Origin of the sequence: Alcaligenes parafaecalis (assembly GCF_026344135.1) — a bacterium.
GTDB lineage: Bacteria > Pseudomonadota > Gammaproteobacteria > Burkholderiales > Burkholderiaceae_B > Alcaligenes > Alcaligenes parafaecalis.
This window is the reverse complement of sequence record NZ_JAPKNA010000003.1, coordinates 115,063-172,733: the sequence shown is the minus strand read 5'-3', so window position 1 is coordinate 172,733 and position 57,671 is coordinate 115,063. Positions and strand designations below refer to the sequence as shown.

The window sequence follows — 57,671 nt, the reverse complement described above, 5'->3', positions numbered from 1 at the left end:
GCTGTTGTGCTGATCGAATGGCCCGAAAAAGCAGGGGATTTATTGCCCGAGCCCGATCTGGATTTACACCTGGATTATTGTGGTGACGGTCGTTTGGCCACCCTGGATGCACGCAGCGCCAAAGGAACGCTATGGATTACGACACTCGCCCCCAGCCAGCAGAAGTAGCCCCAGCCGGCCAGGCCCGTCGCCGATTCGTCGCCACGGCCACTACCCTGTTCCTGCTCCCTGTCATCCCACGCCTGGCGCACGCCAGCACGATTGTGGCTGTCCGCACCTGGCCAGCAGACGAATACACACGCGTCACCCTGGAGATGGATAGCGAACTCAAGGCCGAGCACTTCACGCTGGAGAATCCGCACCGCATGGTGGTGGATATCCAGGGCCTGACCATGAACCGCACCATCGAAGAGCTGGTTTCCAAGGTCCGTCCTAACGATCCCTATATCCGTTCCGTTCGCGTGGGCCAGAACCGCCCCGACGTTGTGCGCATGGTGCTGGATCTGAAGCAACCCGTCGCCCCCCAGATCTTTACGCTAAAGCCCGTGGGTGAATACAAGTACCGTCTGGTACTGGACTTGTACCCTCGCGTGGCCCAAGACCCGCTGCTGGCCTTGCAAATTCAGGACGACAACGATCCCCTAGCATCCGTACTGGAAAGCCTGGCTCAGAACTCGCCCGACGCTCCTGTGCCTACGGTACAAGGGCAGACTTTGCCGCCCGTCGCTCGAACACCCCCGCCTGTTACCACCCCACCGCGCTCTCCTTCGCCTGCGGCCACGCCCGGCACGCCCAATCGCCCCTTGCTGATTGCACTTGACCCCGGTCATGGTGGTGAAGATCCCGGTGCGATCGGCCCCGGCGGTACACGTGAAAAAGACGTGGTGCTGAATATCGCCCGACGCTTGAAGCGCCTGATCGATGCCCAGCCCAATATGCGTACCTATCTCACGCGCGACTCGGACTTCTTCGTGCCGCTGCAAGTGCGTGTACAAAAAGCGCGCCGAGTAAAAGCGGATCTGTTCATCAGTATTCACGCTGACGCCTGGATCAAACCCAGTGCGCGTGGTTCGTCTATCTACGCCTTGTCCCAAAACGGTGCAACCAGCTCGGCGGCCCGTTGGCTGGCCAAGAAAGAGAACGATGCCGACTTGATCGGTGGCCTGAACCTGGGCTCCCATAACCGTCAGGTTGCGCAAATTCTGCTGGACCTGTCTACAGCCGCGCAGATTAACGATTCCGTCAAAGTGGGTGCTCACCTGCTAGGCGAAATCGGCAAGATCAACCGCTTGCACAAACGCAGTGTTGAGCGGGCCGGTTTTGCTGTGCTCAAGGCTCCGGACATTCCGTCCATCCTGATCGAAACCGCCTTTATCAGTAATCCGGAAGAAGAGCGTCTGCTGCGCAGTTCCTCGCATCAGGACAAGATCGCACAAGCCATCCTGACAGGGATTCGCGGATACTTTGCTGAATTTCCGGCACTGGCTAGCCGTAGTTAAATATCAGCCTGGTGGCTCTTTAAGAAAGCGCAGCAACTTTTTGCTGCGCTTTTTTTCGTTTGTAGCCTCTGGGGATACCCTGAGAGAGCAGCGCTCTGTTTGAGCGCTAACTGGTGTGGCTTTTTCTTGAGGGGGAGCAGCTAGTCGGAAGGCGAGTTAGGAGTCTGGCCGCAGGCTCTTGAGCTATCCAGGATGCAAGCCCCGTGCTGTTTGAGCGCGACGCTTATAGCTCGTCCGGGGGACGAGCTATCGCGCGAGTTCACGGGGCGCCTGGATAGCTCAAGAGACAAGGGAACCCGTGCGCAGCACGGGCCAGAGTCCCGCCTGCAGACTAGCTGCTCCCCCTCAAGAAAACTGAGGCATTCTTTGTAATGTGCTCAAGCAGGGGCGGCGACTCCAGGAATGCGACGAGCACCAATGGATTACCTTAAACACTTGAACCCAGACTTTGCGGCAGCCTTTACTCCCACTAACAAGCACTTCACCTAACAGATACTCGAAAAAAAGGACGCCTTCTAGCGTCCTCTTCCTGGCCTTTAACAGCCAAGCGATGCAGCCTCAAAGCCTACAAAGCCGCATCACCCTTGCTTTTACGTTTGAAGATCTTCCACAAGGCCCCAGCTACAACAGGCACCGCAGCAGCCGCAATACCAATCAGCACGATGGTATTCAAATGCGCCTTGATGAAAGGCACGTTACCAAAGAAGTAGCCCAGGGTAATCAAGCTGCAAATCCACAGTACCGCACCGGTAATGTTGTACATCTGAAAGCGCATGGCATTCATATGGCCCACACCGGCCACAAAGGGCGCGAAGGTACGGAACAAGGGCAGGAAGCGGGAAATGACGATGGTCTTGCCGCCATGCTTCTCATAGAACGCATGGGTTTTGACCAAAGCACGGCGATCCAGGAATCGGGATTCCTGGGTAAAGACTTTCGGGCCTATATACCGCCCTACGTGATAGTTCACGGTATTGCCCAGCACGGCTGCCACGATCAGCAAGCCACCCAGCATCACCGGGTCCAGCATGCCCGACGCCCCGAAGGCTCCGGCAATAAACAGCAAGGAATCACCTGGCAGGAATGGCAAAACCACAAGCCCGGTCTCGCCAAATATAATCAAGAACAGAACAAGGTAAATCCAGGCTCCATACTGCTCGACCCACACACCCAGGTATTGGTCAATATGAAGGATCATGCTGAGTAAATCGGGCATAGTTCCACACCAAAATAACAAACCCGCCAGTCCGGTACTGGCCAGACCGACACCATAGAGCAAGCGGTTAAAATAAGCCGCTACCGTTTGAAACCCGTTGAACCTGCTGCGTTCAACCCTGAATACACACAAGGCCAGTCGCCCTATGTCATCAAGACGCCGTATTATCCCACTCCCAGACCTGCTTGTAAGCCAAATTGCAGCCGGAGAAGTTATCGAGCGCCCGGCCTCTGTCCTGAAGGAATTGCTGGAAAACGCGATTGATGCCGGAGCCAGTGCCATCGAGATTCGTCTGGACGGCGGCGGCATACGCCGTATCTCTGTCAGCGACGATGGCCACGGCATCACGCAGGAAGAATTACCCCTGGCGCTGCTGCAACATGCCACCAGCAAGATTCGTTCACTGGAAGAGCTGGAGTCTGTGGCCTCCATGGGCTTTCGGGGAGAGGCTCTACCCTCGATTGCCTCCGTCGCTCGCTTGACGATCAACTCGCGCACGCAAGACGATTCCCACGCCTGGGAATATTCGCTGGGCCAAGGCGAACCGCAACCTGCTTCCGGGCAGATTGGCACGCATGTTGATGTGCGCCAGCTCTTTGATGAAATCCCCGCCCGTCGCAAGTTCCTGCGCACCGAAGGCACCGAGTACGGCCACTGCGTTACTGCGCTGGAGCGCATCGCCCTGGCACAGCCGCACATTGCCTTTCGTCTGTTCCATAACGACAAGCCCCAACGCCATTGGCGCAGCGGCACGCTGGAACAGCGCCTGCTGGATATTTTGGGTAAAGAGTTTATTGAGCAAAGCCTGCCCGTTGCTCAGGAGCAAGGTCTGATCAGCTTGCGAGGCTTGGTGATTCACCCCGCTCACGCTCGCCCCAGCGGAGACAAGCAATTCCTGTTTGTGAATGGCCGCTTCGTGCGTGACCGCACCGTGTCGCACGCCATACGCAGTGCTTATGCTGATGTTCTGCATGGTGACCGCCAACCTGCCTATGCTCTGTTTCTGGACATCGCCCCGTCCACTCTGGACGTGAACGTGCACCCAGCCAAACACGAAGTGCGCTTCCGTGACAGCGGTGCAGTGTATCGTTTTGTGCTGCAATCCGTGGGACAAACCTTGGCGCAAGGCATTATGGCCGGAGAGACTCCCGTCGCCGCCATGCCGTTGCCCGAAAGTGCCACTCAGCCACCAATGCCGGGAGCCCCCTACCCTTCGCAGGCTCCGGGCTCTGCCAACAGTCCTTACACCAGCAGTGAACCTGCCATGCCTTACAGCCACCCGGCTCGACAAGGCTGGCAATCCAGCTTCAGCATGCGTGAGCCCTCCGGTGGTGGTGCAGACTGGAAAAGCATGTATCGGCCGATTGAGCCTGTTTCTAGCAACACCCCCGTCACCAGCTATCAAAGTGACACGGATAGCGCGACCGACGAATTTCCCCTGGGCATGGCACTGGGCCAATTGCACGGCATCTACATTCTGTCGGAAACCCGCCAGGGCATGATTCTGGTGGACATGCACGCCGCTCACGAACGTGTGGTCTATGAGCAATTAAAACAGGCGCTGGATGGTCGTGAGCTGCCTCGCCAAGACTTGCTGGTCCCCGTAGTCTTTAGCTGCTCGGAAAGCGATATCGCCCTGCTGGATGAACATCAGGAAACCCTGGCCGACCTGGGCCTGAGCCTGAACCCGGCAGGTCCCACCACAATGGCCGTGCGTGCCGTCCCTGCCCTCCTGGCTCAAGGCGATATCGAATCCCTGGCCCGTGCCGTGCTGCGCGATCTGGCCCAGGTAGGCTCATCACGCCATCTGGACGAACAACGCAATGAACTGCTCTCCACCATGGCCTGCCACGGTGCCGTGCGCGCCAACCGCCGCCTGAGCATCCCCGAGATGAACGCTCTGCTTCGCAAGATGGAACAGACTGACCGGGCCGACCTGTGCAATCACGGCCGCCCCACCTGGTTCCAATGGAAGCTCAGCGAGCTGGACAAACTTTTTATGCGTGGACAATGAACGATTTACCCATTCTGTGCCTGGCTGGACCAACCGCCAGCGGCAAAAGCGCGACCACGCACACCTTGGCCCAACATTGGCCGATTGAAGTGATTGTGATGGACTCGGCCACGATTTACCGTGACATGGACATTGGCACCGCCAAGCCCAGCGCCGAGGAACAAGCCGCTATCCCCCACCACTTGCTGGATATTCGCGACCCGGTAGAAAGCTATTCGGCGGCGGAGTTCGCCACCGACGCCACCCGACTGATTCAGGAGATTCAGGCACGCGGGCATTACCCCGTGCTGTGCGGCGGCACCATGCTGTATTACAAAGCCTTGCGTGAAGGCTTGAACGACTTGCCGCAGGCCGACCCTGCCATTCGCCAGCAACTGGATGAACGGGCTCAGGAGATCGGCTGGCCGGGCATGCATGAAGAGCTGACTCGCATTGACCCTGTGACCGCGGCCCGCCTGGCACCCCGTGATAGCCAACGCATCCAACGTGCACTGGAGATTTTCCATATCAGCGGCAAGACCATGAGCGATTGGCTCAAGGACAAAGCCCAGCCGCAAGAAGAGAGCCATCAATACATCACCATGAGCCTGGAGCCAGAAGACAGGTCCTGGCTGCATAAACGTATCGCGGTTCGCTATCACGACATGATCGGGCAAGGGCTGCTGCAGGAAGTGGAGAAGCTCTACCAGCGCCCTGATTTGCATCCCGGTCTGCCCTCCATCCGCTGTGTGGGCTATCGGCAACTGTGGTCATATCTGGACGGCGAAGTCAGCCTGGACTTGGCTATCGAACAGGCTATTGCTGCGACCCGCCAGTTGGCCAAGCGTCAATTGACCTGGCTGCGCTCCGAGCCCGAGCGTCTGCAATTCAATTGCCAGAACCCGCAAGCCGCCGAGCAGATTGTGCAAGCGGCACGCCAGATCTGGCCAGCCTGATACACAAGTAAAAGACTCGTTTGTGGAAATGGCCCCTTGACGGTCGGATCGTATCCGACTGCCAAGGGGCCGCTCGAAGAGACAGTTTTTGACCTGAACGACGGTTTTTATACCGAAGCGCTGCTCAGCTTGGGCAAGACTTTGCTGCGCATGGCCAGGTATTGAAATACGCCGCCCAATAAAGCGCCGATCAGCCAGCCGTAACCCGCCAAATTCGCCAGCGCGGGCACCCACACGGTAGCCACGGAAAACACCGCGGCCAGAAAGAATGCCGCCATCGCACGTTTGTTCCAGCCGTTCTGGAAGTAGTAAGTACCGCTTTCTTCCAGGCTGAACAGGTCCGACACCACTACACGCTGTTTACGAATCAGGTAGAAGTCCACAATCATGATGCCGTACAAGGGAGCCAGCAAGGCACCCAAGGTGTCCACAAAGCCGGTAATCCCGATGGCGCTGATCAAAGGCAGCCACAAGGCACCAATAAAGAAGGCAATCACGGCGGTCAAAATGCCGCCCATCTTGGCAGAGATCAGCTCGGGCTTCAGGTTAGCCAAGTCAAATGCCGGTGGAATGAAGTTAGCCACCAGATTGATCCCCACGGTTGCGGCAAAGAAGGTCAAGGCCGCGATCACCGTCAACGCCAGGCTATCGACACGATCCACAATATCAGTGGGGTTGGTCAGGGTTTCGCCAAACAGCACAGCCGTACCTGCAGTAATGAACAAGGCCAGGAAAGAGAACACGGCCAAGCTGACAGGCAAGCCCATGAAGTTACCGATACGCATGCTGCGCTCATCTTTCACAAAGCGCGAGAAGTCGCCGTAGTTGATCACGACGGCGGCAAAGTACGCCACCATGGTGCCTACAACTGCGCCAAAAGCCATCAAGGGGCCGCCTTCGTAAGAACCTTTACCGGCAAAGATCTCGCCCACTTTATCAAGCAGACCACTGCCCGCCTTGTACCAAATCACGGCCAGCAAGGCGAACATCACCAAATACACCAAAGGGCCTGCCCAGTTCAGGAAGCGCGTAATCCACTTCATGCCCATCAGGAAAATGCCCAACTGCAGAATGCAGACCACGACATAAGACAGCCAGCCCACCCAATCCAGGCCCAAGAACAAGGCACCGCCGGGGTGTTCCAGCAAGGCGTTGAACAACAGAGCCAGGGCCGTTGAGGCAAAGTAGGTCTGCACGCCGTACCAGAAGATGGCCACAATCCCGCGCACCAGGGCAGGAAACTTCGCGCCCTTCACACCCATGCTGATACGGGCAATCACGGGATAGGGAACGCCATACAGCACGCTGGGTTTACCACTCAGGTTCACCAGCCCCATCACAATAAAACCGGCCAGCAAAATGCCAGCAAACACGGCCCAACCATTCAGGCCATAAGAAATAAACAAAGTGGCGGCCAAGGTATAGCCAAACAGACTTTGAATATCGTTAGACCACACGTTGAAAATCTCGAACCAGCCCCACAAACGCTTTTGTCGCGGTAAAGGCGCCAGATCCTCGTTGTGCAAGGCAGGATGCGGATCTTTCAAGGATAAATCGACATGCTCCATTTTCTTCCCCTCAGAAATTGCTTCTAACATTTCAGCTAAAATTTCTACGTTCTTGTCGCTACTGTAGGAGCCTTGCTGCTCGGGGAACATTATGGAATGTACGAGTAATACTTAAATTCGGATTAGCTCGAAAAACGACATAATCAAATCCATATAATATTTATTTGAAAATCAAATACATCAGATTCGATGCGGTAATACAGGGCAATTCAAAGCAGGTCACAGGAATAAAAAAAGCCAGCTCAATGAGCTGGCTTTTTTACTGACGGAAAGATCCGGGGTTTTTAAACCACTTCGGTCTGTGCCTGACCTTCCTGACGCTCAACGATTTCGCCCAGTTGGTAGACGGTTTCGCCTTGCTCTGACAAGGTTGCGCTGATGGCTTCAGCCTTGTCTGCAGGAACAATAATGATCATGCCAATACCGCAGTTGAACACGCGGTACATTTCTTCGTCAGCCACGTTACCGTTGGTTTGCAACCACTGGAACAAGGCAGGCATGGTCCAGGAATCACGCTTCAGGCGGGCAGTCAGGTGCTTTTGCAGAATGCGTGGCACGTTTTCCAGCAAACCGCCGCCAGTGATGTGAGCCAGGCCCTTGATGTCCGCACCGTGGGCAGCCAAGGCAGCCAGCACGGATTTCACGTAAATGCGGGTGGGTTCCATGACCACGTCAGCCAAAGGACGGCCATCCAGCTCGTCGGTAGGCTTGGCGTTGGCGTGCTTCAGAATCTTGCGAATCAGGGAGTAGCCGTTGGAGTGAGCGCCGCTGGAAGCCAGGCCCAGAACCACGTCACCGGGAACAATGGACTTGCCGTCGATAATGCGCGATTTTTCCACCGCACCCACCGCAAAACCGGCCAGGTCGTATTCGCCTTCGGGGTACATGCCGGGCATCTCTGCCGTTTCACCACCGATCAGGGCGCAAGCGGAAAGCTCACAGCCCTTGGCAATGCCGCCAACCACTTGAGCAGCGGTGTCGACTGACAGCTTGCCGCAGGCAAAGTAATCCAGAAAGTACAAGGGTTCTGCGCCCTGGACTAGAATGTCGTTGACACTCATGGCCACCAAGTCTATACCCACAGTGTCGTGGCGCTGCCAGTCAAATGCCAGGCGTAGTTTGGTACCAACACCGTCGGTGCCGGACACCAGAACGGGCTCTTTAAGGTGGGTAGGCACTTCAAACAAAGCGCCAAAGCCTCCGATTCCAGCCATGACGCCTGCACGCATGGTTTTGGCAGCCAGTGGTTTAATACGATCGACCAGGGCATCGCCCGCGTCGATATCCACGCCTGCATCGCGGTAGGTCAAGGAAACAGAAGTAGTGTTTTTCATGGGAAAAGCCGTGGGATATGTGAAAATTGCGAGTTGGACGAAATTGTACGACACATGACCGAGCAACTGATTCTGGATATATCTCCAGCACCGCCTGCCTCTTTGGACAACTTTGTTGCCGGAGCGAATCAGGCTGCGTTGCAGGCTCTGCGTCAGTGCAGTCCAGGACGCGCGGTTTACCTGTGGGGACCGCCCGGCGCAGGTCGAACACATCTGCTGCGGGCGATGGCCAGTCAAGACGACAGCCGCTATTTTAGTTCAGATACTCCCTCCCAGCCCATCTTTGACATCGCCACGGATGACAAAGCTCCTCCCAGCCTCTTGGCCATCGACGATATCGAGCGTTTTGACGAGCACGGACAGGCTGCCGTATTTGCACTGTACAATCGCTGGCGCGAGTCGGCCACCCGGCCCGACGCCTTCACGCTGCTGGTCTCCGGCGACCGGGCTCCCAAAACCATGTCAGTACGCGAGGACTTGCGCACACGACTGGGCTGGGACCTGGTGTTCAGACTGGAATACCTGTCGGACGCCCACCGGGCCGAAGCCATGCAACAGCGGGCTGCGGCCCGTGGCCTGCAACTGCAAGCGGAAGTGCTGAGCTGGATACTGACTCACTACAATCGCGATATGAACCGCCTGAGTGCATTGATCGATGCGCTGGACAACTATTCACTGGTAAAGAAACGCCCGATCACTTTACCCCTGCTCAAAGAACTTCTGGCCAATAGCCAGACCCAATCTTCTAGTTGAGTCATGACTGCTTCTTCTTTTATTGCCCTGTTTGATCTGGACCACACCCTGCTTCCTTTGGATAGCGATTACCAGTGGGCTGACTTTCTGGCCCGTACTGGCCGCGTCGGTGACCCCGCTGAAGCCATCCGTCTGAATGAAGACCTGATGGATCGCTATAACCAAGGATTGTTGACGGCCGAGGAATCGGCCGAATTCATGTTGGGCCTCTTGACCAACGCCAGCCAGGAAGAGCTGCTGGCCTGGCAGGACGAGTTCATGCAGGCCGTGATCCTGCCCTCGATCAGCCCGGCTGCCCGCGAACTGCTGGCCAAGCACCAGGAACAAGGCCATCTGGTCGCCATTGTGACCGCCACCAACGAATTTGTGACCCGCCCCATTGCCGCCGCGCTGGGTGTGGACCACTTGATCGCCACCACCCCAGAAATGAAAGATGGCCGCTACACCGGCAAGATCAGCGGTGTGCCCAGCTTCCAGGCCGGCAAGATCACCCGTGTGGAGCAATGGCTGCAAACCATGGGCAAATCCCTGGCCGACTTTGAACGTAGCTGGTTCTACAGCGATTCGCCCAACGATCTGCCCCTGATGGAAGTGGTGACGGACCCCGTAGCCACCAACCCCAGCGACAAGCTGCGTGCCGTGGCTACCGAGCGTAATTGGGTCGTCATCGATTTGTTCGCTGACATGATGGACAGCAAATCGTAAAATCAGACGCATGCTCAAGCGAACAATAAAAACATTTGTCGACCGGCTGCTCAAACCAGCCAAAAGCGCGCGTCCCAAAGGGCCACGCCGCTACACACGGGAAGAACATGGCATAGACCGACGTCTGGTCTCGCGCCATGCCATCAAAGTGTGCGAGGTCCTGAACCACGAAGGCTATCAAGCCTATGTCGTGGGCGGCGCAGTGCGCGATTTGCTGGTGGGCCTGGAGCCCAAGGACTTTGACGTGGCGACCAACGCCACGCCCGAGCAAATCCGCCCCCTGTTCCGTCGTGCCCGCATCATTGGCCGCCGCTTCCGCCTGGTTCACGTGGTGTTTGGCCAGGAAATCATCGAAACCTCGACTTTCCGGGCCGACGACAGCGGCAAGCAAACCGACGAACATGGCCGCATCCTGCGCGACAACGAGTACGGCACCATCGAAGACGATGCTGCCCGTCGTGACTTCACGCTGAATGCGCTCTACTACGATCCCCTGACCGAAACCGTCATCGACTACCACAACGGTGTTGCTGACCTGAAAGACCGTCAGGTGCGCATTATTGGTGATGCAGAAACCCGCTATCGCGAAGACCCGGTCCGCATGCTGCGCGCCGTGCGCTTTGCCTCCAAGCTGGATGCCACCATCGAGCCCGCGACTGACGCGCCGATTCGTTCCTTGTCGCGCCTGATCGAGAACGTGCCCGAGTCCCGTCTGGCTGACGAAACGCTCAAACTGCTGAACTGCGGCCACGCCATGGACTGCATCCAGCGTCTGCAAGCGCTGGGTCTGCACAGCAAGCTCTTGCCTATGGTGGAACCGGTTCAACGTCTGCCCGGTGGCGCTGAATTTCTGGATATGGCTCTGGCCCGTACCGATAGCCGTGTACGTTCCGGCAAGTCGGTCAGCCCCAGTTTTATCTATGCCTGCCTGCTCTGGAAGCTGGTCAAGCAAGAGTGGGAACGACGCAGTGCTCAGGACATGCATCCCCAGCAAGCCTTGCTGGAAGCTGCAGACCTGGTCCTGGAAAAGCAAAGCCGCATCATGCCAATTCAAAAGCGCTTCCAGTCAGATATGCGCGAAATCTGGTTCATGCAGCCCCGTTTTGAACGCATCGCCAACCGCGCCATCTGGCGCATGACGGAACAACCTCGTTTCCGCGCTGCTGTGGACTTTTTACAACTACGCGCCGAAGCCAAAGAGGTGGATAGCGTGCAAGCACAGTGGTGGATGGATCTGGCCGATGCAGGCGATGAAGAACGCAGCACTATGATTGCCGTGCGTAAACCCGCTGGCACCACTGCCACCGGCTCACGCAGCGGTCAGCGTCGTACCCGTCGCCGTCGCTCTAATGCGAAGCGCAGTAATGCAGCAGGTGGAAGCGAATCGTGATTCCAGGCAGTACCACCGTTTATATCGCGATGGGCGCAAATCTGGGCGAAGCACGACAGACACTGGAAACAGCAGCGGCTGAACTGGCCGCTACTGCTGGCATCCAGGATCTGACGCTGGCCCATTTCTACAGCACGGCTCCCGTCGATTCCAGTGGTCCGGATTACGTCAATACAGTCGTCCGCTTCACCTGCACTCTGGCTCCCGAAAATTTGCTGGACCGTCTGCAACACATCGAACAAGAGCACGGCCGCACGCGCCTGTACCGTAATGCACCCCGTACCCTGGATCTGGACTTGCTGCTGTACGGACAAGAACAGATCAATACGGAACGGCTGATCGTGCCACATCCCCGCATGCACGAGCGTGCCTTTGTACTGGTTCCGCTGGCCGATCTGGCCCCTGAACTTGAGCTGGCCCAAGGCAGCTTGAAGGAATTACTGAGCACAGTGCAAGACCAGGAGATCCGGCGGCTGCCCTAGGGTCCGCTTTCAAACGCCACCCGCCGTAACTTCAGTCGCCAGCTGCCACCCCATTTGCAAGGCCTGGGCAATGCCACTGACTATTTCTTCCTGCCGGGCGGCATTCTCTACGCGCAAGGCATAGGAAGGATGCCAGGTCGCCATAATCCACGTCTGGCCCCACAAAAAGGGTTTGGACAGGAAATCAGCCAGTCGCGCCTGCGGGCCCAGCAAGGCCGTCAGGGCAGTTGCTCCCAGGGTGACGATGACGGCAGGCTCAAGCTGCGCCAGCTCTTCCCGCAACCAATGTCCGCATGCCTGCACTTCAGCCGAGGACGGACGGACATGCAAACGCTGCCTGCCACGCCCTTGCCATTTGAAGTGTTTAACGGCGTTACTTACATACAACTGGTCGCGGTCAAGTCCTGCACGTTGCAAGGCCTGACCCAGAACCTGCCCGGCTGGCCCGACAAAAACACGGCCAGCCAAATCCTCATGGTCACCCGGCTGCTCGCCCAGCAACATCATGCGGGCTGTTTTCGGGCCTTCTCCCGGCACGGCCTGCGTCGCGTTTTCCCATAGACCACATCGCCGGCAACGCTCCAGCACAGACAATTCACCACGGACGGGCTGGGCAGAATCAGCCGTCACCGCTACCGACTTGCCCGCCATCCGAGCAACAAGACCAGACTGTCCGACTCGCCGCGCCCCGGTACGCGCTTCACTGACCATGGCGGGAATCAGGCTTGCTTCAGGCAAACCTTTCCAGAATCGCACGGGCATGCTCTGCTGCAAGGCCGTTTCATTCAGACGTGCAGGATTAAAAATGCTTCGGTAATAACGTAACCACAAGGCTTCCACCTGATCGTCCGACGGACCGGTGCGTAATTGATCCACATTGTCAGGCGCATCACGCAGCTGCAAGTTTTCACCATCCCACAGCGCCACACGCTGTGGCGTCGCGATGCACCAGGAGGTGCTCCCCATACGTTTGGAGAAATAGTCGGCAATCCACTCCAGCACCTCGTGCTCGGGCTCGAACCAGGCCCAATACTCCGGCCGCTTGCCCTGCCCGCAATGGCGAAACCGTACGTACGCCATCATGTCGTGCTTTTCCTTGCGCACGGCTTTCGCCATTTCATATAAGCGGGCCCCATCCTCGTCAGCCACAGACGCCACACTGCGCTCACCATGATGCCAACGCCACAACACGCGATAGAGCAAGGCCCAGCGCTCCGGCGTACGGCACAAGGCGGCATCCTGCAGCAAGGCGCTCAGCCCTTTCGAAATGCGAACGGCAAACCCGGCGCTCGGCTCACAGACCTGCGGCTCCCGCAAGGACATAGAGGACACAGGAGGAGACAGCTCGTAATCCAAGCCCATTTGCTGGCTGGCCGCACCCGCCTCCTGGCTTTTTTCAGTCCAGCAAAGCTGCTCTGGTGACCAGCCTGCCGCCAGAGCGCGCAAGGCTTGCTCACGCCAGGCGCTATAGCCGCCGTCAACCTGCAAGCTCACCATGCTCGCCCCCCATCGTCAGGAAAAAACCCGGCCGGCGAACAGAGCGTGCTCATAAGAGACTCAATTGCTGCGGATTGGTCGACAGCATGCGCCGCAATTTGTCGGACGTCGCGTCGGCAAGACCAGGACGGTAATCCTGTACCACGACAAAGGGCTGCAATGTTTTGATGGAGCAACGTAAACGGATCAAATCCTGATACCGGATAGCCCGCATCTGACGCAACTCGACCAAACGCTTGGCATTACGGACACCAATGCCGGGCACACGAGCAATCAGGCGCTCCGGCGCCCGGTTCAGATCCACCGGAAATACGGCCCGGTTGGACAAGGCCCATGACAATTTGGGATCAATATCCAAGGGCAAATCGCCCTTGTCCTGAAACAGCTCCTCAGCCCGAAAACCGTAGCTACGCAGCAAGAAATCGGCCTGATACAGCCGATGCTCTCGCAGAAGCGGTGGCGGCTGTGCGGGAAGCGCCGACGAACTATCCGGAATAGGACTGAACGCAGAGTAATACACCCGCTTGAGCTTGTAGGCACCGTACAGATTCTGCGCCGTTTGCAAGATATTGCGGTCATCCGCCGCATCCGCACCCACAATCATTTGCGTGCTTTGCCCGGCGGGTACCTTGGGAAGTTTTTCTTCCTGCGCTTGCTCCTGGGCAAGACGGATCACCCCCATCGCCCGCTTGATCGTGTGGCCACTTTTCTCGGGTGCCAGGCGATGCAGGCCCGCATCTGTAGGAAGTTCGATATTGACGCTGAGTCGGTCTGCATAATGACCAGCCAGCGTGATCAGATGCGGATCGGCATCCGGAATGGTTTTAAGGTGGATGTAGCCACGAAAATGGTGATCTTCGCGCAGGGAGCGCGCCACCTCGACCAGGCTCTCCATGGTGTAGTCCGAGCTTCGTATGATGCCCGAGCTCAGAAACAGACCATCTATATAGTTGCGCCGATAAAAATCCAGCGTCAGATCCACCACTTCCGCAGGCCGGAAACGCGCGCGTGGCACGTTGCTGGAGCGCCGGTTCACGCAATATAGGCAGTCATACTGGCAAAAATTGGTCAGCAGTATTTTGAGCAGCGACACGCAGCGCCCGTCCGGCGTAAAACTATGGCAAATACCGGCACCGGTACTGGCACCCAAGCCCGTACGCCCACGGGAATCCCGTTTGGGCGCGGCACTGCTGGCGCAAGAGGCATCGTACTTTGCCGCATCGGCCAGAATTTCGAGTTTGCGCGATAGCTCCATGATCGAAACACTGTATATAAAAACAGCATTATACAGTTTTCAGTCCAGGCGTCACGGACCCGGCGCGTTTTCAAAGAGGGCAAGCGGCCGGGCTTGCCCGGCGAGGGACAAGCCAGCCAAGCCAGCTCAAACTAAGGGATCAAGCATCCAGAAGCTTGATCAAGGCCTCTTGATGATTGGATCGGGCTTCCAGCAATTGCCGCCCTTCTTCGGTCAACATGGCGATCAGGGGAGCAGGAAAGGGAGAAGGAGTTTGCGTCGTTTGCGGGATGGCTTGGACTAATCCCAGCGACTGTAATTGTTCAAAAACGGCTTGTTTCTTGTGCCAGGGAGTTTGGCGTAAGCGCACGAGCTCAAGAGTGTTCCAAATTGTGGGGTTGAGCTGCGGAATAGTTATGGAGCGCTGAAGTTGCGTCATACAAGGCCCTTAATTAAGACCACCCATACCGACGTTGTGTGCCCATAAGGGGAGGTCAGCCAGAAAGCATCCCTATACCGTACAACATAACGATGTACAGAATATTTCAAGGAGTTCTGACAGACATCGTCGCAGCGCTCCTTCAAGACTCCAATAAGCAATAACCCGCGCTTGCGCCCTGGCTAATCCGGAAAAATCAGCCCGGGCTCGATTTTTCTGCTCAATTTTTTCGCTGCAAAATTGTTCCGAAAAGCAGCAAAAACACAACAAACGAGCCCGCTCCAGCCAGCCCCAAATTCGCGCTTAAACCATAAGCATCCACCGTCTGCCCGCCCAGCCAGGAGCCAAGCGCTATGCCGATATTGAAGACAGCAACGTACAAAGCGGTGGCCACTTCAAGCGCGTTGGCAGCGGCCTTCATCATCCAGCTCATCAGCCCGACCGACACCCCGCCATAAGCCAGCCCCCAAAGCAGCAAAATTGCACCCCCGCCCAGCGGTGAAGCCCCCACTGTCAAGAAAAGCAAAGCAGTGATGCTTAGACCCAACGCAATCGCCATCAAGCTGGCTTCAGTATGTTGGGCGGCCGAAATCCCGATCAGGAAATTGCCTGCAATCCCGGCCACTCCATAAGCAAACAACAAGGCTCCTATCCATTCAGATCCTATGCCGGAAACGGACAGCAAAAGAGGACGCACAAAGGTAAATGCGCTGAAATGCCCCGCGACCAGAATCAAGGTCAGCAGTAAACCGAACCATAACTGCCGATTGCCAAATTGCTCTGTGAACTGACGCCATGTGGTCGAACGTGTCACCGACAGAGGAGGAATCACGGCCAGATGGAAGATCAACACCAAAGCGCTGAGCACCGCCATGCCGCCAAAAGCCCAGCGCCATCCAGCCAGCTCGCCCATCAAGGCGCCTAGCGGCACGCCCAGGACAGAAGCCGCAGCTACCCCACCGAAGATGATCGAAGTTGCCAAACCCACAGACTGAGCCGGAACCAGACGAGAGGCCAAGCCGCCCGCAATGGCCCAGATCCCTCCCATGCAAAAGCCGACCAGAACACGGGCTCCCAGCATCCAGGCGATGCTGGGAGCCAGGGCAGACGCAATATTGGCCATCACCAACAAGGCCAGCAAGCCACACAAGATGCGGCGCCTGTCCACACCGCCGGAAGCCAGCACCACCAACGGCGCAAACAAGGCGGCCAATAAGGCAGGCAAGGAAATCAGCAAACCTGCCGTCCCCGTCGAGGTCTGCAAGCTGTCTGCAATGGAAGTCAACAAACCTACGGGCAGCATTTCCGTGGTGACAACTGAAAAGGTGGCCAAGCCAACAGCGCTAACCGCCAACCAGGACTGCCGTTTGCCAGGCTGCCCGGCCATGGATAGAGAAGAAGTAGCCATCGCTAAATACTCAAGGAAAGAAGGCTAAACAGCACAGGAACGAGCCGTTACAGGCCTGCGCAAACTTTGATGGCTGCACAAGGCAAGCAAGACGATCAGGGCAGCGGCATAAAGCGCGACCATAAAGCCGGAACTGGCTCCGCCCTGATCCACCATCTGTCCCGAAGCGGCGGCACCCATGGCCACACCGATATTCAGACCAGCCAGCAGCCAGGTCATGCCCTCGGTTAATTGCTGCTCGGGCACCACACGCTCGACCAGCGACATGGCCACAATCATGGTGGGAGCAAAGAACAGACCGGCCAGCAAGACCGCCCCTGCCAACTGCGTCACGCTGGTCACCAGCCATAAAGGCAGAGTCGTGGCGGCGGTGGCCAAACCGCCCAACAGCAACAGGCGATGCAAAGGAATATTCAGCTTCAAACCACCAAACACCAGACCCGCTACGCAAGAACCCAGGGCATAAGCCGATAGCACCAGACTGGCTGCCCCCGGCTGCCCCATCTGCTCGGCAAAGGCCACGCTGACAATATCCACGGTGCCCACAATTACACCCATGGCAAGCATCAACAAGGCCAACAGGCGCACACTATTCAGACGCAGGACCGAAGGGCGACTGCCCTGCTCCTGCACTTGAATCGGTGGCTCAGTCCCCTTCTGGAGCAGCAGAGCCAACACACCCGCAATCAGCAATAGCGCAGCAACCAGCACACCCGCTTGCGGAAACACCAGAACCGCCAAACCTACCGACAAAGGCGGCCCGGCAATAAAGGTGACTTCATCCAGCACGGTTTCCAGCGAATAAGCTGTTTGCAAACGACTCTGACCACGATAAATCGCCGTCCAGCGTGCACGTACCATGGCCGACATGCTGGGCATGAAGCCGGCCAGCACCGCGCCCGCAAACAAGGTCCAGTCAGGTGCGTGCCACCAGCTCGCCCCCAGCAAGAGCAACAGACCAAACACACTAATGGCCGTTGCCAGCGGCAGGACACGGCTTTGCCCACGCAGGTCCACCCAACGGGACACTTGCGGAGATAGCAGCGCATAGCTCAATACAAAAGAGGCGGACACCGCCCCCGCCAAGGCATAGCTGCCGCGCAGTTGCGACAGCATGGTGATGATTCCTATCCCTATCATGGGCAGCGGAATCCGGGCCAGCAGCCCGGCCAGGGCAAAACCCCGTGTGCCAGGCGCGGCAAAAAGTTCTCGATAAGGCTGAGCCATTACATTCTCCGTGAACGCCCGCTTGCCACGACACGGTGATGCATCGACAATACATACAAGGCGTATGTTTAAATAATATATACATACGCCATGCATGTAAATATACATTCAGCCCGTATGTAAGGAGAAACTATGGCACGCCGTACCCGCGCCGAGATGGAAGAAACCCGCGCCACCCTGCTCGCCACCGCCCGCACTTTCTTTGCAGAACGTGGTTATGCCGACACATCCATGGACGAATTGACAGCTCAGGCGGGCCTGACACGCGGCGCGCTCTACCACCACTTTGGTGACAAAAAAGGTTTGCTGGCCGCGGTAGTCGATCAGATTGATGCGGAAATGGATGAACGTCTGCAGGCTATTTCAAACAATGCAGACGATGCCTGGGAAGGGTTTGTGCGCCGCTGCCATGCCTATCTGGAAATGGCACTGGAGCCGGAAATGCAGCGCATTGTCTTGTGTGATGCGAAGGCCGTACTGGGGGGCGCCTCACCCGAATCTCATCAGTATTGTGTGAGCTCCATGGAAGGCCTGATTCAGACGCTGATGGATCAAGGACGCATTGAACAGGCAGACCCCCACGCCCTGGCTTCCCTGATTTACGGCAGTCTGGCCGAAGCCGCCTTCTGGATTGCCCAGGGAGAGGATGGCGATGCCCGCTTGGTAAAAGGGCTGGCAGCACTGGATTTGCTGCTGCGCGGCTTGCTGAGCAAGTCCTGAACAGGCGACACCAGACACAAAAAAACCCGCATTGAATGTTGTGCTGACGCTGCTTTTACAAGCAGTCCAGAAACACTCATGCGGGTTTTTATCGACAAAGCCGGGAAGCCTGGGCCTCCCGCCTCACGTCTTACACAGCGACCAAAGAGATCTCTGCAATACGCTTGCGCCACTCGGCAGGGCCAGTGTTGTGAACCGACACGCCTTGCGAGTCTACAGCCACCGTCACAGGCATATCCTGGACATCAAACTCGTAAATGGCTTCCATACCCAAGTCTTCAAAGGCCACCACTTTCGCATTGCGAATGGCCTTGGATACCAGGTAGGCGGAACCACCCACGGCCATCAGGTAAGCCGACTTGTGAGCACGGATGGCTTCAATCGCGGTTGGACCCCGCTCGGCCTTGCCGATCATGGAGATCAGGCCAGTTTTAGCCAGCATCATCTCGGTGAACTTGTCCATGCGAGTGGCTGTGGTTGGGCCTGCTGGGCCAACGGCTTCATCACGCACAGGATCAACCGGGCCCACGTAGTAAATCACGCGGTTGGTGAAGTCCACTGGCAGGGACTCGCCCTTTTCCAGCATGTCCTGAATACGCTTGTGAGCGGCGTCACGGCCAGTCAACATCTTGCCCGACAGCAGCAAAGTCTGACCTGGCGTCCAGGAAGCCACTTCTTCAGGAGTCAATTCATTCAGGTTCACCTGGCGGGACTTGTTGTAATCCGGTGCCCAGTGAATATCAGGCCAGGCCGACAGCGGTGGGGGTGTCAGCTCGGCTGGGCCATTGCCGTCCAGCGAGAAATGCACGTGACGGGTCGCTGCACAGTTGGGGATCATGGCCACTGGCTTGGAAGCGGCATGGGTTGGGAAGGTGTTGATCTTCACATCCAGCACAGTCGTCAAACCGCCCAGACCTTGAGCGCCAATACCCAGGGCATTGACCTTCTCGTACAACTCGATACGCAGCTCTTCCAGCTTGCTTTGCGGGCCGCGTTGCAGCAGCTCGTACATATCGATGTCTTCCATCAGGGCTTCTTTGGCCATCAGCATGGCTTTTTCGGCAGTGCCGCCCACACCAATACCCAGCATGCCCGGAGGACACCAGCCAGCGCCCATCGTAGGAACGGTCTTGAGTACCCAATCAACCAGAGAATCGCTGGGGTTGAGCATCACGAACTTGCTCTTGTTTTCCGAACCACCACCCTTGGCTGCGACTTGAATGTCGACCTGATCCCCAGCGATCAGTTCGACATTCACAATACAGGGCGTGTTATCGCGCGTGTTCTTGCGCGTGAACAAGGGGTCGTTCAGGATGGAGGCCCGCAGCGGGTTATCCGGGTTCAGATAACCGCGACGTACCCCCTCGTCACAGAGCTCCTGCAAGGAGCGCGTGGTATCAAAGCGCACACCCATGCCCACTTTCAGGAATACGTTGACCACCCCGGTGTCCTGACAGATGGGGCGGTGCCCCTCGGCACACATGCGCGAGTTGGTCAGGATCTGGGCAATGGCATCTTTCGCCGCCGGGTTCTGCTCGCGCTCGTAGGCGCGAGCCAGATGCACCAGATAGTCGGTGGGATGGTAGTAACTGATGAACTGCACCGCATCAGCGATGGACTGAATCAGATCGTCTTCTTTGATCGTGGTCATGGTGGCGTCTATATAAAAAACGGGATGAACAAGGGGAAACTATTTGCCCTGCCAGACAGGCTCGCGCTTTTCAGCGAAGGCCGTCGCGCCTTCCTTGGCGTCTGCAGAGGTGAAAATGCCAGCGATACGAGGGCGTTGCAGATCAAACAAATCCGACTGACGCCAGTCGCGCGACTGGGAAATAATGCTCTTGGCGGTTTGCACGGCCAAAGGACCGTTGGCGGCGATCTGCTCGGCCAGTGCCAGAGCCTGCTCGGTCGCTTTGCCGGGCTCGGCCAGACGACTGACCAGACCCAGTTCTGCCATGCGGGCTGCGGGGTACATACCGCCGGTCAGCACCATTTCCATGGCCATGTGATAAGGCACACGGCTGGGCAAACGCACCATGCCGCCCGATCCGGGGACAATGCCGCGTTTGACTTCAGGCAAACCAAAGTTGGCGCTATTGGCGGCAACAATCAGGTCGCAGGACAGGGCAATTTCAAAACCACCAGCCAGGCAGTAGCCTTCCACGGCGGCAATCAGAGGTTTGGCAGGTGGACGCTCGCAAATACCGGCAAAGCCGCGGTCGCCTACATAGGGGCGCTGGCCTGTCTTGGCAAAGGCTTTCAGATCCATACCGGCGCAGAACGTATTATTCGCACCCGTCAGCACGCCCACGGCAATGCTGGGGTCGGCATCGAACTCATCCAGAGCCTGGGCCAGCGCCTGCGCGGTTTCCAGGTTGATGGCATTGCGTGCCTCAGGACGGTTCAAGGTAATCAACATTACCTTGCCGATACGTTCAATCGTGACAAGTTCACTCATGGACCTAGCCTCCTTTAGACTGCTGCCCGAGATTCTGTTTCAAGATCAGGTCAGCAAATAAGCAGTATTTGGACAAACGCATATGATACGTCTAAAAACAACTTGACCGCCCGGTACACAGCGGCCCTGCCCATGGCCCGGACGGCCAAAATAGCCCATTGCGGGTGCTTTTCTGCTGCAAGGGCGCAGTTCACGCTAAAATAGAAAAATTTTGCAGATTCTCGCTTTACTGGCCATTGCTCATGCTCACCTTTCAGCAAATCATACTTACGCTCCAGCAATACTGGGACAAGCACGGATGCGCTCTGCTTCAGCCCTACGATATGGAAGTCGGTGCCGGAACCTCTCATACGGCAACCTTTTTGCGGGCCATCGGCCCCGAACCCTGGCGCGCTGCCTATGTGCAGCCTTCGCGCCGCCCCAAAGACGGGCGTTACGGGGACAACCCCAACCGCCTGCAACACTATTACCAGTTTCAGGTCGTGCTCAAGCCCGCACCTGAAAACATTCTGGACTTGTATATCGGCTCGCTGGAAGCCTTGGGCATCAACCCCAAAGCGCACGACATCCGTTTTGTTGAAGACGACTGGGAAAACCCGACACTGGGTGCCTGGGGTCTGGGCTGGGAAGTCTGGCTTAACGGTATGGAAGTCACCCAGTTCACCTACTTCCAGCAAGTAGGTGGCCTGGATTGCACGCCGACCACGGGCGAAATCACCTATGGTCTGGAACGTCTGGCCATGTACTTGCAAGGCGTGGAAAGCGTCTACGATCTGGTCTGGACCGAAGGTCACAACGGCCAGCGCATTTACTATCGCGACGTGTTTCACCAGAACGAAGTGGAGCAATCCACCTACAACTTCGAGCACGCCAGCACCGAAATGCTGTTTGCGCATTTCAACGACTACGAAGCCGAAGCCAAGCGCATCATTGAAGTGCCGCTGGCCCTGCCCGCTTACGAGCAGACGCTAAAAGCTGCCCATACCTTCAATATGCTGGATGCCCGCGGCGCCATCAGTGTGACTGAGCGTGCTGCCTATATTGGCCGTATCCGCAATCTGTCCCGCGCGGTCGCACAGGCCTACTACGACTCCCGCGAACGCCTAGGTTTCCCCATGCTGAGCAACACATCCTCGGAGGCCAAGTAATGAACGCCTCCACCACACAGCCTTTGCTGATTGAACTGTTCACTGAAGAACTGCCCCCCAAAGCACTGCAACAACTGGGGCAGGCCTTTAGCGAAGGTCTGCAAAAAGTATTGAGCGAACAGGCCCTGCTGGCCCCGAACTGCGAAGTGCGCGCTTACGCGACGCCACGCCGCCTGGCGGCCTGGTTCAGCGCGGCCTACCAGCAAGCCGAAGATCAGCCTTACACCGAAAAACTGATGCCCGCCCATATTGGCCTGGATGCCAACGGCGAGATCGCTCCGGCTCTGGCCAAGCGTTTGGCCGCCAAAGGTCTGGAGCATCTGAAAGCCAGCGACCTGCTGCGCGAATCCGATGGCAAGCAGGATTACCTGTACGCTAGCGGTATTGCGACCGGTGCGGCTCTGAAAAACGGCCTGCAAGAAGCCCTGGAATGGTCGATTACCCACCTGCCCATCCCTAAAGTGATGCGCTACCAATTGGCTGACGGCGTCAGCAGCGTGCGCTTTGTGCGCCCTGCGCATGGCCTGATCGCCCTGTGGGGTTCGGAAATCGTGCCGATCAGCGCCCTGGGCCTGCAAGCCGGTCGTCAGACACACGGCCACCGCTTCATGTGTGATGCCCCCTTCGACATCCGTGATGCCGATAGCTGGGCCGCACAAGTCCAGGAGCAAGGTTGGGTGGTTCCTTCCTTCGAGGTTCGTCGTGAACAGATCCGCACAGACCTGGAAGCCGAAGCCAAACGCCTGAACTCCACCTTGGGCGACGATCCCGAAGTGGAAGCGCTGCTGAACGAAGTTACTGCTCTGGTTGAATACCCCACCGTGTACGTGGGCCAGTTCGACGAGCAATTCCTGCAAGTGCCTTCCGAATGTCTGATTCTGACCATGCGTCTGAATCAAAAATACTTCCCGCTGTTTGACCCCGCCACACAAAAGCTGACCAATCGCTTCCTGATTGTCAGCAATATGAAGGTGGACGATCCCAGCAATATCATCGAAGGTAACGAGCGCGTGGTTCGCCCCCGTTTGGCGGACGCCCAGTTCTTCTTTGAAACTGATCGCAAACAAACCCTGGCCGAGCGTGTTTCCACCTTGGCTGGCAGCGTGTACCACAACAAGCTGGGTTCGCAGTTGGACCGTATCGAGCGCCTGCAATCCGTGGCTGGCTACATTGCCAAGCAACTGGGTGCCAATGAAGAGCACGCCCGTCGTGCCGCGCTTCTGGCCAAGGCAGACCTGAACTCCAATATGGTGGGCGAGTTCCCCGAGCTGCAAGGCGTGATGGGTGCGTACTACGCCCAAGGCGATGGCGAGCCCGAGGACATCGTGCTGGCGATTCGCGAGCAATACCGTCACCGTCTGGACCAGTCCGTTACAGCCGCCAGCCTGACCCAAGCCATTCTGTTCCTGGCCGAGCGCGCCGAGGTTCTGGTTGGTATCTGGGGCATTGGCCTGGCTCCTACTGGCGAACGCGATCCTTACGCCCTGCGCCGTGCTGCTCTGGGCCTGATCAGCGCCTACGAACAACTGCAAGCCGGAGCCCAACTAAAGGCCAATAGCCTGAATCTGGATACCCTGCTGAACACCACTGCGTCCTTCTTCAAGGATGGCGTGTTGGCTGAGGACACCGTAGATGCAGTACAGACCTTCATTTACGAGCGCTACCGCAACCAGTTGAGCAACGATTACGAGCGCAGCGTGGTAGATGCTGTGCTGGCCCTGCGTCCACCGCTGGAACAGGTTCATGCCCGTATCCAGGCTTGCGCCTCCTTTGCCCAACGTCCTGAAGCCGAGAGCCTGGCTGCTGCCAACAAGCGCGTCAGCAATCTGCTCAAGAAAGCCGAAGGCGAACTGGCAACGCTGGACGACAAGCTGCTGGTCGAACCTGCCGAACGCGAACTGGCCGCCAAGATTCAGGAATTGCAACCCGTAGCCCAGGCCCAGTTTGAAGCCGGTGAATTTGACGCTTCCCTGGCCACCTTGGCCCAGGCCCGTGGTGCCGTGGACAACTTCTTCCAGGACGTCATGGTCATGGCCGAAGATCCTGCCATCCGTGCCAACCGCCTGGCCTTGCTGGCCAAGCTGCATGCACTGATGAACCAGGTTGCAGATCTTTCCAGGCTGGCTAACTAGTGAAACTTGCCATTATTGATCGGGACGGTGTCATCAACCATGACAGCGATGCCTTTATCAAAAGCCCACAGGAGTGGGAGGCCATTCCAGGCAGTCTGGAGGCCTTGGCCCGTCTGACCGAAAACGGCTGGAAGGTGGTGATTGCCACTAACCAGTCCGGTCTGGCGCGTGGTTTGTTTTCCATGACCACGCTGAACGCCATCCACGCCAAGATGCGTCGTGAACTGGCCTTGCTGGGTGGCTTTATCGACGCCATCTTTATTTGCCCGCACGGCCCGGATGATGGCTGCACCTGTCGCAAACCGGCCCCCGGCATGTTTCGCGACATTGGGCATCGCTATGAAGTGAATCTGCAAACCGTACCCTCGGTAGGCGATTCCTTGCGCGATCTGCAGGCCGCCGCCGAAGCAGGTTGTGCGCCTTGGCTGGTGCAAACCGGCAAAGGCATGCGGACACTGGAAAAAGGCGGTTTGCCCGACGGCACACGCGTCGAGGCCGATCTGGCTGCTGTTGTCGACAAATGGCTACACGGAAACTGATATGGGCATTATTCGCGCTTCACTCTATCAACTCTTTTTGTTGATTACCGTTATCCCCTACGCCTTTATCTGCGTGCTGATTGCGCCGCTGCCATTGGATATGCGATATCGCTTCACCACTGGCTGGCCGCGTCTGGCTGTCTGGGGTGCGCGCACGATCCTGGGCATACGCTGGCAGACCAAGGGCTGGGAAAACCTGCCCGATGGTAAAGCCATTATCCTTTCCAAGCACCAGTCAGCCTGGGAAACGCTGTTCTTTCCCTCCTACATGCCGCGTCAGGTCTGCTTTGTGTACAAGCGCGAACTGCACAAAGTCCCTTTCTTCGGTTGGGGTCTGGCCTTGCTGCGCATGATTCCTATTGATCGCGCCAAGGGCCGGGATGCCTTTGAGCAGGTCATCAAAGTTGGGCAGCAACGCATTGACGAAGGCCGCTGGCCCTTGCTGTTCCCGGAAGGTACTCGTACCGCTCCTGGCTCTACCGGCCGCTACAAGATGGGGGGTGCTTTACTAGCTAGTCGTACCGGCACACCGATTATTCCCGTGGCGCACAATGCGGGCGAATGCTGGCGTCGCAATGCCTTTATCAAGACGCCGGGCTTGGTTACTATCTCCTTTGGTCCTCCCATTGATCCCACCGGGCTGACCCCTGAAGAAGTCAACCAACGCGTACAGACATGGATTGAAACCGAAATGCGCGTCTTGAATCCGGAACGCTATGACGGTCCCCCCGCAACTGGCTCTGTTTCCTGACACGGCCTTTCCCCATCCGGCGCAGCGGCAAGAAAAGCCGCCCGCCGGTTCTGCTCTGCCCCCCAAAAGCGCCTTGACCGTCCGGCCCGAGACCTTGCCGGAGGGCGTGCAGTGGCAACACGTTGAGCTGGATGGTCACACCATTGGGTATCAGCTCAAACGCTCCCGCCGCAGGACTCTGGGGTTGACCATCAACGACAGTGGCCTGACGGTCGCTCTCCCCTCCTGGGTGAAGCTGAGCCAGGCCGAGCAAGTACTGCACACCAAAAGCGCCTGGATACTGCGCAAGCTGCATGAATATCAGCAACGCCGCGAGCAGCTTGCCTTGCAAAGCCTGCAGTGGGTGGACGGCGATACATTGCCCTTTATGGGCGTGCCTATCCGCCTGAGTCTGAACCCGCAAATTCAGCAGACTCACTTTGAGGGTCTGCCCGGTCAAGCCGAGCAGGATCAACGTCTAAGCCTGCCCTTGCCTCTAGGTGCCGAGCCGCAGCGCGTACAGGAACTGACCCAGGCCTGGCTGCAGAAGCAGGCCAAACTCTGGTTTGAACAGCGCCTGAATCACTATCTGAATCTATCGGGTCTGAGTGCCCGCAAACTGCGTCTGGCTGCCCCGGCCAAACGCTGGGGTTCCTGCAATAGTGACGGCACCATTATGCTGAACTGGCGCCTGATACACTTTCACCCATCCATTATTGATTACGTCGTCGCTCACGAAGTCGCGCATCTGCAAGAGATGAATCACGGCCCCCAGTTCTGGGCTTTGGTCGAGACCCTCTACCCTGATTTTGTCAATGCGCGCAATCAGCTACGACAATATGATCCAGGCACCCTGCCCCTGCTTTAAGGCAGGTTGAACTCTAGGAGCTCTACCTTATGCGTATCCTGCACACCATGCTGCGTGTCGGCAATCTGGACCGTTCTCTGGCCTTTTACACCGAAGTGCTGGGCATGAAACTGCTGCGTCGGTCCGATTACCCGGACGGCCGCTTCACCCTGGCCTTTGTGGGTTATCAGGACGAATCCGAAGCCGCCGCATTGGAGCTGACCCACAACTGGGACACCCCCTCTTATGATTTGGGTGATGCCTACGGCCACATCGCGCTGGAAGTGCCTGATGCTTACAAAGCCTGTGAGGACATCAAGGCTCGCGGCGGCAAGGTCGTACGCGAAGCTGGTCCCATGAAACACGGCACCACCGTGATTGCGTTTGTGGAAGATCCGGACGGCTACAAGATTGAACTGATCCAGTCCAAAGGACGCGTGGATTAAAGCAGACAGAACCGGCCTTAGCAGGCCGGTTTTTTTTATAGCTTCCCAACTTAGCACGAACCTGCCCAAATCCTGCTTTGCGACTATTTGTGCCGCCACCCTTACATACCGTAGCCGTTAAAACCCGCCTGTATTCTGCGACAATCTAGCTTGGCTTTTCCCTGCCCTGTTTACTGCCAACACTATGCTCAATACTCTTTGGCTGTTTTTCTTCCTGATTGCCGCTGTCAGCGGCTTTTACCAGTGGCTGGTAGGGGGAAATAGCGAAATTTTTGCGCAGATGGTGCGCAGCCTGTTCGATATGGCTGCTCTGTCCGTGCAACTGATGCTGCTGCTTTTCGGCACGCTCACCCTGTGGCTGGGTTTTCTGAAGATCGCCGAAAAAGCCGGGCTGATCGATACCCTGGCCCGTTTACTAGGGCCGCTATTCAGCCGCCTGATGCCTGGTGTCCCAGCAGGACACCCTGCCCTGGGCTTGATCACGCTGAACTTCGCCGCGAATGGCCTGGGCCTGGACAATGCCGCCACGCCTATCGGTTTGCGGGCTATGAAGTCCTTGCAGACACTGAACCCGCATCCGGACACCGCCACCAACGCCCAGATTCTGTTTCTGGTGCTGAATGCCTCATCGCTGACGCTGATCCCTATCAGTATCTTCATGTACCGAGCCCAACAAGGTGCGCCGGACCCCACGATGGTGTTCCTGCCCATTCTGCTGGCCACCACCGCGTCCTCGCTAGCTGGACTGCTCAGTGTGGCCCTGGTGCAGCGTCTGCGTTTATTCGATCCCGTGCTGATGCTCTGGTTTGGAGTGTTTGCGCTGATTCTGGGCTCTTTCATGGCCTTGCTGGCTACGCTGGGCGCGGCAGCTATCCAGTCCCTCTCCTCCTTGATGGGCAATCTGACGTTACTGTCGATTATCTGGCTGTTCCTGCTGATGGGCTGGCGACGCAAGATCCCGCTGTACGAAACCTTTGTAGAAGGGGCCAAGGAAGGCTTTGTTGTCGCTCGGGATCTGCTGCCCTACCTGGTTGCCATGTTGTGCGCGGTAGGCGTGCTACGCAGCTCTGGCGCGCTGGATATCGTACTGGACATGATCCGCTGGCTGGTGAATCTGACAGGCCTGGATACACGCTTTATTGACGCCTTGCCCACCGCCCTGGTCAAACCCTTTTCCGCGGGTGCGGCTCGCGCTCTGCTGATTGAGACCATGCAGCACCATGGTGTAGACAGCTTCCCGGCACTCTTGGGTGCCACCGTGCAAGGCAGTACAGAAACGACCTTCTACGTCCTGGCGGTGTATTTTGGTGCAGTAGGGATACAACGCGCCCGCCATGCGGTTTCCTGCGCCTTGATTGCTGATCTGGCGGGCGTACTGGCCTCGATTGCGGTCTGCTATTGGTTCTTTGGCTAGGAGCCTTGAACGCAGCATGAGCGCACGGAGCTTTTCCCCAGCAAACTAGGTCAAGAGTAACTGAGCATTTCAGCGATGCATGGCCTGAAGATGGGCCACCATGAAAAACACCCCAAAACGGAATCAATATCCGATTTTGGGGTGTTTTTTATTAGCGAATTTTGTCTATCAGGCGGCTTGTATGACGCCCTTATCCATCAGGTGATCAGCCAAGGCAATGTACTTTTCCAAGGACAAATCCGCCGGACGGCTGGTAGGTGCAATGTCCAGCGCCTCCCAGTCAATATGAGCTGCCCAGTCACCCAGACCACCCCGCAACATCTTGCGCTTTTGCGAGAAGGCCCGAGCCACAACCTGGCTGAACACACGCGCATCACGCGCCTGGGGACGATCTGCCGCCAAGGGCACCATGCGCACGACCGCAGACACAACACGCGGTGGTGGGTTGAATGCCTCGGGAGGCACTTCAAACAACTTCACCATGCGATAGCGCGACTGCAACATCACCGACAAGCGGCTGTAATCTGAGGAACCGGGTTTGGCGACCATACGGTCGATAACCTCACGCTGCAACATGAAATGCTGATCAACAACGGCTTCCGCGTGATCCAACAGATGAAAGAGCAAAGGGCTGGAAATGTTGTAGGGCAGGTTCCCTACAATACGCAGGTCCGGGCCCAAAGCTCCGAAGTCTACTTTGAGCGCATCTGCCTCAATGATTTCCAACTTGCTGGGCGAGTAATTGTTCCGTAGCCGGGAGGCCAGATCGCGGTCAATCTCAACTACGCGCAAGCGCTCCAGCGCCTGAGTCAGTGGTCGGGTCAGGGCCGAGAGGCCCGGACCGATTTCCACCATATTATCGACAGGCCGGGGGCCAATCGCACGGATAATCTGGTCGATGATGGCCTCATCTTCCAGAAAGTTCTGTCCAAAGCGCTTGCGCGCCTGATGCTGGGCCATACCTATCCTTAGCGACGGCGGGTGCTGGACTCAGGGTCCAAACGGTTATCGATATACGCACGACCACGCAGACTATTCAGCCAGTCTTCAAAGGCAGGTTCAGCACGTTGCTGGAACAAAGCCTGACGGGCCTGCATGCGCTTGTACTCGCCTTCCATATTGCGAGTGCGGCGCTCGATCACCTGAATCAGGTGCCAGCCAAACTGGGATTCCACCACAGCGGTATCGTTACCGGGCTGCAACTTGTCCATGGCTTGCTCGAACGGAGGCACGGTCTCGCCAGGCGAGAGCCAACCCAGATCGCCACCTTGTGGAGCATTGCTGTCTTCCGAGTAGCGCTTGGCCAGATCCTGGAAGGACTCGCCATTACGCAAACGCACTTGCAATTGCTCAATGCGCTGGCGTGCCTGCTCGGAGGTCATGACTTTGGAGAGCTTGACAAGAATATGGCGGGCATGAGTCTGAGTCACCATCATGGGACCCGATTGAGCCGATGCCGCACTGGCTACAGGCGAGGTATTGCTTGGCGCAGCACCACCACGCTCCAGCACCTTCAGAATATGGAAACCTTGACCACTACGGATCAGGTTGGAGACTTGACCGGGGGCCAATTGATGAACGGCCTGGGCGAACAGATCAGGCCAGTCCGACAAAGGACGGGTACCCATCACACCGCCACTCAGCGCTTCCTGACCATCCGAGCTGGAAGCAGCCAAACCGGCAAAGTCCGCGCCCGAACGAGCCTGGGCCAACAGGCCTTCAGCTTTGGTACGCAAACGGGCTTCTTCACTGGAGTTCGCACCTTCAGGCACACGCACCAGAATCTGCGCCAGGCTTACAGGTGTATCCTGGCTTTGTGCCGCGGACTGCCCCAGATTGCCCAGACCTGCACCGCCTTGCGAGCGCAAGTAAATATCAATGTCGGCATCGGTAATATTGATGCTGCTGTCGACCGCACGCATACGCAACTGATCCAGCAGGATTTCCTGCTTCAGATTGTCACGGTACTGTGCCCAGCTAATGCCATTTTTCTCGATCTCGGCACGCAATTGAGCTTCGCTCATGCCGTTACGCGAAGAGATCATGCGCACGCCTTCGTCCACTTGCTGCGGGCCTACCGAAATGCCCATGGCACGCGCTTCTTGCTGTTCCAGACGTTCGTTGATCAGGCGCTGCAAGACCTGCTTGCGCAATACTTCCTGATCAGGCGCAGGGATTTTCTGATGTTTTAACTGCTCCAGCACCTGGGCCGCTTCCTGATCCACCTGGCGCAAAGTAATGACCTCGTCATTGACCACGGCAGCAATCCCATCCACAAACTGCGGGGAGGCTGCGGCGGCGGGAGCAGCGGCCTTGACCGCTTTAGTGCTGCTAGCGGGCTTGGACTGCGCCTGAGCCATTTGGGCCGTGCCCAGACCCATTACGGCCATCAAGGCCAATGACAGGGTACGGTTTTTCAAGCTGAAACGCATATTATTCATACCTCTCATGAATCATTTTTTCCTGTACGGGGTCCGAGACGGGTTCATAGCCAATCACGCGATCACGCAGCATTTTGATAGGGTCGTTACCAATCCCGCCCAGACCGGAAAGCTCCAACTGGAAGTAGATGGCTTTATTGGTTTCCCGAGCCGAAACAGCATAGCGTTGCATGACCACACGCGCTGCCCAGCAACAGTCCCCTTTGTATTCCAGCCCCATCACAGTTTGCGTACCACGGCTTTCCTGGATGGAGTAATCGTAACGTCCCACGGCATACAGCTTGTTGCTCAAGGGCCATTGGCCCGTCATGGAAACGTATTCTTTACCGCGATGATCCTCTTCCAGTGGCGTGAAGGTAGGATCGACAACCTGACGCGGGTCACGCTCATAACGATAGTTCACACCCAGTGTTGCCAGGCGTTTAGGACGCCAACGAATACCGGAAGCCAAACGGTTACGGCGTCTTTCATCCGGGTTGAACTGAGCATCAAAGTTCACCGAGAACGTGTTGGTCAAGGCGGCACTGGCACCGACCAGGTAGTCGGAACGGGTACTGGTGCGCGCTTTTTCATCGCTCAAAGTAACGGTTTGCTTATCAAAATACAAACGCTGGGCCGCTTGCAGCACCAGACGCTCATAGCCCGTATCGGCATCCAGCCAACGCGAGGTCAAACCTACCGTTACCTGGTTAGCATTGGAAATACGGTCCCAACCACCGGAGAAGATGTTCTCGCTGAACGCCTGGGCGAAGTTGAAACTGGCCAGACTGGTGTCGTACAAGGGCAGCGTAGACTGATCCCGGTAAGGAACATACAGATAGTAAACGCGTGGCTCCAGAGTCTGGATGGATTCGTTGCCGAACAAAGTGGTATCGCGCTCGAAGGTCATGCCCGAATCGACGGACAAAATCGGCAACACACGGCTTTGCGTACGTGCACGGTCAGCAAACCGGGCCATATTAGGATCACCCACATACCAGTCTGTCTGGTATTGGCTCATGTGCAAGCCAGCTTTAGGGGTGATGTACCAACCGGGACGAATGACAGGATAGGCCACCGTCGTGTAAGACGAAAAACGCGTGCCGTCTGGGGCCAGACGCGTGCTGCGCATACTATCGAATTCACTCAAATTACCGCTGTAAAACGGCAAGCGGAAGCGGGTCGCGTAGTTATCACTGACCACATCAAAACCACCCCAGTTATAACGGGATGCGCCCAAATACCATTCTGGCAATTTGTCGTATTGCGGCTGGCGATAGTTGGTACTGGAGTCCTGCAAAGTCTGATAGCGTGTGGCGCTAACGTGAGAGCGGAAATACTTGGAGCCGCCCCAGCCCAAAGTTAGGGTACTGGCCAAATCCTGAATCGTGGAATCATTCAGGCCGAAGCTGCTGAAATCGCGGAAATAGTCATCGTCCGAGACACGACGAATGTCTGCATTCAGATAGAAATTAGCGGGCAAGTTTTGGCGATACTGCCCCATGAACAACCAACGCTTATAGCCCAGTTCCTTGTCATCAGGCAGGTAATTACCCGTCAACTCGCCCGAGAAACCATCACCCAGGTAACGGAATTCTCCACCCAGCATGGCACCCCGTTTGCTCATGAAGCGCGGTGTCAGCGTGGCATCGTAATTGGGGGCCAGATTCAGGTAGTACGGTACGCTCAGGTCCAAACCACCGCGGGTCGTCATGCCATAGGTAGGCAACAAGAAGCCGGACTTGCGCTCTTTACGCAGCGGAAAGGTCAAGTAGGGGGAATACAACAGGGGCACACCCTTGAAGTACAAGACGCCATTACGCGCCACCCCTTCATTTTCCTTGGAATACAAATCCACCTTGGGTGACTGGATGTACCAGGCCGGCTCGGGACACGGGCAACCCGAATAATTCACATCGGATAGACGCATATGGTTGGAGCTGAGAATATCAGCCTGCGTCGCTGTTCCGCTGCCGCCGGTGGCACCCAGCCAGAACTCCGGGGACGACATGCGCCCCGTATCAGCATCCAGGTTGTAATCAAACTCCGGGCTGCGTACCAAAGCGCCATCGCGCATGATCAGACCATTGCCACGCACTTCAACCAGGCCGGTTTTTTCCTGATAGTCGATCCGGTCGCCTTTGACGACGGAATCAATACGCCGTACCTGGGCGCCACCTTCCAGACGCAAGGTGCCGTCTTCCAGCGTTTTCATCTGGTCGCCTATCAAGTAGACGGCCATATCCTCTTCCTGGAGTTTGCGCACTTGCAAACCGGGGGACGTCTTTAAAGACGGACGCACGGACGACTGAGCCTGGGCAATCCCCATGCCTGTCATCATCAACACGATGTACCACGCCGCAACTCGCACTAAGACTGCGCCTCCAGTTGTGTCCTGCATTTGCTCGTACCAGGTGAAAAACCCTGGCGACCCGGTATTATAGTTAAGCCTGCCGTTTAGCGGCACTGCTAAACACTAATCCGTTACGATCTTCTGCTTCCCTCTATTTATGTCTGCTTCTATTTCTGCCGCTACCGACCCTCGTTTGCAGCAAGCCATCACTTGGCTAAACACCCTGAAAGCCCAATTCGGGCTGGATCTGGATAGCCTGCACGCAGCGTCCAGCGATGCCAGTTTTCGCCGCTATTTTCGTCTGCAGGCCCAGGATCGCACCGTCGTGTTGATGGATGCTCCCCCGGTAACTGAAGACTGCAAACCCTTTGTGCATGTCACCGAACTGCTGGCACCGACTGGCATTCATGTCCCCGAAATTCTGGCGGCCGACACCGAACAAGGATTTTTACTGCTCAGCGACCTGGGCCAGGACAATTTTCAGAACGCGCTGCAAAACCCCATGCCGCAAAGCGAACTGGACAAACTGTACCGCAGTACCTTGCTGACCTTGGTGAAATTGCAACAGGCCGACACCACCGGTTTGCCTCCTTACAACGAACAGCGCCTGCTGGAAGAGCTGCAAGTGTTCCCGGAGTGGTACATACAAAAGCATCGCCAGTTTGAGCTGAGCGAGAAAGATCAGGAAATGCTGTGCAAAACCTTTGCCGAGCTGGTTCAGGCCAATGTGCAAAGCGCTACTGTACTCGTGCATCGGGATTTCCACAGCCCTAATTTGATGATGCCCCTGCCCGGCCAGACCGAGCCCGGCGTCATTGACTATCAGGACGCCCTGGCTGGCCCGATCACGTATGACATCGCTTCCCTGGTCATGGACGCCCGCGTCACCTGGACCGAAGAGCAGCAACTGGACTGGGCGATTCGCTACTGGCAGGCCGCCATGGAAGCCGGTCTGGACGTACCCGCCGACTTTGCGGTGTTCCATCAGCAGTACGAATGGATGGGCCTGCAGCGCAACCTGCGTATTCTGGGTGTGTTTGCCCGCTTGTCGCTACGCGACGGCAAGCACCACTATCTGGACCACATGCCACGCCTGCTGGGCTATGTGCATCAAGTCGCCAGCCGCTACGAGTGTTTCAACGGCTTGCTGCGCCTGCTCAATCGCCTTGAAGGTCGCCAAACTGTTTTGGGCATGACGGTCTGATGCGCGCCATGATTCTGGCGGCCGGTCGAGGCGAGCGCATGCGTCCCTTGACCGACACCTGCCCCAAACCTCTGATTCCCGCCGGTGGTCAGCCTTTGATCGTCTGGCACTTGCGAGCACTGGCCAAGGCAGGCTTTCGTGAAGTCATCATCAACCACGCCTGGTTGGGTGAGCAGATCGAATCCACGCTGGGTGACGGCAGCCAATGGGGGCTGCGTCTGAGCTACTCGCCAGAATCATCGGCACTGGAAACTGCTGGTGGCATTGCCAAGGCACTGGATTTTTTCCAGGACCAGCCTTTCTTGTTGATGAATGGTGATATCTGGTCCGACTGGGACCCAGCCCAGGCCTTTGCCATGGCTGAGCGCTTGCGGGAAGGCCCTGAGCAAGCCTGGCTCATCCTGACCCCCAATCCGCCCCACCACCCTGAAGGCGACTTCGGGATGCAGGATGGACAATTGCATCTGTGCGCAAAAACCGCTGCCGGTGCCCGCAGTGCCACCCTGAGCGGTATCGGTGTCTACAAACCCGAGCTGTTTGCACATCTGGCCAAAGACCAGCCTGCCAAAGCGGCTCCTTTGCTCTACGCCGCGATTGATCGTCACCAGGTGCTGGGCACCTTGCATCAAGGCTTCTGGATGGATGTTGGCACCCCCGAGCGTTTGGCCCAGTTAAACCAACACTTGGAATCGTTAGCACCCTCACAGTAAACTGATATTTTCCCGGCTAGCTGGCAGACGTTTCCAAGCACAACAAAGGGCAACAAAGCCAGCTATCCCGCCTCCGTAGCCCCAATGACGTCTATGCTAATGGGTTTTGTAATCAGGACTTGGTTTGCCTGAGTCCCTTGTCTGACAGGAACGTCTGTTCTCATGCTTGGTTCCTCCAAACGCACCGTGTTCAAACCCACCGCCTACGGCTCCAGCCGCCGAAAACGCCGCATTCCACGCTGGTTTGTGTTGCTGTTGACCGGTATTGCACTAGGAGCAGGCGGCTTGCTGTTCTTGCAGCAAAGCTATGGCCCCACCCGTCTGACCGTCGAGCAGTCGGAACAACTGCACTACGACCTGAACAGCGCCAATGCTGACAAGCAGCGCCTGCAAGGCCAATTGAGCCAAACCAGCCGCGACCTGGAAGAAGTCAGCCTGAAAGAAGGCAAGCTGGACAAACAGACTGGCGATCTGCAAGCCATGGTCACCAAGCTGGAAAAAGACATCGCGCTGTTTGCCGATGCCATGCCTCCTGACCCACGCGGAACCTCGCCCGGTATTCGTGCCGCCGAATTCAGCATTAGCGACGGTCAGTTGAACCATTTTGTGCTGCTGATGCAGGACAAGGGCAAAGAGGCTGAATTCAGCGGCACCATGGAATTTGTAGCGGCCGGTCGTTACACCAATGGTCGTTCCGGTAATGTGGATCTGCCCAGCCAGGCTGTCAGCGTGGGCCGTTATGCCTATATCAACGGTTCCGCAGAGCTGCCTGCAGGCTTTACGCCACGCCAGGTCACCATTCGCATCAAACCCGATGGCGCCAACCGCGTAGTCGCTACCCGTACTATCTACGTAACACCCGCTAGATAAAACCAGCCCGCCGCCTGTCAGACTGCGGCGAGCAGGCTCAAAAAAAGCCCTTCAGGGATTTGGCTGTTTGGCCAAGAACCTGAAGGGCTTTTTTATTATCTTGCTCTGCCTGCCTCAGAACCTTTACCGTCGTCCTAGGCAACGTGCTGCAAAAAGTCTTTCAGACGCTGGCTGGGCGGATTGCTCAGCAGCTCGGCAGGCGGGCCATCATGCGCAATGCGACCCTGATCAATAAAGATCAGGCGACTGCCCACACGGCGTGCGAAATCCATTTCGTGCGTCACCACCACCATCGTCATGCCCTCCTCTGCCAGCAATTGCATGACCTTCAGGACCTCCTGACGCAGCTCCGGGTCCAGAGCCGAGGTAGGCTCATCAAACAACATCAGCTTGGGCTTGATGGCCAAGGCTCGCGCAATTGCCACCCGCTGCTGCTGCCCACCGGACAGCTCGTTAGGGTAATGATTCACACGCTCGGCCAGCCCGACTTTGGCCAGCAGATCCAAGGCCTCCTCACGGGCCTGAGCACGTCCTGTGCCACGCGTATGGACAGGGCCGAACATGACGTTCTCCAGAGCACTCATCTGCGGAAACAGATTGAACTGCTGAAACACCATGCCCGCTTCCCGGCGCAGCTCGCGCACCTGGGCTGGCGTACCGTTGACGCTCAAGCCATTGACCACAATATCGCCTGCCTGAATGTCTTCGAGCTTATTGATGCAGCGTAAAAAAGTAGATTTCCCCGAACCGGATGGACCTACCACCACAACCACTTCGCCCTTATCAATATTCAGACTGATATCGTCGAGCACGATATTGTCCCCAAAGCGCTTGCTGACCTTCTTGAACTCGACAATACTCATACAATCCTCATGCGGTGTTCAATCAACTTCAGAGTCAGGGCAATCAGGCCGGTCAGGATCAGATAGATCACTGCCACCGCTCCCCAAATCTCCACCGAACGAAAGTTATTGGCAATAATTTCCTGGCCCTGGCGGGTCAGCTCAGCCACACCAATCACAATAAACAGCGAAGAATCCTTCAAGCTGATAATGCATTGGTTACCCATAGCCGGAATCATGCGGCGAAACGCCACCGGCCCGATGATGTGCCGCAAAATCTTGTGAAACGGCAGGCCCATGGCCTCCCCGGCTTCCTTCAGGCCCTTGGGCACCGATTGCAAGGCACCCCGCACAATCTCGGAGATATAGGCCCCGGAGTTGATCATCAAGGTGAAGATCGCCGCCGTCAGTCCGTCAATGCGGATATTAGCCAGCATGGGCAGCGCAAAGTAGATGAACATCACCTGCACCACAATAGGCGTTCCGCGTATGAACAGCACATAGAGCTGACACAGGAAAGAGATCACATACAGCAGATAGCGCCTGAAAAAGCCCAGCAAAGACAGAACAATCAGCGCTTGTATGGAGCTCCAGATCCAGGCTGGCACAAAGCTCAGCCAGTTGCCCATCAGCCAGGACAAGCCCTTGAGCAAAAAGCCCAGTGCGAACACGCCCAACACGAACAGGGCAGCTCGGCGCCAGGTGACCGGCACCCGGATATAGGTGGTAATCACCCCAGTCAGAAAACCTAATGCAGCGCCACCCACCAAACCCAAAAGGGTAATGAGCAGCGTCATTTTTGTACCTTCCAGAAGGCTAGGCATAGCCCCCCAGATAGCGTCCCATTCAAAAGTCACAGTGCTACCTTTGTCTTTGAATAAACGCCCACAACAGAGCGTCAAAAAATAAAAGCGGTGATCCGTTACGACACGCGATCACCGCTTGGCATGCGCTTAGCTCAAAACCTGTTTAATCAGGCTGCTTGCCAAACCATTTCTGGTAGATTTTGTCGTAAGTGCCATCGGCACGGATGTCTTTCAAAGCCTGGTTCACGACAGGAACCAGTTCGCTGTCTTTGGGGAAAGCAATACCGTAGAAGTCGCCGCTCTTGACCGCGCCCGTAACCTTCACACGATCTTTGCCACCCGTCTGGGCGTAGTACTGCACGTTAGGTGTGTCGTGCACCACAGCATCCACACGGCCCGTCGCAAGTTCCAGGAAAGCGTTGTCGATGTTGGGGAACAGCTTGAGCTTGGCGGTCGGCACCGAGCGCTGCATGAAGTCCACAGTTGCTGTACCAATCTTCACAGCCACTGTTTTGCCTTCCAGATCGGAAGCGGCCTTGATGGCAGAGTTGTCAGTATTGACCAGGATGGCCAGACCGCTTTCATAGTAGGGGTCGGAGAAATCGATGACTTGTTTACGATCGTCCCGGATGGTGATCCCTGCCAGCGCAGCATCCAGATTGCGTGTTTGCAGACCTGGAATAATGCCGTTGAAATCCATAGGCTGGAAACGGTAATTCAGATTGGCCTTTTTCGCGACGGCATCCCACAAGTCGATATCAAAGCCGGTGTACTTGCCATTTTGCTTGAACTCAAAAGGCACAAACGCCGTATCCGTTGCGACCACCAGCTCTTTGCCTTGTTGTGCCAGTGCCTGCCCAGCGGGCAAAGCCAAGGCCAAGGTCAGGCCAGCCATCAGGGTTTTCATTTTCTTATTGAACATCCGTCACTCCTCTGTAGGGACTGGCCTGAAACCAGCCAGTTCGATGTTTTTCCCAAGTCAGCGCAGGCTCATGACCTGCCCTAGCATTGATCTATCCTACCCGAAGCAAGCCAACTCTTTGTATTTAATAGTTTTAAAAAAAGAAAAACCTCGGGAAATCCCGAGGTTTCTCCTCTACGCAAGCGTATCAAAACTTGATTCAGAACGCTGGAACAATCGAGCCTTTGTATTTGTCAGCGATGAATTTCTTCACATCTTCGCTATGCAAAGCCTGGATCAGTTTGGCAACGCGTGGATCATCTTTGGACTTGGCGGCTACCGCGATCAAGTTGGCGTAAGGAGAGTCTGCACCTTCAATCGCCAAAGCGTCTTTGGTGGGGTTCAGACCGGCTTCCAGCGCGTAGTTGGTGTTGATCAGGGCGATATCCACATCCGCCAGAACGCGTGGCAAGGTGGCGGCTTCCAGTTCCTTGAACTTCAGCTTCTTGGGGTTCTGGTCCACATCGCGCGAGGTTGCCAGGATGTTGGAAGGATCTTTCAGCGTCAGAACACCGGCCTTTTGCAAAAGCAACAAAGCACGTGCGCCATTGGATGGGTCATTAGGAATAGCGACCAGAGCACCCTCTTTCAGCTCGTCCAGGCTCTTGATCTTGGTGGAGTAAGCACCAAAGGGCTCAACGTGAACCACGGCCACCGACACCAGATCAGTTTTGTGTTCTTTGTTGAAGGTATCCAGGTAAGGCTTGTGCTGGAAGAAGTTGGCATCAATGTGGCCGTCAGCAACTTGCTGGTTAGGCTGCACGTAGTCGGTGAACACCTTGATATCCAGGTTCACGCCTTCTTTAGCCAAGGCAGGCTTCACAAACTCCAGCAGCTCGGCGTGAGGCACGGGGGTAGCAGCAATCGACAAGGTCTCGGCAGCTTGAGCAGCGCTGGCCAGCAGAGCCGACACGGACAAGGCGAGAACAGGAACAAATTTCTTCAAAGACATGAGCGACTCCAGTTTCAGAAAGGCAAGGCTATGAACATAGCTGCCGGGACTTATTTACGGCTCAAACGAGCCACCATGGCGTCTCCAAACACCTGCAGGAGTTGCACCAGCACCACCAGGATAGTCACGGTAACCACCATGACATCCGTTTGATATCGTTGATAGCCAAAGCGCAGGGCCAGGTCACCCAGGCCACCACCGCCGATCACACCGGACATGGCCGAATACCCCACCAGAGCAATGGCCGTGACAATCAGGGCCGCCACAATTCCTGTGGTCGCTTCGGGCAATAAAGCCAGCAACACGGTCTGACGGGAATTGGCCCCCATGGCACGGCAGGCTTCATTCACACCGGGGTCCAGTTCGCGCAGCACGTTTTCCACCAAACGGGCAAAAAACGGCGCAGCGCTCAAGACCAAAGGCGGAATCGCACCTTGTACTCCCAGGGAGGTCCCGGCCAGGATTCGCGTCAACGGAATAATGACAATCAATAAAATCAGAAATGGCACGGAACGCAAAATGTTCACGACCAAGGATAAGGACTGGTAAATCCAGGCGTTATCCAGCATCTGCTTGCGGCTGGTCAGAAACAGCAGCACACCCAAAGGCAAACCAATAATGGCAGTAAAAACCAGCGAGATTCCTGTCATCAACAAGGTATCAACCGTGGCCTCTCCAATTAGCGCCCAATCCAAATTGCTAAAGTTCATGGCCGCAATACCTCAAATTGGACATTCAATTCAGTCAGCAAGGCATCCAGCCCCGCTTTAGCCTGCGCATCGCCTTCCACCGCTACAACCAGTTGCCCGTAAGGCTCGGTTTTGATGCGGCCAATGGCGCCCTGCAGGATGCTGACATTCAGACCCAGTTGGCTGGTAATACGGCTGATCAAAGGCTCGGTCGTCGCCACACCACGCACACTCAAGCGCATCACGCTGCCCGAGACACCTTCAGCCAGGGCATGCCAGTCATCAGCATTCACGCCGCTTTCGCTCAGCAAGGACTGCGTGGTGGGGTGATGGGGATGCAAGAACACATCCAGCACTTCACCACATTCCACAATCTTGCCCGCATCAATCACGGCAACGCGATCACAGACGGAACGAATCACGTCCATGCCGTGGGTAATCAGCACAATGGTCAGGCCCAGTTCCTGATTAATCTCGCGCAATAAACGCAAAATGGACTGCGTGGTTTCCGGGTCTAGCGCGGAAGTGGCTTCGTCACACAATAAAAGCTGTGGCCGATTTGCCAAGGCGCGGGCGATACCGACGCGCTGCTGTTGCCCACCGGACAACTGACGGGGATATTTGTTGGCATGGTCCTTCAGGCCCACCAGCTCCAGCACTTCCAAAGCGCGAGCGTGACGTTGGGCACGATCTACCCCCGCCAAGCGCAAAGGAAAGCAGACGTTATCCAGAACCGTACGGGAATGAAGCAGATTGAAATGCTGGAACACCATGCCCACGCCCTGACGGAAAGCGCGCAACTGCGCACCCGAAAAGCGTGTGATGTCCTGGTCCTGCACCCAAACCTGGCCCGAACTGGGTTGTTCAAGCAGATTGAGCATGCGGATCAGCGTACTTTTTCCAGCACCCGAGCGACCAATAATACCGAAGACCTCTCCTTGATGAATCTGCAAGGAAATGTCGTTCAATGCATGAACGGTCTTGCCTGCCAAAGAGTAGGTTTTTGAGATGTGTTCAAGACGAATCAAAATGAACTCAGCCTAGTTAGTCAGTCGAGTTATAAAAGCCTGAGCTGTAAGCGAAATTTACCATAAAGCAAATTTGACTATGACCAGATAGATATAACCCAAGGAAATATTGAAACCATACTGAGGGCTGCACTGTATAGCAAGATTTCCGACCGGCCAATGCGCGGATGTGACCTTGGCTGTGCAAGGCAAGCGCCCAAAGAAAAAGGCCGCTAAGCGCGGCCTTGTTTCTACGTTTTCAGTTTAGTGGTGGGTCGTGCGCGACTCGAACGCGCGACCAACGGATTAAAAGTCCGCTGCTCTACCGACTGAGCTAACGACCCCCGACTGAAAGATGAAATTATGGCCTGATTCCAAGGACTCGTCAAGCCCTAAATGCAAAATAATAGGAGAAAACGCATTTTTTCTTGAAAAGCCTGGAAATAACAGCGCTGGCAGGTCTTGCCTCTCTCTTTTTTCCGGTTTCAGAAACAAAATCTGAACATCTGCATCCTGGCTTATCGAGCCATAAATAGAAAATGCCTCCCGATACTGGAGTCAGACTCCAATGCCGGGAGGCATTCAAAGACGATCAGACTCGTCTACGGCTTAACGGGCGCGCGAAATACGAACCTCGGCACCGCGACGTTTAACCTCTAGCCCTTCGGACGGCAGAATCTTCAAGCCTTCCAGACCCTTGATGTAGCTGGAACCCTGCATCTGCATGACGCGAATCTTGTTGCGCATCACCACCGGGCTGTGTTCGGGCATGCCAAACATCCAGACTTCATCCAGCAAACGGGCCGAGTTGAACTCGGACGTATGCTTGACCACAGGCCCCAGACACAACATATGCCCTTCACGGCCAAAGACTGGCAAACGATCCAGACCCACGGTCATGGTCAAGGTGGTGCCGCCTTCGTAGCGCCAACCCGTGCTCAAATCCCACCAGGCATCGCCCTCAGGCAAGTAGACTTCGATCTCTTGACCGGGCTGCAAGACTGGCGCCACCAACAAAGCCGGGCCCAAAAGATATTGGGTATCCCACAAGCGAGCCTGGCTATCACCAGGAAAACTCTGCGCCATGGAGCGCTGTACCGGCAAACCGGTACGGACAGCGTCTTCAATAATGCCCAAAACATAAGGCACCAGACGGAAACGCCATTCCAGCCAATGGTTCACATGCGCTTGTGTTTCTTCGTCGAAGGCATCAGGACGCAGGGCAGGAATACCTTGCAAGCTGAAGTTGGCCGAGAACACCGACATCGCCAGCCAACGCAGGTACAGCTCGGGTGTCATTTCACTAGTTGATGCGGCGGCATTGCCCAGGCCATGCACTTGGATAGGCACACCGCTATTGCCCGTTGCCAAAGCCGACTTCAAGGACTGTGTCAGACCCGCCCAGGTATTTTCAACCTGTGGGCCCAACTGCCAGGCAAAGCGCTGAGACGAGGGGCTCAAGTCGCGACTGGCCACAACGCCTTCTTGCGGCGTCTTGTGACCGGCCACGGCATCAAACAAAGCCTGACGCGCCAGCACGGGGTAAATCGCACGCAACAAAGCGCCAGACTCGCCACCACGACTGGTAATGGCATCGGGAATATCAAAACGGGCATTGCACAGCACCGCGCCCAGGCCGTCGTCGACCATCTGGCGTTGGCGTTCTGTCCACATGCGGAATACGTCTTTGTGGGTCAGATCCAGCAAACCGTAGTCACGGCCACCGCTTAGCTCATCACCGGGGAAGACATAGGCGCAGCCGTCATCATCATTGATGAGCAACCAGCCGCGATCTTCCCATTCTTCAAACAGACTGGTGCCCGCCAGCACACAAGGACGTGTCCAGGCGGCCAGTTGCAACTGATCGTTCTGCAAAGCGGAGAAAGCATCACGCGGATCCGCCATGCGAGCCGGGTTCCACTCCAGAGCAGGTTTGTCTTGCTGGAAATCGTAGGGCTCGGGCGCAGGCAATACGGCCACATCCAGAGCAATACCCTGTTCGCGACACTGGTTGGCCAGATCACGCAGGGACTGTACGTCCTGCGCTTGGGCCGCATCCAGCCACAAGCCCATGGGCGAGACACCCGGTTGCCCAGCACGACCCGTCAAGGCGGAGTACTGGTTGATGATCTCGCTGGGGTCGCCCAGGAACAGGAAGAAATCCAGCTCGGCCGCATGAACACTGGCGCGGTAGCAATCCAGGTCTTGCTGACCCAGATCGTGCTCGACCCGTTCAAAGGTATTGATGTACAGGCCCCACCCTTGCGTACTCCAGAGCAGAGGCAAGCTGCGGTCTTCCGGGCGGTCGCTATCCAGGGTTTCTTCGCGGCGGTCCAACTCGCCCAGGGTTTCACCCAAACCAAACAGAGCGTCTTCCTCGGCCAGAGCCAGATCCAGTTGCCAGCAGGCAGCGGGTTCCTGGACAAGCGTCAAAGGCTGCTCGGCACTGCTCAAAAGCAGTTGCTCGCCACGGCGGATTTCGAAGCGCCAGGGATTGGCCTGGATGTGCAAGGCGAGCTCGCCCTGCTCAATCCGCCAGCCAGAGTCGGCCGCTTCCAGTTGGAATTCGCTGACCGCCTCATGGCGGGCCAGCAGCATGTCGCTCAAAGCTTTAGCACGGGGACTGATTTTTTCATTATCCAGCCGGGCAAGCGGCATACAGCGGAAACGAAAAACACCCGGCGCATGGGCTTCGATGCGCAGCGCAAAATCGGTTTCGACAAAAGCGAAATCGGCCAGGGCCGGTTTCGTCGTCAACAAACTCAGATGATTAAACAATTGTGTCACGTCGTCAGAGTGGAGCGAACGGCACGATGCTGATCGCAGGGTCACGCTCAAGATTACTTAACAAGGCCACTATTTTGACGTATTTGCGCTACAAAGGAAAATGTTGCTTCAAATTTCGCCGAAATAAATCGAAAAACTGGCCTTAGCGGGGTATTAAGGCTTGCTCCAGACGCCGCTCCAAAGGAACTGGTTCCTCCAGACAATAAGCAGCAAACAAGCTGGCTGCCAGCAAGCTCCAACTCAATCCTCGTGAGCCGTAAGCCGCAGCCATAAACAATCCGGGCTGGCCCGGCACAAAACCCATCACGGGCAAATGATCACTCAAGGCACAACGCCAACCGGCCCAGCCGTGTTCAGGTATATCCACATCGGTGGGCTCAGCCAGCATGGCCGAGACTTTTTGAATATTTTGCTGATGTCCCTGGGCGCTGACCTGGGCAAATTCACCAAAACGTTCATAGGTGCTACCGATAACTTGTCCGTAAGGGCCAACAGGCAGGATATAGCCCTGACCGCTTAAAGTCACTTCACCATTACTCAATGCTTGCCCGGCAGGCAGATATGTAACCTGTCCGGCCAGACGCTGCATCGCTGCCAGCCGTGGCATAGGATATGCGGCCACGACCTCCTCGGGCAGCACGCTCACACTGTCAGCGGCGGCGGCAATCACAATTCGATTGCTGCGCTCCAGCGTTTCTCCTGTGGATTTACAAACATCCCATACCCCCGGTTCTGGCGTCGTCTGCAGAAATACCTTTTCGGGCAGGCATTGAATCAAGGGATGATCCAGCAAATGTGCAACCAGGGCACTGGGGTCGACCACCATCCCTTGCGGGAAAAACAGACCTCCGCCTTGCAGGGGCACGCCAGCCAGAGCGGAACCTTGTTCACGATCCTGCCACTGCACCCAGTCCGTGTCCAAGGCCAGATGCTCCAACGCCTGCTGAATATCGGCATCGCTATTACCTGCCTGTCCAAAAACCAGCGTGCCTACTCGACGCGGACGGGCCGCCTCCGGCAGGCTCTTCCAGCCCTGCCAGGCATGCAGCACAGCATTTCGGCTTAGACGAGCCAAGGGAGCGTCATCCAGCGCAAAAACGGGGGAGATCGCGGCCAGACGATGGCCTTGATGAGTCGCATCCAGGCCTTTACTCAAGACGGGATCACAAACAAGAACGGGCACACCTTTGCGAGCCAACTCCCAGGCGCAGGCCGCACCGGCCAAACCGGCCCCAATCACGACTACCCGGCCCTGCTGCTCCGGCAAATTGCCACGCCGTCCAAGATGAGCTCGCAAACGGGCGCGTATGGTGCACCATTTGCCACCTGCTCCCGGCACTTTCTCGACTTCAAAGCCTACCGAGGTCAAATCACGCCGTACCTGCCCGGCACAACACCAGGAAGCCGCTGTCGCCCCCGGCGCCGCCAAACGCACCAACTGCCCCAACACAGAGCGCGACCACATCGAGGGATTCCCCCGGGGCGCAAAGCCATCCAGATAAAACGCGTCAGCATGGCACTGCAGCTCACGCATCATGGTTTCGGCTTGTCCAAAGGCCAAGGTCAGTGTGACGCGGCCCTCATTCAGCTCCAGCCTGTGTATACCTGGCACCAGCGTAGGCCAGGCTGCCAATAATTCCTGGGCTTGCTCCTGCAACTCCTCCGGTAAGCGCGCGTACAAGATCACCAAATCGCTCTGACGGAAGGGATGGGCCTCTACCGATACAAAGTGCAGACGATCACTGCGCTCCGGGTCCTGACGCCAGGCCTGCCAGGTCGCCAGGAAACTGGCCCCTAAACCAAAGCCGGTTTCACAAATCGTGAATTGACGCCGCCCCCGCCATCGCTCGGGCAAGCCATTACCATGCAGAAAAACCCGCTGGGCCTGGCCCAAGGGGCCATCGGCGGGATGGTAGCTATCTTGATAGATCGCACTGACGGGCACGCCGTGATCGTTGAACTCCAGAACGGCGGGCACCAAGGGCTCAGAAGCAGCAGCGACCATTAATTTTCCTGCCCAAAACAACCATCACACACGCTTGAACCCCTTAAACTGGCCTTAATCAAACTGACACCAACAAACACGTACAATAAAAAGTCCCTGTTCCAGACTTTTCTTTTTTCAAAACCGGATTGCCATGCCATTGTCACGTTTACCGCTCAGCGCCTGCCTGGACGCTGCTGTTACTGCAGCCCATGCCGCCGCCGCTATTTTACAAGCCTATGCGTCGGACCGTAGCTCTCTGGTGATCAGCAACAAAATGCACAACGACCTGGTGTCGCAAGCCGATCACGAAGCCGAGCAGGCCTGCATCAGTGTGTTGATGGAACGCACCCCCGAGATTGATATCGTGGCCGAGGAAAGCGGTGGCGTGAATACAGGCCGTCCCACCTGGTATATAGACCCGCTGGATGGCACCACCAACTTCCTGCATGGCATCCCCCATTACGCGGTTTCGGTCGCCCTGATCGCTCCGGCAGGCACCCAGATGGATAACGGCGTGCTGGCCCAGGACACCCCCGTCATTGCGGTGGTTTACGACCCGTGCCGCGAAGAAATGTTTACAGCCATGTACGGTGTAGGTAGCTGGTTAAATGGCAGCCGTATTCAAACCTCCTCATCCAAAAAACTGGCGGATTCGGTCCTGGCCACCGGCTTTCCATTCCGCGACTTTTCCTTTTCCGACCAGTACATGCCCAGCCTGAACGCCGCCATTACCGGCAGCCGTGGCGTACGCCGCATGGGCGCGGCGGCACTGGATCTGGCCTGGGTAGCTTGCGGCCGTTACGACGGTTATTGGGAAATGGGTCTGGCCCCCTGGGACGTTGCCGCTGGCACCTTGCTGGTGCGTGAAGCCAAGGGTGTGTGCCAGGACTTGTATCAGGAAGAGCCTTGGCCCGTCAGTGGCCACGTCTACGCAGGAAATGCCCACATTGCCGATGAGTTACTGGGCATGGTGCGTCCTTCGCTGACACAGCGTCCGACCAAACCCAAGCCTTAACGCTATATATCCGGGGCTAGTTACCAGACCTTCTGGTCCGATCTCCATCACCCGATAAAAAAGCGAGCCGTTTTAAATGGCTCGCTTTTTTTAAGCAGGTCGGGTTCCAGGCCAAGTTTGGCGATTAGCTGAGCAATCGCCCCCTTCCCCGACCCGCCAAATCACGCCTGCGCTTTGGGCTTGGCGGCCTCATCCCGCAGAACTCGACGCAAAATCTTGCCTACGTTGCTCTTGGGCAGTTCATCCCGGAACTCGATAACGCGTGGCCGCTTGTAAGCCGTCAGACGCTCTTTGCACCACTGTTTGATATCCGCTTCCGTCAAGGATGGATTGCGCTTCACCACAAACAGCTTGATGCTTTCCCCGCTATGCTCGCTGGGCACACCGACTGCCGCCACTTCCAGCACATCCGGGTGAGCCGCGACCACATCTTCAATTTCGTTCGGATAGACGTTGAAGCCCGACACCAGAATCATGTCCTTCTTGCGATCCACAAGACGAATTCGCCCCTGCTGATCCATGACACCAATATCGCCCGTCTTCAAGAAACCATTAGGAGTAAAGACGTTCGCCGTTTCCTCTGGCTGATTCCAGTAAGCCGACATAACCTGTGGCCCTTTAACGGCCAACTCGCCCTGCTCACCCATGGCAACGGGCTGACCTTGCTCATCCAGCAAGAGCACATCGGTAGACGGCAAAGGGAAACCAATCGTGCCGCTGTACTCCCGTGAGTCCGTGGAGTTCACCGCCACAACCGGCGAGGTTTCCGACAAGCCGTAACCCTCAATCAAGGGGCAGCCTGTCACAGCCAGCCAACGCTCGGCCACGGCTTTTTGCAAAGCCGCCCCACCCGCCAAGCACAATTTGAGCTGAGCAAAAGGCAAGGTACGGAATTTTTCATGGTTGGCCAGGGCATTGAACAAGGTGTTCACCGCAGGCACCACTTCAGGCGGATTGCGCTTCCAGGCTTTATGAACCGAATTCAGATCGCGCGGATTCATGACCAGCACCATATGCATACCAGCATACATGGCAAACAAGCCGCAGACGGTCAAAGCGAAGATGTGATACAGCGGCAAAGCCACCATCATGGTGTAGGCCGGGCCTTTGAAGTCACCCAAAGCGGGGAAACCAACCGCCTCGACCTGCAAGACGTTAGCCATCAGATTACGTTGGCTGAGCATCGCCCCCTTGGGGCGCCCCGTTGTCCCGCCGGTATATTGCAAGAGCGCCAGATCATCAGGCTTGGCCTGCTGACGCTTCACACTTGATTTGCTGCCTTGGGCCAGCACAGTTTCCAAACGCTGCGCACCGGGCAAGGAGTAAGACGGCACCATACGTTTCAAGTAACGCACGGCAAAGTTCACGACACTGCCCTTGAAACCCATCAGATCACCCACGGTGCTCAACACCACATGGGCCGGTTTGACGGCGGCTGGCACTTGTTCCAGCACATGCGCAAAGGTTTCCAGAATCACGATGACCTGCGCCTGGCTATCGGCCAGTTGAAACTCCAGTTCGCGTTCTGTGTATTGGGGGTTGGTGTTGACGCCCACCATGCCTGCCCGCATCGTGCCCAACAGGCAAATCAGGAACGGCAAACCATTAGGCAGCATCAACATGACACGGCTGCCACGCTCCAGACCCTGTGCCTGCAACCAGGCGGCAAACGCATCGGCGCTGCGGTCCAGATGAGCATAGGAAATGTCATACCCCATAAAGGTCAGCGCGGTCCTGTCTTTATGCTTTTTGATCGCCGCATCCAGACAGTCAATCAAGGTCTGCTCGGCTCCTAGCTGGATGTCATGGGGCACGGATGCGGGATAATGCTCGAGCCAAGGTTTTTGCTGAGTATCCAAGGGCTTGTCACCTAATACGTGTTTATTTATGGTTAACTCTACTCTACTTTATTGTTCAAGCCCAAGGACAAGCCCGCATCATGAAGCTGTTTGAACCCATTTCCGCCTGGTCCCATGAAATTGCGGCCATCCGGCGTGATCTCCACACTTATCCCGAACTGGCTTTCGAGGAAACCCGGACAGCCGATCAAGTCGCGTCCTGGCTGGAGAAATGGGACATCCCTGTACACCGTGGCCTGGGCGTCACGGGTGTCGTAGGCATTTTGAAGGGTACAGGCGGCGAAGGACCATCAGTAGGACTGCGCGCCGATATGGACGCCCTGCCCATGCAGGAACTGAACGAGTTTGAACACAAAAGCCGTCATGACGGCAAGATGCATGCCTGTGGGCATGATGGCCATACGGCCATGCTGCTGGGCGCAGCACGCTATCTGGCTGAAAACCGCAACTTTGCAGGCACCATCTATCTGATTTTCCAGCCTGCCGAAGAAGGGTTTGGCGGCGCACGCGAAATGATCAAGGACGGCTTGTTCACGCTGTTCCCGATGCAGGCGGTTTTTGGTCTGCATAACTGGCCCGGCATGCCAGCAGGCACCTTTGGCGTCCTGCCCGGTGCCATGATGGCCTCCAGCAATACCTTTGAAATCCGCATTGAAGGCAAAGGCGCACATGGCGGCATGCCACATCTGGGTGCCGATCCCATCATGGCAGCCGTGCAACTGGCACAAAGCCTGCAAACCATTGTCAGCCGCAATGTGGACCCGCTGGAACCTGTGGTCCTGAGCATTACCCAGATTCATGCCGGTTCGGCTGACAACGTCATCCCCAACGAAGCCGTCATGCGCGGCACGGTACGCACCTTCTCCACCGAAGCGCTGGATCTGGTCGAAACCCGCATGCGCGAGCTCAGCGAACAAAGCTGTGCCGCCTTGGGCTGTACCGCCCAGTTCGACTTTGACCGTCGTTATCCCCCCACCATCAACCATCCTGAGCAAGCGGCCTTTTGCGCCCAGGTCATTCAGGAACTGGTCGGCCCCGACAAGCTGCGCCAGGATATCCGCCCCTCTATGGGCGCCGAAGACTTCTCCTTCATGTTGCAGGAAGTGCCCGGCTGCTATGTCTGGCTGGGCAATGGGGATGGCGACCATCGCAGTCAGGGCCACGGCATGGGCCCGTGCATGCTGCACAACGGCAGCTACGACTTCAACGACACCCTGATTCCCATTGGTGCCAGTTACTGGGCCAAGCTGGCGCTGGATTGGCTGGCACAACACCGTTGACGCTTTAACAAATGTTTCATAGCGGGCCCAAAGCTTGCCGTTACAATGGCAGGTTCTATTTCTGACGGCGTGCGTCGTACGCTGCAGACAGCGGCCCCACAGCCCCTTCTTCCAATACGGGAGTATTTGTGACTACCTCAAGCAATCTTTCTTCGCTGCCGGACGGAGCACCCACCCTGCGCGTCATGCCCATGCCTACAGACGCCAATATTCACGGTGACGTGTTCGGCGGCTGGATCATGTCCCAGGTGGACATTGCCGGGGCCATTCCCGCAACCCGACGCGCCCAAGGCCGTGTGGCGACCATTTCCGTCAATGCCTTCACGTTCAAGCAGCCGGTCTTTGTCGGTGACTTGCTGAGCTTCTACACAGAAATCGTCAAAACCGGCCGCACCTCCATTACGGTGTCGGTGGAAGTGTATGCAGAACGCAAACGCCTGCAACTGGAAACGGTCAAGGTAACGGAAGCCACACTGACCTATGTGGCCACCGATGACGAGCGCCGCAGCCGCCCGCTGCCCCCTCTCTAAGTATTCGTGACAGGCAGGCCTATGCAGGAAAACCTGGTACCCCCTACTTCGCCCAGCGACACTCCCAAGCCGCGCCGCCTGGAGCCCGAGGATGCGCAACAGGCACTCTATCGCCTGAAGAACATCCTTAAACGCCAGGAAGTGGTCGAGTCGCTGGCCCAGCGTCAGTTCGAGGACGACGACCGCTCCAACCTGCTTGAAGGTCTGATTCATCGCCAGCATGAAAGCGAAATCAAGACCATCCTGAACGATCTGCATCCAGCCGACATTGCCTTCATTCTGGAGTCCTTGCCCGAGCTGGAACGCCAGGCTATCTGGCAACTGGTCGATGCCGAGCACGATGCCGACGTGCTGCTGGAAGTGGCCGACTGGGCACGTGAATCCCTGATCCGCTCCATGGACGCGGCAGACCTGATCGCCGCCGCCGGCAATATGGATGCCGACGAGATTGCCGATCTGGTGCCAGACTTGCCGCCCGATGTGGTGGCCGCCGTGCAACGTGGCTTGACGGACGAAGAGCGTGCGCAACTGATCGAAGCCATGGGCTACCCCGAAGACACCGTGGGCGCCATCATGGACTTTGACATGGTGCGCGTACGTGAGGACGTCACCCTGGAAGTGGTCTTGCGTTATCTGCGCCGCTTGCAGGAACTGCCCGACCACACGGACCAGATCTTCGTGGTAGACCGCGCCGACAAACTGCAAGGCACCCTGTCCCTGACCCGCATGCTGGTCAGCGAACCTGAAACCCTGGTATCAACGGTTATGTCCACGGACTATCTGGCGCTGAACCCGCTGGATTCGGACTCGGACGCCGCTGGGGCGTTTGAGCGATATGACTTGGTGTCCGCCCCTGTAGTGGACGATATAGGCCGCCTGATTGGCCGCGTCACCATTGACGAAGTGGTGGACGTGCTGCAAGAGGACTCGGAAGAACAGGCCCTGTCCCGCGCCGGTCTGCAAGAGGACGACATTTTCTCGCCCATCCGTACGGCTATCCGTAACCGGGCACCGTGGTTGCTGATCAACCTCTGTACCGCCGCGACGGCTTCCTTTATTGCCTCACGCTTTGAGGACACCGTCAGCCATATCGTGATTCTGGCCTTCCTGATGTCGATTGTGGCCGGTATTGGTGGCAACTCCGGCAACCAGACCATGACCATGATTATTCGTGCCATTGCCACGGGTCGTGTCACAGGCTCCAACGTCATCCCACTGATCAAGCGTGAACTGCTGGTGACCTTTCTGGTCGGCGTCTGTGGCAGTGCCGTGACGGCATTCTTTGCCTGGTTCATCTCCGGCTCGATTGCCATTGCTGCTGTGATGATGGCTGCCATGATAGGCAATATGCTGATTGGCGCCGCGCTGGGCGTGATGATCCCGATTCTGCGCGATCGCTTTGGCAATGACCCGGCTGTGGGTTCCTCGGTGCTGCTGACTTTTGCGACGGACTCGCTGGGCTTCCTGCTGTTCCTGGGACTGGCGACGGTGTTCTTGCTGTAAATCGCCAGCAGTCATGATTAAAAAAACCGGCTCCTGGCCGGTTTTTTTTTATATCTACGTCAAAGGGACTAGATCACGTCTTTTAATTTTCTGGTCCCGATAAGCCCGAACACTGGAACACCCAAGTGTCGGGGGGCTCGTTGGTTTTCAGCATGATTGCTTCATCTGATTAAGCACAAGCTCTCTCCCCTTCCCGGGAGAAAAACTTAATAGCCAATCCCACAAGCTGGCTCAAGCTCAGACGCGAAGCATCTGACGGGAGTGCCAAACTGTCCTTCCAAGCAATTAAGACCGGGAGGACGACAGCCGGGCCTCTTCCAAAAACACCTCCAGACTCTCCTGCGTCCCAACGGCCTGACTTCTTTGGAGTGACTCGGTCTGCGCCGTGTGCTCAAAGAAATCCAGCACGCCATTGGTCACCCTTGGCTCAATCCCAGCCAATTCCAATTGACGGCGCACTTGCAGAACCTCGTCACGACGGCGCACGCCATGTACCAGATGGCTGCGCAAGCAGGACTCCATGAAGTCCTGCAAGCCCCGCTGGTTCAAATCCTCCAGCACTTCATACAGCTCTGCCCTCAAGCCCATACGTTCGGCCAGCATCAGGTTTTCAATCCCTAATGCCTCCAAGCCCTTGGTCATCAGGCTGCGCAACAACTTCAAACGCATCGCATCCCCGGCCTGTCCGGGCAGGATGCGCACAGGAGCGCCCTGAGCCTGCCAGAACGCGGCTGCCCTGCCTGCCCCCTGCCCGGCTGCCAGCAAAGCCGTCTGAGCGCCTGTAGACGGCACAGAGCCCATGATGGCCAGGTCCGCCAGCTCCACGCCGTGCTGGTGAGCCAAAACATCCATCGCCTCCATGTCTTGCGGCTCGGCTGTGCACAAATCCATATACAGCGTTCCCGCCGTCAAATGCGGCATGACGGCACGCGCCACCGTAGCCGCCTGCGTCCCCGTCACGGCAGACAGGACGCCATCCAGCTCTTGCCACTGCGCATCCGCCTGCATGCAAAGCTGAGCCTCTAGCTGATCGGCCAAGTCCTGGGCGGCAGGACTAACACGTCGCACCAACAGGAATGGAATCTGTACACCGGCTGATTTCAGGGCGGCACCGTAAGCTCGGGCTACCTCACCGGCACCAACGAGGGCTACGCGCTGCAATAAAGGAAACGTCGTCATAAGAGAAAAACAGAAGGAAAGCTAAAAATCTGCGCCTGATAGTGCCGCCGTGTTTGAACAGGAGAAATCTGAAACAAGGTGCTCACAAAAACCAGCAAAAAGCTTGGTAGCGGAAGTCATAAGCCACGAGCAAAAGATCGGAAACCGAAAGATAACAGAGCAGGGCCGAACCAAAAACCAAGCAGTCCCAAACAGAAGCACAGGATCAGGAAGCAAGGGCAAAAAAAGCTTAAGGGAGAGAAACAAGCCCAATGTTTACAAACTAGCCTCCCTACCGCCAAGAAAAAACCCCATGAGCCAAGACTCATGAGGTTTTTAACTAGCTGCCTTCAGACTGGATGACCCCGATCAGGATCAGGCCAAACGTCCATGACACTGTTTGTACTTCTTGCCGCTACCGCATGGGCAAGGGTCGTTACGGCCCACGCGTGGCACATCACCGCTGGCCATTTCATCCAGACCAGGATCTTCGCCGCTCAGAGCAGCATCGTAATCCGAGTGATGGAAACGGACATTGGAGTTGGCAGGAACTTCAACAGCGGCTTCTTCGACCTGCTCCGGTGTCTGGATGCGCACGGTCATCAATACTTTGACCACTTCGTCACGCACACGGTCCAGCATGTCGGAGAACAGCTCGAAAGCTTCACGCTTGTATTCCTGCTTGGGGTCTTTCTGGGCGTAACCGCGCAGATGAATACCCTGACGCAGGTGATCCAGAGCCTGCAAATGGCCACGCCACTGCGTATCAATGGATTGCAAGAGCACGGAACGCTCGAAGTTGCCCCAGTTAGGCTGACCCACTTGATCAACTTTGGCTTGCAACAAGCGCTGGGATTCTTCAATAACGCGATCATGCAAATCGTCGTCGGTCAGATTGGATTCTTTCTCCAGCATTTCAGCCAGGGGCAGATCAATCTGGAAGGTGCTTTGCAAAGCGGTGGTCAGACCAGGAACGTCCCATTGCTCTTCCATCGTGTCTTGCGGCACGTATTCACGGAACAGACGGCTGACAGCGGCTTCGCGCAGGCTGCTGATGGTTTCGGTAATATCGGCCGATTCCAGCACTTCGTTACGCTGGGCATAGATCACCTTGCGCTGATCGTTAGCCACGTCGTCATACTGCAGCAGTTGTTTACGAATATCGAAGTTGCGGGCCTCAACCTTGCGCTGGGCAGACTCGATGGAACGAGTCACCATGCGGGCTTCGATAGGCTCGCCTTCTGGCAAGCGCAGGCGCTCCATAATGGCGCGCACGCGGTCACCGGCAAAGATGCGCATCAGCGAATCTTCCAGCGACAGGTAGAAGCGCGAGGAACCTGGGTCACCCTGACGACCTGCACGACCACGCAACTGGTTGTCGATACGGCGAGATTCGTGACGTTCGGTACCGATAATGCGCAAACCACCGGCTTGTTTGACCTGCTGGTTCAGCGGCTCCCAGGCAGCACGAATAGCCTGAATCTGGGCTTCTTTCTGCTCGGCGCTCAGGGACTCGTTTTCACGAACCTGCGCAATCGGACGCTCGATGCTGCCGCCCAACACAATGTCGGTACCACGACCGGCCATATTGGTGGCGATGGTCACGTGACCAGGCATACCGGCTTCAGCCACAATATCGGCTTCACGGGCGTGTTGCTTTGCGTTCAGCACCTCGTGCTTGACGCCAGCAGCGTTCAGGCGTGTGGAGATCAGCTCGGAGTTTTCAATGCTGGTGGTACCCACCAGAACAGGCTGACCACGTTCGTGGCAGTCCTGGATGTCTTTCAGAATGGCATTGAATTTTTCGTCATCCGTTTTGAAAACCTGGTCGTTCTGGTCCTTACGGGCCAGCGGACGATTCGGTGGAATGATGACGGTTTCAAGGCTGTAGATTTCCTGGAACTCGTAGGCTTCGGTATCGGCCGTACCCGTCATGCCCGACAGCTTGTCGTACATACGGAAGTAGTTCTGGAAGGTAATCGAAGCCAGGGTCTGGTTTTCGTTCTGAATGCGAACGCCTTCCTTGGCTTCCACGGCTTGGTGCAAGCCATCGGACCAACGGCGACCTGCCATCAAGCGGCCGGTAAATTCATCCACGATTACCACTTCGCCATCCTGGACCACGTATTGCTGGTCGCGGAAGAACAGATTGTGGGCGCGCAGGGCGACCATCAGGTGGTGCATCAGGGAAATGTGGCGTGGCTCGTACAGCGATTCGCCTTCAGGCAGCAAACCGATTTCGGTCAGGATCTGCTCGGCGCGCTCGTGACCAGCTTCGGAAATATGAACCTGCTGGCCCTTTTCGTCGACCCAGAAGTCGCCTTCGGGCTCGGGCTCGTGTGGACGAGGCTCTTGCGTCATGCGGGTCAGCATGGGCGGAACCACGTTCATGCGCACGTACAGCTCGGTATTGTCTTCGGCCTGGCCGGAGATAATCAGCGGAGTACGGGCTTCGTCGATCAGGATGGAGTCAACTTCGTCGACAATCGCGTAGGACAAACCGCGCTGGCGGCGATCCTCGGCGCGGTATTCCATATTGTCGCGCAGGTAGTCGAAACCAAATTCGTTATTGGTGCCGTAGGTAATGTCGGCCTGGTAGGCGGCAATCTTCTCGGCATTGTCTTGCTGGGGAACCACCACACCCACGCTCAGACCCAGGAAGTTGTACAGACGGCCCATCCAGGCGGCATCGCGTCGTGCCAGGTAATCGTTAACCGTCACTACGTGCACGCCCTTGCCGGACAGTGCATTCAGGTACACAGCCAGGGTAGCGGTCAGGGTTTTACCCTCACCCGTACGCATTTCGGAAATCTTGCCGTTGTGCAAGGCAATCGCGCCCAGCATCTGCACGTCAAAGTGGCGCATGCCAAATACACGGATACCCGCTTCGCGCACGATGGCAAAAGCTTCGGGCAAGAGCGAGTTAAGCGAGGCGCCATCCTGAACACGTTGGCGCAGCTCCTGCGTCTTGGCAGCCAAGGCCTCGTCGCTCAGGCCCTGAATAGAAGGCTCAAGAGCATTAATCTGGGCGACCTGCTTACGGTACTGTTTGAGCAGTCGGTCGTTACGACTGCCAATAAGCTTTTTCAGCAATGAAACCATTCTTGTGTCGTCAATGTAGGCGAGGCCGCAAGGGCTTGAATCTGTGCCTCGAGCCTATCTCTGGTTAAAAGGAATGCGCAAGCAAACAATCAGTTTAACGCACATGCTGCGAGACGGAACTACTTGTCCGAATCCAATTGCGCGATCTGCTGTTCTACGTACTCACGCGCAGGCAGAAAAAGCTTAGGGTCCAGGGCCTGTCCCGCCATGCGCACCTCAAAATGCAGGTGCGAGCCAGTGGACTGTCCCGTAGACCCGACTCGAGCGATCAACTGCCCTTTCTCTACTACGTCGCCTAATTTAACAACGATCGAGGACGCATGGGCGTATCGGGTGCTCATGCCATTGCCATGATTGATTTCCACCAGCTTGCCGTAACCCGTCATGTAACGGGCTTCAGACACTACGCCGCCGGAAGCCGCATAAATCGGCGTTCCCTTGGGAGCCGGGAAGTCCAGACCTTCGTGCAAGGCATGGCGACCCGAAATCGGGTGACGACGCCAGCCGAAGGAGGAAGCAACCTCGTCATAATCGACGGGACGGTAATTGGGCAGACGCGCTTCGTTGCCGGAGCGCTCGGTCAGCACGGTGTCCAGCATCTGGAACCAGTCCTGCTGCTCGGACATCTGTTTGGCCAGATTATCCAACTGCTCACCCAGGCGATCCGCGTTCCAGACCAGATCAGCGCCATCCATGCTGTCCATGACTTCCAGATCCTGGACGGGCATGGCACCAGCCAGCTCCGGATCGGTGTATTCGATTCCGGCTGCTTTGGCCACGCGCTTGGTAACGCCGTCCATCTCAATCAGTTTGGCCTGCAAACCGCCCACTTTTTCAGCCAGACGGGTCACGTTATCCTGCATGGCGGCGGCCTGGCTTTGAGCCATACCCGCATCCAGCAAGACGCCACCGCGATCACCCCAGTGCGACTGCACCAAAGCGCCTGCGCCAGCGGAAACGCCCAGCGATACCAGAGCCACCAGGGCGATCACCGTACGGCGCACCCCTTTGGCTTTAGCATCTAAGGACGTATAGTCTTTATGTTGATCCACTCTCGTATAACCTCGAACATGACCTGGAAGCCCCCTTTTACCTCAGCCGCGAAAAAACGCAGTAGCGGGCAAAGCCACGCTTTGGGTTGGCTGGCCAACGACCAGCAGGGTTCCCAGGTACTGGAAATGGCCCGGCAGCTAATGGCGGCACAGACCCATGTCAATAAAGCCTTGCCACCTGCTTTGGGCAAGGCTTGTAAAGTTGCTCGTATAGACAGACAGCAATTGACGCTGGCAGTTCCCAGCGCGGCGCATGCGGCCAAGCTGCGTCAGCTTTTGCCTACTGTGACGCGACATATGAATGCCGCTGGCTGGAACATTAGCGAGGCGCTGGTCCACGTGCAAGCCCATTTGTTTGCAAGCGTGACAGAAAAGCCCGCACGCCAGGTACAAGTCCTGGACGAGCGGGCCTTGGAATCATTTGAAAAGCTGCATGACTCATTGCCGCA

49 protein-coding genes and 1 tRNA gene (2 of these 50 only partly in view) are annotated in these 57,671 nt (G+C 56.8%); 24 read left to right on the top strand and 26 right to left on the bottom strand.

Features of this window, described 5'->3' with window-relative positions:
• Both tsaE and OSH09_RS11335 read left to right on the top strand, forming a co-directional pair.
• On the top strand, positions 1 to 168 hold the 3' portion of the coding sequence (gene tsaE / locus OSH09_RS11340) for a tRNA (adenosine(37)-N6)-threonylcarbamoyltransferase complex ATPase subunit type 1 TsaE (RefSeq protein ID WP_207873458.1). It extends 333 nt beyond the left edge of the window; only the last 168 of its 501 coding nucleotides appear in the window; its start codon lies beyond the left edge, outside the window; the stop codon is at positions 166 to 168.
• Entirely contained in the window at positions 132 to 1,499 is a 1,368-nt protein-coding gene (locus tag OSH09_RS11335; RefSeq protein ID WP_207873457.1) for an N-acetylmuramoyl-L-alanine amidase, read from the top strand. Before tsaE ends, OSH09_RS11335 begins: the two co-directional genes overlap by 37 nt.
• Before the next feature lie 565 nt (positions 1,500 to 2,064).
• On the opposite strand, the gene OSH09_RS11330 is transcribed toward OSH09_RS11335, so the two are convergent.
• Complete coding sequence (locus OSH09_RS11330) at positions 2,065 to 2,715, bottom strand: VTT domain-containing protein (protein ID WP_042483676.1); 651 nt, start codon at positions 2,713 to 2,715, stop codon at positions 2,065 to 2,067.
• A gap of 145 nt (positions 2,716 to 2,860) precedes the next feature.
• Between OSH09_RS11330 and mutL the strand changes: the two genes are divergently transcribed.
• Complete coding sequence (gene mutL / locus OSH09_RS11325; protein ID WP_266121029.1) at positions 2,861 to 4,729, top strand: DNA mismatch repair endonuclease MutL; 1,869 nt, start codon at positions 2,861 to 2,863, stop codon at positions 4,727 to 4,729.
• On the top strand, positions 4,726 to 5,664 hold the full coding sequence (gene miaA, locus OSH09_RS11320) for a tRNA (adenosine(37)-N6)-dimethylallyltransferase MiaA (protein WP_266121028.1): 939 nt from the start codon (positions 4,726 to 4,728) through the stop codon (positions 5,662 to 5,664). Before mutL ends, miaA begins: the two co-directional genes overlap by 4 nt.
• A 107-nt stretch (positions 5,665 to 5,771) precedes the next feature.
• Here the strand turns inward: miaA and OSH09_RS11315 are convergent, their stop codons facing one another.
• Together OSH09_RS11315 and purM are read right to left on the bottom strand one after the other, a co-directional pair.
• Positions 5,772 to 7,232: an NCS1 family nucleobase:cation symporter-1 gene (locus tag OSH09_RS11315; RefSeq protein WP_266121027.1), complete on the bottom strand. Its 1,461-nt coding sequence runs from the start codon at positions 7,230 to 7,232 to the stop codon at positions 5,772 to 5,774.
• Positions 7,233 to 7,516: 284 nt separating this feature from the next.
• Positions 7,517 to 8,566, bottom strand: a complete 1,050-nt coding sequence (purM, locus tag OSH09_RS11310) for a phosphoribosylformylglycinamidine cyclo-ligase (protein ID WP_266121026.1) — start codon at positions 8,564 to 8,566, stop codon at positions 7,517 to 7,519.
• A gap of 54 nt (positions 8,567 to 8,620) precedes the next feature.
• Between purM and hda the strand changes: the two genes are divergently transcribed.
• The 4 genes from hda to folK are packed head-to-tail and all read left to right on the top strand — an operon-like array spanning position 8,621 to position 11,896.
• Positions 8,621 to 9,319 carry a DnaA regulatory inactivator Hda gene (hda, locus tag OSH09_RS11305; RefSeq protein WP_266121025.1) on the top strand — a complete coding sequence of 233 codons (699 nt, stop codon included), beginning with the start codon at positions 8,621 to 8,623 and terminating at the stop codon, positions 9,317 to 9,319.
• Positions 9,320 to 9,322: 3 nt separating this feature from the next.
• Entirely contained in the window at positions 9,323 to 10,024 is a 702-nt protein-coding gene (locus tag OSH09_RS11300; RefSeq protein WP_207873451.1) for an HAD family hydrolase, read from the top strand.
• 10 nt (positions 10,025 to 10,034) lie between these two features.
• Positions 10,035 to 11,414, top strand: a complete 1,380-nt coding sequence (gene pcnB, locus OSH09_RS11295; RefSeq protein ID WP_266121024.1) for a polynucleotide adenylyltransferase PcnB — start codon at positions 10,035 to 10,037, stop codon at positions 11,412 to 11,414.
• A gap of 29 nt (positions 11,415 to 11,443) precedes the next feature.
• Entirely contained in the window at positions 11,444 to 11,896 is a 453-nt protein-coding gene (gene folK, locus OSH09_RS11290) for a 2-amino-4-hydroxy-6-hydroxymethyldihydropteridine diphosphokinase (protein ID WP_266121184.1), read from the top strand.
• Between the two features lie 9 nt (positions 11,897 to 11,905).
• Here the strand turns inward: folK and OSH09_RS11285 are convergent, their stop codons facing one another.
• The 5 genes from OSH09_RS11285 to OSH09_RS11265 all read right to left on the bottom strand — a co-directional run bounded on the left by OSH09_RS11285 (position 11,906) and on the right by OSH09_RS11265 (position 17,701).
• The gene (locus tag OSH09_RS11285; RefSeq protein ID WP_266121023.1) at positions 11,906 to 13,393 is read right to left on the bottom strand and encodes a UdgX family uracil-DNA binding protein; all 1,488 of its coding nucleotides are present in this window, start codon (positions 13,391 to 13,393) and stop codon (positions 11,906 to 11,908) included.
• Positions 13,394 to 13,442: 49 nt separating this feature from the next.
• On the bottom strand, positions 13,443 to 14,648 hold the full coding sequence (locus OSH09_RS11280) for a putative DNA modification/repair radical SAM protein (RefSeq protein WP_207873448.1): 1,206 nt from the start codon (positions 14,646 to 14,648) through the stop codon (positions 13,443 to 13,445).
• A 139-nt stretch (positions 14,649 to 14,787) separates the two neighbouring features.
• The gene (locus OSH09_RS11275; protein ID WP_009461274.1) at positions 14,788 to 14,997 is read right to left on the bottom strand and encodes a hypothetical protein; all 210 of its coding nucleotides are present in this window, start codon (positions 14,995 to 14,997) and stop codon (positions 14,788 to 14,790) included.
• A 289-nt stretch (positions 14,998 to 15,286) separates the two neighbouring features.
• Positions 15,287 to 16,474 (bottom strand): MFS transporter, encoded by a 1,188-nt coding sequence (locus tag OSH09_RS11270; RefSeq protein WP_266121022.1) that lies wholly within the window; start codon positions 16,472 to 16,474, stop codon positions 15,287 to 15,289.
• Positions 16,475 to 16,498: 24 nt separating this feature from the next.
• Positions 16,499 to 17,701, bottom strand: coding sequence for an MFS transporter (locus tag OSH09_RS11265; protein ID WP_266121021.1), 1,203 nt, complete (start codon positions 17,699 to 17,701; stop codon positions 16,499 to 16,501).
• Positions 17,702 to 17,833: 132 nt separating this feature from the next.
• Here OSH09_RS11265 and OSH09_RS11260 point away from each other — a divergent pair, with 132 nt between their 5' ends.
• On the top strand, positions 17,834 to 18,421 hold the full coding sequence (locus OSH09_RS11260; protein ID WP_207873446.1) for a TetR/AcrR family transcriptional regulator: 588 nt from the start codon (positions 17,834 to 17,836) through the stop codon (positions 18,419 to 18,421).
• 130 nt (positions 18,422 to 18,551) lie between these two features.
• Here the strand turns inward: OSH09_RS11260 and OSH09_RS11255 are convergent, their stop codons facing one another.
• Both OSH09_RS11255 and OSH09_RS11250 read right to left on the bottom strand, forming a co-directional pair.
• Positions 18,552 to 20,072 carry a fumarate hydratase gene (locus OSH09_RS11255; protein WP_222667611.1) on the bottom strand — a complete coding sequence of 507 codons (1,521 nt, stop codon included), beginning with the start codon at positions 20,070 to 20,072 and terminating at the stop codon, positions 18,552 to 18,554.
• 39 nt (positions 20,073 to 20,111) lie between these two features.
• The gene (locus OSH09_RS11250) at positions 20,112 to 20,879 is read right to left on the bottom strand and encodes a crotonase/enoyl-CoA hydratase family protein (protein ID WP_207873444.1); all 768 of its coding nucleotides are present in this window, start codon (positions 20,877 to 20,879) and stop codon (positions 20,112 to 20,114) included.
• A gap of 242 nt (positions 20,880 to 21,121) precedes the next feature.
• Between OSH09_RS11250 and glyQ the strand changes: the two genes are divergently transcribed.
• The 7 genes from glyQ to OSH09_RS11215 all read left to right on the top strand — a co-directional run bounded on the left by glyQ (position 21,122) and on the right by OSH09_RS11215 (position 28,135).
• Positions 21,122 to 22,027 (top strand): glycine--tRNA ligase subunit alpha, encoded by a 906-nt coding sequence (glyQ, locus tag OSH09_RS11245; RefSeq protein ID WP_207873443.1) that lies wholly within the window; start codon positions 21,122 to 21,124, stop codon positions 22,025 to 22,027.
• Positions 22,027 to 24,159, top strand: coding sequence for a glycine--tRNA ligase subunit beta (glyS, locus tag OSH09_RS11240; RefSeq protein ID WP_266121020.1), 2,133 nt, complete (start codon positions 22,027 to 22,029; stop codon positions 24,157 to 24,159). The genes glyQ and glyS overlap by 1 nt, the downstream gene beginning before the upstream one ends.
• Positions 24,159 to 24,698: a D-glycero-beta-D-manno-heptose 1,7-bisphosphate 7-phosphatase gene (gmhB, locus tag OSH09_RS11235; protein WP_207873441.1), complete on the top strand. Its 540-nt coding sequence runs from the start codon at positions 24,159 to 24,161 to the stop codon at positions 24,696 to 24,698. The genes glyS and gmhB overlap by 1 nt, the downstream gene beginning before the upstream one ends.
• Before the next feature lies 1 nt (position 24,699).
• Complete coding sequence (locus OSH09_RS11230) at positions 24,700 to 25,449, top strand: lysophospholipid acyltransferase family protein (protein WP_207873440.1); 750 nt, start codon at positions 24,700 to 24,702, stop codon at positions 25,447 to 25,449.
• The gene (locus OSH09_RS11225; RefSeq protein WP_266121019.1) at positions 25,415 to 26,296 is read left to right on the top strand and encodes a M48 family metallopeptidase; all 882 of its coding nucleotides are present in this window, start codon (positions 25,415 to 25,417) and stop codon (positions 26,294 to 26,296) included. The genes OSH09_RS11230 and OSH09_RS11225 overlap by 35 nt, the downstream gene beginning before the upstream one ends.
• A gap of 29 nt (positions 26,297 to 26,325) precedes the next feature.
• Entirely contained in the window at positions 26,326 to 26,721 is a 396-nt protein-coding gene (gene gloA / locus OSH09_RS11220) for a lactoylglutathione lyase (RefSeq protein ID WP_207873438.1), read from the top strand.
• Between the two features lie 184 nt (positions 26,722 to 26,905).
• Positions 26,906 to 28,135 (top strand): nucleoside recognition domain-containing protein, encoded by a 1,230-nt coding sequence (locus OSH09_RS11215; RefSeq protein ID WP_222667616.1) that lies wholly within the window; start codon positions 26,906 to 26,908, stop codon positions 28,133 to 28,135.
• A 168-nt stretch (positions 28,136 to 28,303) separates the two neighbouring features.
• On the opposite strand, the gene rsmA is transcribed toward OSH09_RS11215, so the two are convergent.
• The 3 genes from rsmA to OSH09_RS11200 are packed head-to-tail and all read right to left on the bottom strand — an operon-like array spanning position 28,304 to position 32,926.
• Entirely contained in the window at positions 28,304 to 29,095 is a 792-nt protein-coding gene (gene rsmA, locus OSH09_RS11210; RefSeq protein WP_222667617.1) for a 16S rRNA (adenine(1518)-N(6)/adenine(1519)-N(6))-dimethyltransferase RsmA, read from the bottom strand.
• 8 nt (positions 29,096 to 29,103) lie between these two features.
• Complete coding sequence (locus OSH09_RS11205) at positions 29,104 to 30,576, bottom strand: peptidylprolyl isomerase (RefSeq protein WP_266121183.1); 1,473 nt, start codon at positions 30,574 to 30,576, stop codon at positions 29,104 to 29,106.
• On the bottom strand, positions 30,569 to 32,926 hold the full coding sequence (locus tag OSH09_RS11200; RefSeq protein ID WP_266121018.1) for an LPS-assembly protein LptD: 2,358 nt from the start codon (positions 32,924 to 32,926) through the stop codon (positions 30,569 to 30,571). The genes OSH09_RS11205 and OSH09_RS11200 overlap by 8 nt, the downstream gene beginning before the upstream one ends.
• Positions 32,927 to 33,065: 139 nt before the next feature.
• Here OSH09_RS11200 and OSH09_RS11195 point away from each other — a divergent pair, with 139 nt between their 5' ends.
• The 3 genes from OSH09_RS11195 to OSH09_RS11185 all read left to right on the top strand — a co-directional run bounded on the left by OSH09_RS11195 (position 33,066) and on the right by OSH09_RS11185 (position 35,692).
• Entirely contained in the window at positions 33,066 to 34,112 is a 1,047-nt protein-coding gene (locus OSH09_RS11195) for an aminoglycoside phosphotransferase family protein (protein WP_266121017.1), read from the top strand.
• A complete protein-coding gene (gene murU, locus OSH09_RS11190) occupies positions 34,112 to 34,822 on the top strand; it encodes an N-acetylmuramate alpha-1-phosphate uridylyltransferase MurU (protein WP_266121016.1) in 711 nt (236 codons plus the stop codon). The genes OSH09_RS11195 and murU overlap by 1 nt, the downstream gene beginning before the upstream one ends.
• Positions 34,823 to 34,984: 162 nt before the next feature.
• Positions 34,985 to 35,692 carry a hypothetical protein gene (locus tag OSH09_RS11185; RefSeq protein ID WP_207873433.1) on the top strand — a complete coding sequence of 236 codons (708 nt, stop codon included), beginning with the start codon at positions 34,985 to 34,987 and terminating at the stop codon, positions 35,690 to 35,692.
• 134 nt (positions 35,693 to 35,826) lie between these two features.
• On the opposite strand, the gene glnQ is transcribed toward OSH09_RS11185, so the two are convergent.
• From glnQ to mnmC, 9 genes are all read right to left on the bottom strand, one after another.
• Positions 35,827 to 36,555, bottom strand: coding sequence for a glutamine ABC transporter ATP-binding protein GlnQ (gene glnQ, locus OSH09_RS11180; protein WP_207873432.1), 729 nt, complete (start codon positions 36,553 to 36,555; stop codon positions 35,827 to 35,829).
• Entirely contained in the window at positions 36,552 to 37,163 is a 612-nt protein-coding gene (locus OSH09_RS11175; RefSeq protein WP_243430357.1) for an ABC transporter permease subunit, read from the bottom strand. The genes glnQ and OSH09_RS11175 overlap by 4 nt, the downstream gene beginning before the upstream one ends.
• Before the next feature lie 340 nt (positions 37,164 to 37,503).
• On the bottom strand, positions 37,504 to 38,235 hold the full coding sequence (gene glnH / locus OSH09_RS11170; protein ID WP_376912356.1) for a glutamine ABC transporter substrate-binding protein GlnH: 732 nt from the start codon (positions 38,233 to 38,235) through the stop codon (positions 37,504 to 37,506).
• 226 nt (positions 38,236 to 38,461) lie between these two features.
• Positions 38,462 to 39,253, bottom strand: coding sequence for a MetQ/NlpA family ABC transporter substrate-binding protein (locus tag OSH09_RS11165; RefSeq protein ID WP_266121015.1), 792 nt, complete (start codon positions 39,251 to 39,253; stop codon positions 38,462 to 38,464).
• A 50-nt stretch (positions 39,254 to 39,303) separates the two neighbouring features.
• Positions 39,304 to 39,963 (bottom strand): methionine ABC transporter permease, encoded by a 660-nt coding sequence (locus OSH09_RS11160; protein WP_207873429.1) that lies wholly within the window; start codon positions 39,961 to 39,963, stop codon positions 39,304 to 39,306.
• Positions 39,960 to 40,970, bottom strand: coding sequence for a methionine ABC transporter ATP-binding protein (locus OSH09_RS11155; RefSeq protein ID WP_266121014.1), 1,011 nt, complete (start codon positions 40,968 to 40,970; stop codon positions 39,960 to 39,962). The genes OSH09_RS11160 and OSH09_RS11155 overlap by 4 nt, the downstream gene beginning before the upstream one ends.
• A 247-nt stretch (positions 40,971 to 41,217) precedes the next feature.
• Positions 41,218 to 41,293, bottom strand: a tRNA-Lys gene (locus tag OSH09_RS11150).
• A gap of 265 nt (positions 41,294 to 41,558) precedes the next feature.
• Positions 41,559 to 43,727 carry a glycoside hydrolase family 31 protein gene (locus tag OSH09_RS11145; RefSeq protein ID WP_266121013.1) on the bottom strand — a complete coding sequence of 723 codons (2,169 nt, stop codon included), beginning with the start codon at positions 43,725 to 43,727 and terminating at the stop codon, positions 41,559 to 41,561.
• Between the two features lie 151 nt (positions 43,728 to 43,878).
• Positions 43,879 to 45,741, bottom strand: coding sequence for an FAD-dependent 5-carboxymethylaminomethyl-2-thiouridine(34) oxidoreductase MnmC (gene mnmC, locus OSH09_RS11140; RefSeq protein WP_266121012.1), 1,863 nt, complete (start codon positions 45,739 to 45,741; stop codon positions 43,879 to 43,881).
• Positions 45,742 to 45,874: 133 nt separating this feature from the next.
• Here mnmC and OSH09_RS11135 point away from each other — a divergent pair, with 133 nt between their 5' ends.
• The gene (locus OSH09_RS11135; protein WP_266121011.1) at positions 45,875 to 46,738 is read left to right on the top strand and encodes an inositol monophosphatase family protein; all 864 of its coding nucleotides are present in this window, start codon (positions 45,875 to 45,877) and stop codon (positions 46,736 to 46,738) included.
• Between the two features lie 161 nt (positions 46,739 to 46,899).
• Here the strand turns inward: OSH09_RS11135 and OSH09_RS11130 are convergent, their stop codons facing one another.
• Positions 46,900 to 48,597: an AMP-binding protein gene (locus OSH09_RS11130; protein ID WP_207873423.1), complete on the bottom strand. Its 1,698-nt coding sequence runs from the start codon at positions 48,595 to 48,597 to the stop codon at positions 46,900 to 46,902.
• Between the two features lie 80 nt (positions 48,598 to 48,677).
• Between OSH09_RS11130 and OSH09_RS11125 the strand changes: the two genes are divergently transcribed.
• The 3 genes from OSH09_RS11125 (at position 48,678) to mgtE (ending at position 51,910) form a co-directional block, all read left to right on the top strand.
• A complete protein-coding gene (locus tag OSH09_RS11125) occupies positions 48,678 to 49,877 on the top strand; it encodes a M20 aminoacylase family protein (RefSeq protein ID WP_207873422.1) in 1,200 nt (399 codons plus the stop codon).
• 185 nt (positions 49,878 to 50,062) lie between these two features.
• Complete coding sequence (locus tag OSH09_RS11120) at positions 50,063 to 50,407, top strand: acyl-CoA thioesterase (RefSeq protein ID WP_222667978.1); 345 nt, start codon at positions 50,063 to 50,065, stop codon at positions 50,405 to 50,407.
• 21 nt (positions 50,408 to 50,428) lie between these two features.
• Positions 50,429 to 51,910, top strand: coding sequence for a magnesium transporter (mgtE, locus tag OSH09_RS11115; RefSeq protein WP_207873420.1), 1,482 nt, complete (start codon positions 50,429 to 50,431; stop codon positions 51,908 to 51,910).
• A gap of 285 nt (positions 51,911 to 52,195) precedes the next feature.
• Here mgtE and OSH09_RS11110 read toward each other — a convergent pair whose 3' ends face one another.
• The 3 genes from OSH09_RS11110 to OSH09_RS11100 form a co-directional block, all read right to left on the bottom strand.
• Positions 52,196 to 53,089 (bottom strand): DUF1932 domain-containing protein, encoded by an 894-nt coding sequence (locus tag OSH09_RS11110; RefSeq protein WP_207873419.1) that lies wholly within the window; start codon positions 53,087 to 53,089, stop codon positions 52,196 to 52,198.
• Positions 53,090 to 53,443: 354 nt separating this feature from the next.
• The gene (secA, locus tag OSH09_RS11105) at positions 53,444 to 56,170 is read right to left on the bottom strand and encodes a preprotein translocase subunit SecA (protein WP_266121010.1); all 2,727 of its coding nucleotides are present in this window, start codon (positions 56,168 to 56,170) and stop codon (positions 53,444 to 53,446) included.
• Between the two features lie 119 nt (positions 56,171 to 56,289).
• Complete coding sequence (locus OSH09_RS11100) at positions 56,290 to 57,222, bottom strand: M23 family metallopeptidase (protein ID WP_207873417.1); 933 nt, start codon at positions 57,220 to 57,222, stop codon at positions 56,290 to 56,292.
• 18 nt (positions 57,223 to 57,240) lie between these two features.
• Between OSH09_RS11100 and OSH09_RS11095 the strand changes: the two genes are divergently transcribed.
• Positions 57,241 to 57,671, top strand: the 5' portion of a protein-coding gene (locus OSH09_RS11095) for a DciA family protein (protein WP_243430219.1). The gene runs 52 nt beyond the window's last position; the window shows 431 of its 483 coding nt (coding positions 1–431); it begins with the start codon at positions 57,241 to 57,243; the stop codon falls past the right edge of the window.

Excerpts from the sequence above, each read along its gene's own strand:
- murU (WP_266121016.1), top strand. The coding sequence starts at position 34,112 with ATGCGCGCCATGATTCTGGCGGCCGGTCGAGGCGAGCGCATGCGTCCC.
- gloA (WP_207873438.1), top strand. The coding sequence starts at position 26,326 with ATGCGTATCCTGCACACCATGCTGCGTGTCGGCAATCTGGACCGTTCT.
- OSH09_RS11215 (WP_222667616.1), top strand. The coding sequence starts at position 26,906 with ATGCTCAATACTCTTTGGCTGTTTTTCTTCCTGATTGCCGCTGTCAGC.
- OSH09_RS11250 (WP_207873444.1), bottom strand. The coding sequence starts at position 20,879 with ATGAGTGAACTTGTCACGATTGAACGTATCGGCAAGGTAATGTTGATT.
- OSH09_RS11175 (WP_243430357.1), bottom strand. The coding sequence starts at position 37,163 with ATGGGCAACTGGCTGAGCTTTGTGCCAGCCTGGATCTGGAGCTCCATA.
- OSH09_RS11255 (WP_222667611.1), bottom strand. The coding sequence starts at position 20,072 with ATGACCACGATCAAAGAAGACGATCTGATTCAGTCCATCGCTGATGCG.
- OSH09_RS11195 (WP_266121017.1), top strand. The coding sequence starts at position 33,066 with ATGTCTGCTTCTATTTCTGCCGCTACCGACCCTCGTTTGCAGCAAGCC.
- secA (WP_266121010.1), bottom strand. The coding sequence starts at position 56,170 with ATGGTTTCATTGCTGAAAAAGCTTATTGGCAGTCGTAACGACCGACTG.
- OSH09_RS11110 (WP_207873419.1), bottom strand. The coding sequence starts at position 53,089 with ATGACGACGTTTCCTTTATTGCAGCGCGTAGCCCTCGTTGGTGCCGGT.
- OSH09_RS11285 (WP_266121023.1), bottom strand. The coding sequence starts at position 13,393 with ATGGTGAGCTTGCAGGTTGACGGCGGCTATAGCGCCTGGCGTGAGCAA.
- glnH (WP_376912356.1), bottom strand. The coding sequence starts at position 38,235 with ATGGCTGGCCTGACCTTGGCCTTGGCTTTGCCCGCTGGGCAGGCACTG.
- pcnB (WP_266121024.1), top strand. The coding sequence starts at position 10,035 with ATGCTCAAGCGAACAATAAAAACATTTGTCGACCGGCTGCTCAAACCA.
- OSH09_RS11165 (WP_266121015.1), bottom strand. The coding sequence starts at position 39,253 with ATGTCTTTGAAGAAATTTGTTCCTGTTCTCGCCTTGTCCGTGTCGGCT.
- OSH09_RS11160 (WP_207873429.1), bottom strand. The coding sequence starts at position 39,963 with ATGAACTTTAGCAATTTGGATTGGGCGCTAATTGGAGAGGCCACGGTT.
- mutL (WP_266121029.1), top strand. The coding sequence starts at position 2,861 with ATGTCATCAAGACGCCGTATTATCCCACTCCCAGACCTGCTTGTAAGC.
- OSH09_RS11125 (WP_207873422.1), top strand. The coding sequence starts at position 48,678 with ATGAAGCTGTTTGAACCCATTTCCGCCTGGTCCCATGAAATTGCGGCC.
- mnmC (WP_266121012.1), bottom strand. The coding sequence starts at position 45,741 with ATGGTCGCTGCTGCTTCTGAGCCCTTGGTGCCCGCCGTTCTGGAGTTC.
- glnQ (WP_207873432.1), bottom strand. The coding sequence starts at position 36,555 with ATGAGTATTGTCGAGTTCAAGAAGGTCAGCAAGCGCTTTGGGGACAAT.
- OSH09_RS11185 (WP_207873433.1), top strand. The coding sequence starts at position 34,985 with ATGCTTGGTTCCTCCAAACGCACCGTGTTCAAACCCACCGCCTACGGC.
- OSH09_RS11135 (WP_266121011.1), top strand. The coding sequence starts at position 45,875 with ATGCCATTGTCACGTTTACCGCTCAGCGCCTGCCTGGACGCTGCTGTT.
- OSH09_RS11265 (WP_266121021.1), bottom strand. The coding sequence starts at position 17,701 with ATGGCTCAGCCTTATCGAGAACTTTTTGCCGCGCCTGGCACACGGGGT.
- purM (WP_266121026.1), bottom strand. The coding sequence starts at position 8,566 with ATGAAAAACACTACTTCTGTTTCCTTGACCTACCGCGATGCAGGCGTG.
- glyQ (WP_207873443.1), top strand. The coding sequence starts at position 21,122 with ATGCTCACCTTTCAGCAAATCATACTTACGCTCCAGCAATACTGGGAC.
- rsmA (WP_222667617.1), bottom strand. The coding sequence starts at position 29,095 with ATGGCCCAGCATCAGGCGCGCAAGCGCTTTGGACAGAACTTTCTGGAA.
- OSH09_RS11205 (WP_266121183.1), bottom strand. The coding sequence starts at position 30,576 with ATGAATAATATGCGTTTCAGCTTGAAAAACCGTACCCTGTCATTGGCC.
- OSH09_RS11260 (WP_207873446.1), top strand. The coding sequence starts at position 17,834 with ATGGCACGCCGTACCCGCGCCGAGATGGAAGAAACCCGCGCCACCCTG.
- OSH09_RS11270 (WP_266121022.1), bottom strand. The coding sequence starts at position 16,474 with ATGGCTACTTCTTCTCTATCCATGGCCGGGCAGCCTGGCAAACGGCAG.
- OSH09_RS11330 (WP_042483676.1), bottom strand. The coding sequence starts at position 2,715 with ATGCCCGATTTACTCAGCATGATCCTTCATATTGACCAATACCTGGGT.
- miaA (WP_266121028.1), top strand. The coding sequence starts at position 4,726 with ATGAACGATTTACCCATTCTGTGCCTGGCTGGACCAACCGCCAGCGGC.
- glyS (WP_266121020.1), top strand. The coding sequence starts at position 22,027 with ATGAACGCCTCCACCACACAGCCTTTGCTGATTGAACTGTTCACTGAA.
- OSH09_RS11335 (WP_207873457.1), top strand. The coding sequence starts at position 132 with ATGGATTACGACACTCGCCCCCAGCCAGCAGAAGTAGCCCCAGCCGGC.
- OSH09_RS11300 (WP_207873451.1), top strand. The coding sequence starts at position 9,323 with ATGACTGCTTCTTCTTTTATTGCCCTGTTTGATCTGGACCACACCCTG.
- mgtE (WP_207873420.1), top strand. The coding sequence starts at position 50,429 with ATGCAGGAAAACCTGGTACCCCCTACTTCGCCCAGCGACACTCCCAAG.
- OSH09_RS11280 (WP_207873448.1), bottom strand. The coding sequence starts at position 14,648 with ATGGAGCTATCGCGCAAACTCGAAATTCTGGCCGATGCGGCAAAGTAC.
- OSH09_RS11120 (WP_222667978.1), top strand. The coding sequence starts at position 50,063 with ATGCCCATGCCTACAGACGCCAATATTCACGGTGACGTGTTCGGCGGC.
- OSH09_RS11225 (WP_266121019.1), top strand. The coding sequence starts at position 25,415 with ATGACGGTCCCCCCGCAACTGGCTCTGTTTCCTGACACGGCCTTTCCC.
- OSH09_RS11315 (WP_266121027.1), bottom strand. The coding sequence starts at position 7,232 with ATGGAGCATGTCGATTTATCCTTGAAAGATCCGCATCCTGCCTTGCAC.
- hda (WP_266121025.1), top strand. The coding sequence starts at position 8,621 with ATGACCGAGCAACTGATTCTGGATATATCTCCAGCACCGCCTGCCTCT.
- OSH09_RS11230 (WP_207873440.1), top strand. The coding sequence starts at position 24,700 with ATGGGCATTATTCGCGCTTCACTCTATCAACTCTTTTTGTTGATTACC.
- folK (WP_266121184.1), top strand. The coding sequence starts at position 11,444 with ATGGGCGCAAATCTGGGCGAAGCACGACAGACACTGGAAACAGCAGCG.